The 46171-nt window shown below is 35.3% G+C and carries 34 protein-coding genes and 3 tRNA genes; 22 read left to right on the plus strand and 15 right to left on the minus strand.

Annotated elements, in window-relative coordinates:
• Positions 1-39: 39 nt before the first annotated feature.
• The 13 genes from A8B35_RS12710 (at position 40) to A8B35_RS12775 (ending at position 18714) form a co-directional block, all read left to right on the plus strand.
• Complete coding sequence (locus tag A8B35_RS12710; protein WP_068473093.1) at positions 40-321, plus strand: helix-turn-helix domain-containing protein; 282 nt, start codon at positions 40-42, stop codon at positions 319-321.
• 35 nt (positions 322-356) lie between these two features.
• Positions 357-1712, plus strand: a complete 1356-nt coding sequence (locus A8B35_RS12715; protein WP_068473096.1) for a DUF3987 domain-containing protein — start codon at positions 357-359, stop codon at positions 1710-1712.
• A gap of 281 nt (positions 1713-1993) precedes the next feature.
• A complete protein-coding gene (locus tag A8B35_RS12720; protein WP_139314889.1) occupies positions 1994-2965 on the plus strand; it encodes a DUF6371 domain-containing protein in 972 nt (323 codons plus the stop codon).
• A 142-nt stretch (positions 2966-3107) separates the two neighbouring features.
• Positions 3108-4115 carry a helix-turn-helix transcriptional regulator gene (locus tag A8B35_RS12725; protein WP_068473102.1) on the plus strand — a complete coding sequence of 336 codons (1008 nt, stop codon included), beginning with the start codon at positions 3108-3110 and terminating at the stop codon, positions 4113-4115.
• A 66-nt stretch (positions 4116-4181) separates the two neighbouring features.
• Positions 4182-5717 (plus strand): DNA recombination protein RmuC, encoded by a 1536-nt coding sequence (locus A8B35_RS12730; protein ID WP_068473106.1) that lies wholly within the window; start codon positions 4182-4184, stop codon positions 5715-5717.
• 38 nt (positions 5718-5755) lie between these two features.
• Positions 5756-6070 (plus strand): hypothetical protein, encoded by a 315-nt coding sequence (locus tag A8B35_RS12735; protein WP_068473108.1) that lies wholly within the window; start codon positions 5756-5758, stop codon positions 6068-6070.
• A 359-nt stretch (positions 6071-6429) separates the two neighbouring features.
• Positions 6430-7635, plus strand: a complete 1206-nt coding sequence (locus tag A8B35_RS12740; RefSeq protein ID WP_068473111.1) for a PDDEXK-like family protein — start codon at positions 6430-6432, stop codon at positions 7633-7635.
• 225 nt (positions 7636-7860) lie between these two features.
• A complete protein-coding gene (locus A8B35_RS12745; protein WP_068473114.1) occupies positions 7861-9360 on the plus strand; it encodes a type I restriction-modification system subunit M in 1500 nt (499 codons plus the stop codon).
• Positions 9357-10541: a restriction endonuclease subunit S gene (locus tag A8B35_RS12750; RefSeq protein ID WP_222844151.1), complete on the plus strand. Its 1185-nt coding sequence runs from the start codon at positions 9357-9359 to the stop codon at positions 10539-10541. Before A8B35_RS12745 ends, A8B35_RS12750 begins: the two co-directional genes overlap by 4 nt.
• Positions 10542-10749: 208 nt before the next feature.
• On the plus strand, positions 10750-12333 hold the full coding sequence (locus tag A8B35_RS23590) for a DUF1186 domain-containing protein (RefSeq protein WP_068473120.1): 1584 nt from the start codon (positions 10750-10752) through the stop codon (positions 12331-12333).
• Positions 12334-13019: 686 nt separating this feature from the next.
• Complete coding sequence (locus A8B35_RS12765) at positions 13020-13667, plus strand: hypothetical protein (protein ID WP_068473123.1); 648 nt, start codon at positions 13020-13022, stop codon at positions 13665-13667.
• Positions 13668-13998: 331 nt separating this feature from the next.
• A complete protein-coding gene (locus A8B35_RS12770) occupies positions 13999-14553 on the plus strand; it encodes an REP-associated tyrosine transposase (protein ID WP_068473126.1) in 555 nt (184 codons plus the stop codon).
• 723 nt (positions 14554-15276) lie between these two features.
• Entirely contained in the window at positions 15277-18714 is a 3438-nt protein-coding gene (locus A8B35_RS12775) for a DEAD/DEAH box helicase family protein (RefSeq protein ID WP_068473133.1), read from the plus strand.
• Between the two features lie 395 nt (positions 18715-19109).
• Here the strand turns inward: A8B35_RS12775 and A8B35_RS12780 are convergent, their stop codons facing one another.
• On the minus strand, positions 19110-19316 hold the full coding sequence (locus tag A8B35_RS12780) for a hypothetical protein (RefSeq protein ID WP_068473137.1): 207 nt from the start codon (positions 19314-19316) through the stop codon (positions 19110-19112).
• A gap of 335 nt (positions 19317-19651) precedes the next feature.
• Between A8B35_RS12780 and A8B35_RS12785 the strand changes: the two genes are divergently transcribed.
• Both A8B35_RS12785 and A8B35_RS12790 read left to right on the plus strand, forming a co-directional pair.
• Positions 19652-19930: a helix-turn-helix domain-containing protein gene (locus A8B35_RS12785; protein ID WP_068473139.1), complete on the plus strand. Its 279-nt coding sequence runs from the start codon at positions 19652-19654 to the stop codon at positions 19928-19930.
• A gap of 7 nt (positions 19931-19937) precedes the next feature.
• Positions 19938-21173, plus strand: coding sequence for a type II toxin-antitoxin system HipA family toxin (locus A8B35_RS12790; RefSeq protein WP_068473142.1), 1236 nt, complete (start codon positions 19938-19940; stop codon positions 21171-21173).
• A gap of 40 nt (positions 21174-21213) precedes the next feature.
• Here A8B35_RS12790 and A8B35_RS12795 read toward each other — a convergent pair whose 3' ends face one another.
• From A8B35_RS12795 to A8B35_RS12810, 4 genes are all read right to left on the minus strand, one after another.
• Positions 21214-22428, minus strand: coding sequence for a site-specific integrase (locus A8B35_RS12795; RefSeq protein ID WP_068473145.1), 1215 nt, complete (start codon positions 22426-22428; stop codon positions 21214-21216).
• A gap of 247 nt (positions 22429-22675) precedes the next feature.
• Positions 22676-22760 (minus strand) — tRNA-Ser (locus A8B35_RS12800).
• A gap of 52 nt (positions 22761-22812) precedes the next feature.
• Positions 22813-22897 (minus strand) — tRNA-Ser (locus A8B35_RS12805).
• Positions 22898-22915: 18 nt separating this feature from the next.
• Positions 22916-22988: transfer RNA gene (locus A8B35_RS12810), tRNA-Trp, on the minus strand.
• Positions 22989-23467: 479 nt separating this feature from the next.
• Between A8B35_RS12810 and A8B35_RS12815 the strand changes: the two genes are divergently transcribed.
• The 5 genes from A8B35_RS12815 to A8B35_RS12835 all read left to right on the plus strand — a co-directional run bounded on the left by A8B35_RS12815 (position 23468) and on the right by A8B35_RS12835 (position 30359).
• Entirely contained in the window at positions 23468-24340 is an 873-nt protein-coding gene (locus A8B35_RS12815; RefSeq protein ID WP_068473147.1) for a hypothetical protein, read from the plus strand.
• A 41-nt stretch (positions 24341-24381) separates the two neighbouring features.
• Positions 24382-25329 (plus strand): phosphoribosylaminoimidazolesuccinocarboxamide synthase, encoded by a 948-nt coding sequence (locus A8B35_RS12820; RefSeq protein ID WP_068473150.1) that lies wholly within the window; start codon positions 24382-24384, stop codon positions 25327-25329.
• A 283-nt stretch (positions 25330-25612) separates the two neighbouring features.
• Positions 25613-26830, plus strand: coding sequence for an HYR domain-containing protein (locus tag A8B35_RS12825; protein WP_068473152.1), 1218 nt, complete (start codon positions 25613-25615; stop codon positions 26828-26830).
• A gap of 159 nt (positions 26831-26989) precedes the next feature.
• Entirely contained in the window at positions 26990-27505 is a 516-nt protein-coding gene (locus tag A8B35_RS12830) for a tetratricopeptide repeat protein (RefSeq protein WP_068473154.1), read from the plus strand.
• Positions 27506-27956: 451 nt separating this feature from the next.
• Positions 27957-30359 carry a T9SS type A sorting domain-containing protein gene (locus A8B35_RS12835; protein ID WP_068473157.1) on the plus strand — a complete coding sequence of 801 codons (2403 nt, stop codon included), beginning with the start codon at positions 27957-27959 and terminating at the stop codon, positions 30357-30359.
• A gap of 143 nt (positions 30360-30502) precedes the next feature.
• On the opposite strand, the gene rplS is transcribed toward A8B35_RS12835, so the two are convergent.
• A complete protein-coding gene (gene rplS / locus A8B35_RS12840) occupies positions 30503-30853 on the minus strand; it encodes a 50S ribosomal protein L19 (RefSeq protein WP_068473160.1) in 351 nt (116 codons plus the stop codon).
• A 170-nt stretch (positions 30854-31023) separates the two neighbouring features.
• Complete coding sequence (locus A8B35_RS12845) at positions 31024-34299, minus strand: UvrD-helicase domain-containing protein (RefSeq protein ID WP_068473163.1); 3276 nt, start codon at positions 34297-34299, stop codon at positions 31024-31026.
• 197 nt (positions 34300-34496) lie between these two features.
• Between A8B35_RS12845 and A8B35_RS12850 the strand changes: the two genes are divergently transcribed.
• Both A8B35_RS12850 and A8B35_RS12855 read left to right on the plus strand, forming a co-directional pair.
• Positions 34497-34850, plus strand: coding sequence for a hypothetical protein (locus tag A8B35_RS12850; protein ID WP_068473166.1), 354 nt, complete (start codon positions 34497-34499; stop codon positions 34848-34850).
• A 166-nt stretch (positions 34851-35016) separates the two neighbouring features.
• A complete protein-coding gene (locus tag A8B35_RS12855) occupies positions 35017-36054 on the plus strand; it encodes an NAD(P)/FAD-dependent oxidoreductase (RefSeq protein WP_068473169.1) in 1038 nt (345 codons plus the stop codon).
• A 77-nt stretch (positions 36055-36131) separates the two neighbouring features.
• On the opposite strand, the gene A8B35_RS23360 is transcribed toward A8B35_RS12855, so the two are convergent.
• The 8 genes from A8B35_RS23360 to A8B35_RS12890 all read right to left on the minus strand — a co-directional run bounded on the left by A8B35_RS23360 (position 36132) and on the right by A8B35_RS12890 (position 45873).
• Positions 36132-36308 (minus strand): hypothetical protein, encoded by a 177-nt coding sequence (locus A8B35_RS23360; RefSeq protein WP_171973207.1) that lies wholly within the window; start codon positions 36306-36308, stop codon positions 36132-36134.
• Positions 36309-37081: 773 nt separating this feature from the next.
• Positions 37082-38620, minus strand: coding sequence for a glycoside hydrolase family protein (locus A8B35_RS12865; protein WP_068473176.1), 1539 nt, complete (start codon positions 38618-38620; stop codon positions 37082-37084).
• Positions 38621-38909: 289 nt separating this feature from the next.
• Positions 38910-40796, minus strand: a complete 1887-nt coding sequence (locus A8B35_RS12870) for a carboxypeptidase-like regulatory domain-containing protein (RefSeq protein WP_068473180.1) — start codon at positions 40794-40796, stop codon at positions 38910-38912.
• Between the two features lie 55 nt (positions 40797-40851).
• A complete protein-coding gene (locus A8B35_RS12875) occupies positions 40852-41577 on the minus strand; it encodes a CPBP family glutamic-type intramembrane protease (RefSeq protein WP_068473183.1) in 726 nt (241 codons plus the stop codon).
• 759 nt (positions 41578-42336) lie between these two features.
• Positions 42337-42462 carry a hypothetical protein gene (locus A8B35_RS23765; RefSeq protein ID WP_262506917.1) on the minus strand — a complete coding sequence of 42 codons (126 nt, stop codon included), beginning with the start codon at positions 42460-42462 and terminating at the stop codon, positions 42337-42339.
• A 294-nt stretch (positions 42463-42756) separates the two neighbouring features.
• Positions 42757-43428 carry an ATP-binding cassette domain-containing protein gene (locus tag A8B35_RS12880; RefSeq protein ID WP_068473186.1) on the minus strand — a complete coding sequence of 224 codons (672 nt, stop codon included), beginning with the start codon at positions 43426-43428 and terminating at the stop codon, positions 42757-42759.
• The gene (locus A8B35_RS12885) at positions 43422-44363 is read right to left on the minus strand and encodes a hypothetical protein (RefSeq protein WP_075603156.1); all 942 of its coding nucleotides are present in this window, start codon (positions 44361-44363) and stop codon (positions 43422-43424) included. Before A8B35_RS12885 ends, A8B35_RS12880 begins: the two co-directional genes overlap by 7 nt.
• Positions 44364-44394: 31 nt before the next feature.
• The gene (locus tag A8B35_RS12890; RefSeq protein ID WP_068473192.1) at positions 44395-45873 is read right to left on the minus strand and encodes a MutS-related protein; all 1479 of its coding nucleotides are present in this window, start codon (positions 45871-45873) and stop codon (positions 44395-44397) included.
• Positions 45874-46171 lie beyond the last annotated feature (298 nt).

Genomic DNA, 46171 nt, shown 5'->3' on the forward strand with positions numbered 1-46171 from the left:
TTATCATAAAACATAAAAACAAATTAAAAATAGTTGAAAATGAGCAAAACAGTAGTAATAGTAGATGAGCATCTTTTTAATAAGCTAATGGGTAAAATTGATCACTTGAATGATAAGATAGAAAGTATTAGTGTGTCGAAGAATGATGGCTTTAAGGATCGTTGGTATGTAACAGAGGAGGTGTGTAAACTGTTAAATGTAAGTAGGCGTACTTTGCAAAATATGCGCGATAATAAAGTGATAGCGTATAAAAAAACCGGGCGTAAGATTTATTATAAAGCCTCCGATATAGAGACCTATCTCGAAAGTATTGATGCGTAAATTTCTTCTTGTATTAGTATGTAAAAAGTAATTTTATGAATTTAAATAAAGAAGATAGCACAGAGCTAGGGAAAGCACACCTTACTTACGGTAAACTCTCTATAGATCAGGCCAACATCCGATTAAAACAAGAAGGGGAATCAGAGTTTCCTTTGGGAGTATTTTCTAAGTTTATTCAGGATACCATACTTGAATTGTATGATAATGGAAATTATAACATCGATTACACCTCGGTAAGTGTTTTAACAGCCCTGGCAGGTATAATTGGCAATTCTTTTCATCTGCGTAAGCATATTGAATGGTGCGAGAATCCATCCATGTGGGTGGTATTGGTCGGTAAATCAGGACAAAATAAAAGTGCTCCTTTAAAAACAGCTTTTAAAGCTGTGAAGAATCAGCAAAAACAGTTTGATAAGGAATACGAATCAGCGATAGCTAATTTTGATCCGGATGCTGGGCATAAAAAGCCCACAAAAAGAAAGCTATATTCCACAGATCCAACATTTGAGGCACTGATAAATATGCACAAACAAAATCCCAATGGATTGATTTTGATGCCCGATGAATTTAAGAGTTTCATTCTTAATTTAATTGGATACAGCGGAGGCTCAAAGCAAAGTCAGTTTTTATCTATTTGGGATGGCGCTCCAATATCCTTGGATAGAAAAGAGGCAGAAAGTTCTTCCATTAGTATGCCATGCGTTTCAATTATAGGAAGCATTCAGGATGATGTTATTGCTTCCTTTAAGGCAAAGGATATTAAGGATGGTTTTTTCGAACGCATATTATTTGCTATTCCTTTAAAGATGGAAAAGAAATACATCAAAAGAACCAATCCAAATGATTATATAATTGAGCAATTTCATGCCCAAATGAAATCTTTCTTAGATACTGTATCCGAAAATGAAACTACCAAGGAGTTAATGCTTTCAGAGGGTGCAGAGGAACTTTTTATTACCGAAATAAATAAACATGTGAAACCTTCCAATAAGGATTCTACTATCTCGGGTATCTTATCAAAGTTAGATCGCTATATGTTACGATTTGCTTTGGTTTTGGAAGTATCGAATTGTTTTTTCGCCAATAAAGCCATTGATAAAGTAAGTCGCGATTCCATGAAAAGTGCCATAATGCTTAAGGATTACTTTTATGCGAATGCCCTAAAGTTGAATCATATGGTTTTAAATGTTTATGAGGATAATTCGAAAGAAGGAAAGGTACTTCGTATCATTAAAAAGATTGGAAAAAAGGAATTCACCAATAAAGAATTTATCCAGATAGCTGATCAAATAGGAATAGCTAAAGAATCATATGCTTATCAGTTATTAAGCAATACAAAGTTGGCACACAAAATACAAAAAGGCTTATACGAAACTGATATTCTTAATTAGTCTCTCCAATACAAAAACATCTTATCTGCTAGTTTACTTAAGGAAAATATACATACAACTCTGTAGAGTTTGTGGAGTTGTGGAGTTTTATTGATACACAGTGCTTTAGCTGTGTAGTTTGAGTGTAGTATGTGTGTAGTATGTGTGTAGTAGTGGAGTAAGTAATTTTTTTTCTGTGTAGTGAGTGGAGTTGTATGGAGTGTTAAGTGTTTGATAAACAAGCATTCTACACAACTCCACAAACTCCACAAAAACGTCTTACCTTTTTAATCTATCAACTTATGCGTTATTCATTGGAGAAGTATAAAGGTCGATCAACTCGCCATGATTGTCCAAGATGTCGACTAAGGGTATTTACCCGTTATGTGGATCATAAACTGAACAAATATTTATCTGATCATGTGGGGCGATGTAACCGGGTAGAGAAATGTGCCTACCATTTTACACCCAAAATGTACTTTGAGCAAAACGGATATATGGTAGATGATTCAGATCTATTTGTGCCCAGAGTAAAACCAATTAGTAAACCACCATCATGTATCGACAGAAAGCTGTTATTTGCCTCGTTAAGTCAATATCATAAAAACAATTTTGCCGTTGGTCTGAGTCGATATTTTCCACAAGCTTTGGTTATAGAGGTGTTACAAAAATATTATGTGGGCACAGCCAAAGGGAATAAAACTATTTTTTGGCAAGTGAACCGATTAGGGCAAGTGCGCACAGGTAAAGTGATGCAGTATAATGCAGCAACTTTAAAGCGTGTGGGTTATATAAATTGGGTGCATCATATTGTGAAGCAAAAAGATTTTAATTTGAAGCAGGTTTTCTTTGGGGCTCATTTATTGGCTGATGAATCCACTCCCGTTGCCATAGCCGAGGGTGAAAAGAATGCCATCTTCGGAGCCTTATATTATCCGCAATACAATTGGATCGCAGTAGGGTCGATTGAAATGCTGAACCTACAAAAGCTAAATGCGCTCAAAGCTTACCAGGTCACTTTATTTCCTGATAAAGGAAAAGCATTTCAAAAGTGGAGCACTATTGCTCATAAGGCAAGTTTTGATGTAAGTGTTAATAGCATTTTAGAAGATACTAATTTAAACGAAGGTGATGATATAGCAGATCTAGTTATCGCCATCAAAAAGGATCGGTACAAAAGAAGCCCAGAAGCTATCGTAGACGCTTTTGTAGCTAAGAATAAAAATTTAAAAGGGTTGATGGATAAATTTGGTTTGGTGATTAATGCAGGTTAAATGCCTGCAGGTTAAATGCCTGTAGGATATATTTTGACACTTTGTTGATGTAAAATTTAAAGGTTGCAAATTGAGATGTATCACTTTGGCAGCCCAACATATTTGTTATATTTATTCGCTTAAAACCATCATAGCATAATAAATGGCAACCAACAGAAATGCAACAGTAAGGTATGTTGCTCTCGATCAGTGCTTCCGTAATCCTGGACGCAAATATTTTATGGAAGATCTTATAGCGGTTTGTAATAATTCGCTTTTAGATCTTGATCCAGAGTCTTCTGGGGTAAAAAGACGTCAAGTATTTGAAGATATCAAATTCATGAAGGACTCAAGAGGATTTGAGGCACCCATTGAAAGTTATAAGGAAGGGCGAAAAGCCTATTATCGATATTCAGATATAAACTTCTCTATTAATAGCCAGCCTTTAAACGAGCAAGAAGCCCAACAATTAAAGGAATCTCTTTTAACCTTATCGCGTTTCAAAGGTTTACCACAGTTCGATTGGGTGGAAGAATTAAAGGCACGTTTAGAACAAACCTTTAAACTAGGAGCAGAAGATAATATTATAAGTTTCGAAGAAAATCCTTTTCTCACCGGGCGTGAATACATTGGAGAGATATACAATGCTGTTGTTAACAAAAAGGTGTTAATCATTAGTTATAAACCATACAAAAATAAACAAGAGCTACGATTTGATTTACATCCTTACCATCTAAAGCAATACAACAACCGGTGGTTTCTATTCGGATTAAACAATGAATACAATAATCTAACTACCGTAGCCCTCGACCGAATTCTAGAAATTCAAGAGAGTAAACTAAACTATATTCAAAATACAACTATAGATTTTTCTGAGCATTTTGATGATGTAATCGGGGTCTCAATTAATCCAGATCAAAATACCCAAAAGGTACTTTTAAAGATACATCCCGAATTAGCACCATATGTAAGTTCAAAACCAATACACGGTTCCCAGATAATTAGAATGAACGACAGCCAATACCCAACTATGGAGCTTTTTTTACAAATAAATTATGAGTTTGAATCCTTAATAATGTCATTTGGAGAAAAGGTTGAAGTGCTCCAGCCCACTGTATTACGTGAGAAAATAATATCACGAATTACTCAGATGCAAGAAAGATATTTTTAGTGTGCACAATCAATGCACAGGTGTAGAATACTTTTACAGCATATAAATTTTAAAACGATTTTAATTATGGAAATAATCCAAGTAATCATCAGCAGTATTGTATTATGCCTGGCCTTGTTTTTAGCATTTAGAAAGGATAAAAAATCAAATGCCGAAGTAAATATCGAGTCTTTTAAAAAAGAGATGAAAGAAGAATTCATTCAATCTCGAAGAGAGATGCGTGAAGTAAATCAAGAAAACAGACAAGAGATAAATAGCTTGTTTCAGAATCTACAAACAGCTGTTGTTGATCGCATTAAGGAAAGTCTAGATCTTCAAAAAGAACAACTGTCAGCCTTTTCTGAATCCCTTGATAAGTTCAAAAAAGAATTGGCGCAATCAACCAACCAAGCACACGAGAGTATTAATACTAAGCAGGTTGAGTTTACCGATAAAACCAGTTTAAAGCTGAATGAGTTTGGTGAAAAACTAGTACAGGAAGGAAAAGAAAATAGAACCGAAATAGCCAGTGGTTTAAAAACCTCGAAGGAAGAATTAACGGCTACACTTAATACTTTTAAAGAAAGTCTACGTCAGAATTTTGAAGACCAAAATAAACAACAACATACTTCTCACAAACTTGCCATAGATGGCATTAAAGAAGTAAAATCAGCGGTAGAAAAACAATTGGTTGATATTCGTAAAGACAACGAAAAACAGCTTAATGAAATGCGAAATACTGTTGATGAGAAATTGCAGTCTACACTAGAAAAAAGATTAGGTGAATCCTTTAAGCAGGTGAGCGAGCGACTTGAGTTGGTGCACAAAGGTCTGGGTGAAATGCAAACTATTGCCACCGGTGTTGGTGATTTAAAAAAGGTACTTTCTAACGTTAAAACACGTGGTGTACTTGGTGAGTATCAGCTGGGTAATATTCTAGAGCAAATACTGACCCCTGATCAATATGCACAAAATGTAGCTACTAAAAAAGGCAGTCAGGCCAATGTAGAATACGCCATAAAACTCCCAGGTAAAGATACTGATGAGGAAGTGTGGATGCCTATTGATTCTAAATTTCCCATTGAGAATTACCAACTATTATTGGATGCTTACGAAGTAGGTGAACCCAATGAGATAGCTGCAGCACAAAAGGTGCTCATTAAAACAATCGAATCCTTTGCAAAAGACATTAGTGGCAAATATATCGATCCACCGCATACAACCGATTTTGGAATCATGTTTTTGCCTGTGGAGAGTTTATACGCTGAGGTGTTGCGTCACCCTGGATTATTTGAAACATTACAGAATAAATACCGCATTACTATTACAGGACCAACTACGCTGTCTGCATTGCTTAATAGCCTTCAAATGGGTTTCAGAACCTTGGCCGTGCAAAAACGAAGCAGCGAAGTATGGAAGGTATTAAGTGCGGTAAAAACTGAGTTCGGTAAATTCTCTAACCAATTAACAATTGTACAAAAGCAATTAAATACAGCATCGGGTTCTCTAGAGAAATTGCAAACCACACGTTCCAACCAAATTGAACGTAAACTAAAATCTATTGAAACCATGGATGGTGACGAAGCTAATGAAGTTTTGGCTATCTCAGATAATAAAGAATAGAATCATATGATAAAATTACTGCAATTTATCTTAAGCTTATGATTGTACCTACAATGAACGAAACTGAAATAAAGAAGGAAATAGTTGCTGATTTTAAGAATGCAATTAAAAAATCAGAATACTTCGATAACGATTTCAGAAGAAAAGTGCTTAAAGCAAAGTCTTACCCTACATTCTCCTGTTTCAACTACACTTCGCCATTAAAAAACAAATGGTTAATACTATTTGAGGCTCGCTCTAAAAAAGAATTCGGTAAAAAGAGTAGAGTTGTATTTGTAAGCTATGTACAAACAACCGAGAGGATAAATGCATTTCAATTTGCATACAACTGTGTCAGCCCTCATATCTTATAGTACACACCTCACTTCTTTAAAAGGTACAACCAAAGATGTAATATAAACAAAACCGGGTGCGAGCTCATAAAACAATACTTTACATACAATCACGCGTACAAATACGCCTACCGTACACATATAAAAGATACCAACAACTATAAAAATGAAGTGTATGGTTCAACCAAAGATGGTGTAGCACTGGGTTGGCACACAACAGGCGGTAATGTACATTTCAAAACTTTTATAACCTATGAGATGACAAAAGGCGATCAGATAGAAATATTTGCCCAAAACGAAAAAATAAGGCAAGAACTACACGGCTAATAAGTCTTTTGTCTAAAACCTAACGATCTATTATTCAAACTTAAATAAACAAAATGCTAGAAATACAATCCCTATTAAATCAAGTAAAAGCAAAAATTGAAGAGAGTGAAAGAATAGCTCAGCTAAAAGGCGAAAACTTTAATATATTCAGCATACTAAACATGGAAAGTGCCGAAAATAAAACGCACTCTGCATTTCTATGCGAACTATTAAATCCAGCAGGAACCCATGCCTTTGGCGATGTTTTTTTAAAGCTGTTTATACACGCTTTATTAAAAGAAAATACTGAGCACCCCATTTTAAAAAACTTTGTTACGCAAGGGGCAAAAGTGAAGGCAGAACTCAGTATTGGCGGAATAGATAAAGAGACAAAAACAGGTGGAAGACTAGATATTATTATTACAGATACAGCAGGGCGAAACATCATCATCGAAAATAAAATTTATGCCCCCGATCAGGATATACAAATAGAGCGTTACTGCAACTACCAAACACGACACAGTATAGTTTTTTATCTAACACTCAATGGTGATTCCCCTGGAGAAAAAAGCCGTGGCAATAAAAAAGTAGGTAACGACTTCTACCTTTTATCTTACAAAGATGATATAAAAAGTTGGTTAAGCAGCTGCCAAAAAGAAGCTACAGACAGCCCCATAGTGCGCGAATCCATTAAGCAATACAACATACTCATTAAAAAACTTACCAATCAATTAACGTCCGGTACCATGTCACAAGAAATTAAAGAGATCATCAAACTAAACCTTAAAGGTGCACAAGGTGTATACGATAATTACGCAAATGTACTTGTTGATATCAGAACTAATTTTAGAAATGCAATAAACGACCAACTTTCAACCATATTAACAAGTACTTCTATCACCTTTAACTCAATACACGAATCCAATGCTAATTTGGTAGTAAGCACTCCAGCCAAGCATGTTTCAATTTATATTGAATCATTTAATCCAAAGTCGGAAATTACAGGTTTATGTGTAGGTTTTTTAGTCAATTTAGATTGTATCGAAGAAAATAAAAAAGCACTACTGTTTAATATCTTTAAAAAGTTTAGTTTAACTCAAGACGACTGGTGGTTTGGCAGAGTATCACTTGATATCGACATAGCAAATATCAATCATTTATCGACATTAGCCGATGATAAATACCTTATGAATAAAGCAAAAGAAATAGCACAGACTGTACAAAAATACATCAACGAAAATGAAGATTTAATAGAAGAATTAACTAAACTACTATCTTAAATATGCTGTTTTTGCTAGATTAACGGGCTGCGAATAAGCTAAGCCCAGCCATAGTAAATCACCCCAAAATTAACTACCTTCGCCATCCGCTTAAAAGCGCCAATAATAAAAGATTATTCAATTAAATTCTATTGTCTAATAGTCTCATTACCTAATGATCTTTTATTAATTAAAACAATCAAGGGAATCATCTTGATACTTTGTACTTGATACTAAAAAAGAAATATGATTACAGGAGAATTAAAATCGCAAGTAGATAAAATATGGGAGGCCTTTTGGACGGGAGGCGTATCGAACCCACTTACCGTTATTGAGCAGTTTACCTTTTTATTATTTATACGCAGGCTCGACGAAAAGCAGCGCCTCGACGAAAAAAAAGCCAACATAGCCGGCATACCCTTGCGCAATGTCATTTTTACCGAGGCACAAAGCCAAATACGATGGAACAGCTTTAAGCACAAAGATGCCGAAAGTATGTTTGCCCTATTTACCACGCCACAAGAGGGCGAGTTAAGCGTATTCGACCACATGAAACAAGTGGGCGAGGCGGGAGGTGTGTTTGCCGAGTACATGAAAGGCGCCACCTTTATGATTCCTACGCCACGCTTGCTCGATATGGTGGTGCAGATGGTAGATAAAATTAAAATGGACGACCGCGATACCAAGGGCGACCTGTACGAATACCTACTCTCTAAAATAGCTACAGCAGGTACCAACGGACAATTCCGTACGCCGCGCCACATTATTAAAATGATGGTAGATATGGCACAACCCCACAAGGAAGAGACCATATGCGACCCCAGTTGTGGTAGCGCTGGCTTTTTAGTGGCGGCAGGTGAGTATTTTCAGCAGAACCATGCCGACTGGTTTCACGAGCGCGACTTCCGCGAGCACTTTAACAGCCATATGTTCTCGGGCATTGAGTTTGACCCTACCATGTTGCGCATTGGCGCCATGAACCTGCAACTGCATGGCATAGAAACACCCACGCTTATTGGCAAAGACTCGCTAAGCGAAAGCAATGCCGATATACGCGAGGCTTACTCGCTAATACTGGCCAATCCGCCATTTAAGGGTAGTTTAGATTACGATGCCGTTGAGGGCAGCCTACTACAAACCGTAAAAACCAAAAAAACCGAACTCCTGTTTTTGGCTTTAATGTTACGCATGCTTAAAACGGGCGGACGCTGTGCCGTTATTATACCCGATGGCGTACTTTTTGGCTCCTCAAAAGCACACAAGCAAATACGACAAGAAATTATTGAAAACCACAAGCTCGATGCCGTAATAAGTATGCCTAGTGGCGTATTTAAGCCCTATGCAGGGGTAAGTACCGCCGTTTTGTTTTTTACCAAAACCAATAGTGGTGGTACCGATAAGGTATGGTTTTACGATATGAAAGCCGATGGCTACACCCTCGACGATAAACGTACCGAGAGCAAAGAAAACGACATACCCAATATTATTGCCCAATACCACAAAGTAAGTGCAGGACTAAGCCAAGCGGAAACCGTAGAGTTGAGTAAAGCACGCACCCAACAAGCCTTTTTAGTGCCCTTTGATGAGATTAAAAGCAACGACTGGGATTTATCCATTAACCGCTACAAAGAAATAGTGTACGAAGAAGTACAATACGATGCCCCAAAAGACCTTATAAACGACATTAAAGACCTAGACCAACAAAGAGCCGAGGCACTTAAAGTTTTGGAGGGACTGTTGGGATGATGAAGGTGGTTGAATTAGGTAAAGAAGCAGAAATAATAACAAAAGGAACAACTCCGACTTCAATTGGTAAAGATTTTGTTGAAGTTGGGATTCCTTTTTTGAGGGCCCAAAATGTTATAAATGGGAATGTTATTATAAATAATGATATTTTATATATTAGTCCTGAAACACATAATAAAGAACTTAAACGCTCACGAATACTACCAGGTGATTTATTATTAACTATTGCAGGTACAATTGGTAGAACAGCCATTGTACCTATTGGTGCAAAAGAGTTAAATTGTAATCAAGCAGTTGCCATTATTCGGATTAATTCGATTGATATTGATAAAACTTATTTAAAGAGATTTATTGAAACGAACCATGCCCAGAAGCAATTTACTAAAGGAATGGTAACGGCAACAATTTCGAATTTAAGTCTCGCTCAGGTTAAAAAACTCCAAATCCCCCTACCGCCGCTAGCTACGCAAAAAAAGATAGCCGCCATATTAGACCAGGCCGATAAGCTCCGCCAGTTAAATAAGCAGCTCATTGCCAAATACGATGCCCTTACCCAAAGCTTATTTTTAGATATGTTTGGGGATCCGGTAACTAACCCAATGGGTTGGGAGAAGGTGAAGTTAGGGGAGCTTGGTTTATGGAAATCAGGAGGTACTCCATCAAGAAAGAATATACATTATTATTCAGGAGATATTCCATGGTTATCTTCTGGAGAATTAAATCACCTTTATGTTGGAGAATCTAAAGAGCATATTACTGAGGAGGCAATAAAAGAGACATCAACACACTTAATTGAAGAGGGTAGCCTTTTATTAGGGATGTATGATACTGCTGCCTTAAAATCATCAATTACAACTAATGTAGTTACATGTAATCAAGCGATTGCTTTTTCAAAATTAGATAAGGAAAGAGTAAATGTATTATATGTCTACTATATTATACAAATAGGTAAGGAGCATTATCGTCGTTTACAAAGAGGTGTGAGACAGAAGAATCTTAACCTTTCAATGGTGAAAGGTATTGATATTTTTAATCCCCCAATCGCCCTACAAAATCTTTTTGCGGAGCGCATCCAAGCCATTGAGGCACAAAAAGCGCAAGCGCAGCAAGCATTGTTAAAAAGCGAAGATTTATTCAACAGCCTATTACAGCGTGCCTTTAAAGGCGAGTTGGTGGGGTAGTTTTATATACCCTTAACTCTTTATTACTATAATACTTTAATACTTTAATACCTAACAGGTTTCAAAAACCTGTTAGGTCTCCATACCATACTATTCTTTATTTCAACACCTCACAGGTTTCCAAAACCTGTGAGGCATGTGCTATGCTATTTAAAATCTGTGCTATATTTGCTATCCATATCAAATAAAAAACAATAATCCATACAATATGAGCTCATCATCACAAAAGCTAATAAAAGTCACCAACGATTCTACCATTCTCGATACACTTTACGGCATTACCGAGCCAGTGCGTATTGAGCTCCAAAAGGCCTACAATATGGCACTAAATGGCAAAGCCGCCGATGTGGTTAAAATACAACAACTCATTAATAAGTATCCCCACGTACCGCACTTTAAAAACTACCTAACAGCGCTATACAAAGGTATTGGGCAAATGGAAAAGTCATACGATTTAACCTTACAAATAACCCTACAGCATCCCGCTTATTTATTTGGTAAGTTAAACTTGGCCAATAAATTACTCGACGAAGGTAAATTTAATTTGATACCAGAGGTGCTGGGTTCCGAAATGGAATTGGCCGCATTATATCCCGAGCGCGATACCTTTCATATAGATGAGCTTACCAAATACTACCACTTGGCGGCGCGTTACTATCTTAAAATTAACCAAGCAGAAGAAGCTGAAGCCTGTTACAATTATTTAAACGATTTGGCCCCTAATGACGAAGACACCAAGCAGGTTTTAAATATGCTAACCACGCACAAAATGCTTGCTGGTATGCATCAATTATCAGAAGAAGGCAAACATAACATTGAGGTGCATGTAAAAGCGGAAGCTGAAACTAGTAAAGTAACCAAAGCACCAACCTTTGTGCACAAAGAGATAGATATGTTGTATCAGTACGATATGCGTATTGAAAAGCATATTTTACAAGAGATACTTACATTACCACGCCAAACACTTATTGCTGATTTAGAGCTTGTATTAAACGATAGTATTGCACGCTTTAATTATTTTGATGCCTTATACAGTGCGGATAAAGTAGAGGCAAATACTTATTTTCCGCTTCATGCCCTATATTTATTAGGCGAGTTAAATGCTGTCGAAAGCACAGCTGTGGTATTTAAAATGCTATCGCAACACCAGGATTATTACGATTTATATTTTGGCGATTGGATACACGATAATGTATGGGAGCCCATTTACCGAATGAATAATACCCACCTTGAGGAGTATAAAGCATTTATGCTTGAGCCCAATAAATATACCTATGCCAAAAATGTGCTTATTATATTGTTTGAGCAAATTGTGGTGCATCAGCCACAGCGCAAGCAAGAGATAGTGGATTGTTATAAAGAACTATTAGAAGCGTACAATAAGTGTAGCATTGAGGATAATATTATTGATAGCGAACTAATAGCCTATATAGCTTGCTCAGTATGCGATATGGCAGGTACTGAAGCCAGCGAGCAGCTAAAGCCACTATTTGATAAAAATTGGGTGGCCCAAGGTATATGCGGTAGCTATAGCGATATTATGAAATCCAAACCCAACAGCATACGCGAGCTTGACTTACTAAATATAGAGGATCGTTACACTGAAATTGGCAAGTGGTTTGCAAAAAGTGAATCAGATGCTGAATTTATACCAGAGGCACTAAGCGATGCCAACTTTAATCCATTTGGGGCTTTGGTAAAGCCCGTAACTAACGAAACAAAAATTGGCCGAAACGACCCTTGTAGCTGTGGGAGTGGTAAAAAATACAAAAAGTGTTGTATCAATAAGTAATACCAAACTAACAGGTTTGCAACAAACTTAACAGGTTTCAAAAAACTGTTAGGTCTCCATACAATACTATTCTTTTTTCAATACCTCACAAATCTTCAACACCTCACAGGTTCTTAAAACCTGTGAGGTATAAATTCACATACCAAAAAACATCGCCCAACTTATTTAAAATAATTTTAAATTGCACCAACTACTAGTCTACATCATTTTATAATTATATTTTAATAGGCAAAATTTAAGGTTTTATTAATCAGCACATAACCCTTTTGAATGAGTAAACTTATTATTGCCTCAACTAACGTATCTACTTACCTACAACAAAGGAGCTATAGTACAATTCGCGCACTGCACCTTCTATATTTATCAGCTAGTACCCATTTACCTTTGGCTCCTATAAAAGAGCGCAGCAAGGCGCTAATAAATGTCAACAAGCCATAGCAATTTCGTTCAAGGTTATCCGTAAATCATTCAAAGGCATTGGTTAATGCCTTAAGGCCATATCAGAATCATTCAAGGTCATTCAAAAATCATTTCAGGTCAATCAGGAATGGCTCCAGGTCATTCAGAAATGATTTTTGGTGGTGCCAGAATCATTTCGGGTCACTTGGGAATCATTCCAGGTCACACAGAAATTGTTTCAGGTCATTATTTAAACAGATCGTCCTAATCAAATAAAAATATAATTTATGAGTAAAGAAATCGATGAATTAATCAGCAAAGCCAGTGTAGCCATTACAAACGGTATACAACAAGAACCCATTGCAGCCTTATTGTTGCAGTTTGGCTATACACCCGAGCGCCTGGCAGTAGGCGAGGGATTGTTAAACACCACCGAGGAATTAAACAGACTGCAAATAAAAGAAGATGGTGAGCAAAAGGAAGCCACTTCAGTTTTAAATCAGAGTATTAAAAAGGCCAATACAGTGTATGTGCCACATTTAAAAATTGCCCGTATAGCCTTTAAAAATGATACCAACCTAAGCACACAGCTTGAGTTACGAGGAGAGCGTAAGCAACGACAATCGGCTTGGTTGCAGCAAACCAAGGTATTTTATAATAACCTATTGGGTAACCCTGATGCCTTAGAAAAAATGGCCGCATATGGTCAGAGTAACGAGAAGCTAGAGGCAGGTCTTCAGCTGGTGAAAGCAGTAGACGCGCAGTTGGCAGTACGCAAAAAAGAAATGGGCGAGGCACAAAATGCCACCGAAACGCGCGATGCCGCTGCCGATGAGCTGCAAGAGTGGTATTCCGATTATATTGAGATTGCCCGCATAGCCTTGGCCGATCAGCCGCAGTACCTCGAAATGTTGGGCATCATCAGTCCATCGTAGTTAAACTATAATAACCTTCCCTGCAGTAATGGACGATAAAGCAGGGGAGGTTTTGTTAATACCTATTAGCTTAATCATTTTAATAATTAGCCACTGCTACCGCACGAGTCCCCACGTGTGGTAAAATTATAATTGAGCAATAAATCATTACTAAAAGCTGCAAATCATCCCCCTTTAAGGGCTTAGGAGAGTGAAGCAAGCTGAAGGAGCAAACAAAAAAGAAAAACCACACGAGAGGACTCGTGCGGCAGCCCAGGTGTATGAAAAGAAATAACCTCGCTGCCGCACGTGTCCCCACGTGTGGTAAATTATATAGTTAATCAAAAAATAAATGAGTCGTAATTATAAGTTCCATAATCCAGTAGGAGTATACTTTGTAAGCTTTGCAGTAGTAGAGTGGTTAGATGTATTTACACGTAATGAGTATAAACATATTCTGCTAGAAAACTTAGTTTATTGCCAAAAACAAAAAGGCATGGAAATTTATGCTTGGTGTATCATGAGTAATCATATGCATTTAATATTTAAAAGTACAAAGGGTTTAAAACCAGAGATTCTATTGGGCGATTTTAAGCGTTTTACAAGTAGGGTTTTAGTAAAGGCTATACAGGAAAATGTACGAGAGAGCAGAAAAGAGTTGTTGTTAGGGCAGTTTAAAAAGGCAGGAGAAAAATCGTCTAATGTAAAGCATTATCAGTTTTGGCGTCATGATAATAAGCCAATAGAATTATGGAGCAATAAAGTAATAGATGAGAAAATAAACTATATCCATAATAATCCGGTAGAAGAGGGCTTGGTATTTCAACCAGAAGATTATGTGTATAGTAGTGCAAGAGATTATAGTGGAGAACTGGGGATGTTAGAAGATGTGGTGGTAATAAAGTAAAACCACACGAGAGGACTCAGCTACCGCACGTGTCCCCACGTGTGGTGAAATTATAATTGAGCAATAAATCATTACTAAAAACTGTAAATCATCCCTCTTTAGGGAGTTAGGGGTGTGGAAGCAAACTGAAGGAGCAAATAAAAAAAGAAAAATCACACGAGGGGACTCGTGCGGCAGCCTGGGTTATCCATTGAAAAAAAAGTAAGGGTTTGCAACCTGTTAAGTCAACAATATGTCAGATAAATATAAGCTACACTGTTACCGCACGTGTCCTCACGTGTGGTAAAATTATAATTAAGCAATAAAAGCTGCAAATCATCCCCCTTTAGGGCTTAGGGGTGTGGAAGCAAGTTGAAGGAGCAAACAAAAAAAAGAAAAACCACACGAGAGGACTCGTGCGTCAGCACCAAAGTAACAAAGTATAAGTTCGGCATAGCGTCTCGCTATGTCGTATTTGGCAAGGCTTCTAGCCTCAGCTGCCGCACGTGTCCCCACGTGTGGTGAAATTATAATTAAGCAATAAATCATTACTAAAAGCTGCAAATCATCCCCCTTTAAGGGCTTAGGGGAGTGAAGCAAGCTGAAGGAGCAAACAAAAAAGAAAAACCACACGAGAGGACTCGTGCGGTAGCCCGGTGTGTAGGTATTTAGGTTTGTAGGTTTAAAAACCTGTGAGGTATTATTATCTTTTACTATATTCGCTCATTCTCAAAATCAAGCGTAATGAGCAACTTTCAATTTCTACATACTTCGTATAATGCCCTTTTCAATACCATGCAAAAGGCCGAGCAACGTGTAAATACCGAGCCTGTTTCCACAGCTAGTTATTGCCGTTTGGTGCTCGAAGAAGTTATCCATAAAATATATGAGTATGAGCAATTAGAATATCCCTACAATAAGGAGTTGGTAAATTTAATGACCAACGAAGAGGTGAAAGTTATTATTCCATTTGTGCATCAAAATGGAATTCATTTGGTACGTAAAATTGGGAATAGTGCAGCACATTATGGGCGCAGAGTGAGCAGTAAAGAAGCGCTCGAAAGTATTAAATACATCTATGGCTTTTTAAAATGGTTTGCGGGCACCTATAGTCTTGAGAAAATAGACTTGCCCGGTTCTTTTAACGAGGGCTTAGTGCCTAAAATTGGTGCCGATCAGCGTAAGCTAAAAGAGTTACAAGCCGAAAATAAAAAGGCACAAGAACAACTGCAAGCACAAGTAGAAAAGTTGTTGGCCGAGAAAGAAGCCATACTACAACGTGCCAAAGAGAGTGATGCAGCCTATATAAAGTTTAAGGAAGAGGCTGAGCTAGCCAAGCAGAAACTACAAAAGCAAAAGGCCGAACGTCAGATAAAAGTACCATCGGAATACAACGAGGCCGAAACACGTCAGCATATTATCGATGCCAACTTGCTTGAGGCAGGATGGAGCGATTTAAAAGCAGGTCGCGATACCGAATTTCCTGTGGTGGGCATGCCTATTACCAACGATAATCCCAAGGGCAATGGTTACGCCGACTATGTATTGTGGGATGATAATGGTAAACCCCTGGCGGTAATAGAAGCCAAGCGTACCTCAAAAGATATTGAAGCAGGGAAACATCAGGCATCGCTTTATGCCAATTGTTTGGAGCAGATGTATGGGCAACGACCTATTATATTTTACACCAATGGTTACGAAATAAAAATCTGGAACGATACATTTTATGCCACTCCACGTCAAATATTTGGTTTCTATACCAAAGAGGAGTTGCAATGGCTCATACAACAGCGCAATACACGTAAGGATATACGCTCTGCCAAGGTAAACCTCGATATAGCAGGCCGTCCTTATCAGACTGAGGCCATACAACGCCTGTCCGAATCCTTTGTGGTGGATGGCCAAACAGGCATTATGGGCAATAAGCGCGAGGCATTATTGGTAATGGCAACCGGTAGCGGTAAAACCCGAACAGCCGCAGCTATTGTAGAGGTGTTTTTTAAGCACAATTGGGTAAAACGCGTGCTGTTTTTAGCCGACAGAACGGCGCTTGTATCCCAAGCCAAAAAGAGTTTTGGCGAGCACCTAAAGGAATACTCGTCCATCGACCTAAGTAAAGAAAAAGAGTCGGACACCACGCGCTTGGTATTTAGTACTTATCCAAGTATGATGCACTGCATCGATAGAGCTCGCGAAAACAACGAGCGTTTTTATGGTGTAGGCCATTTCGATATGATTATTGTTGATGAAGCACACCGTTCGGTATACAACCGTTACAAAGCTATTTTCGATTATTTCGATGCCTTGGTGGTGGGCTTAACGGCTACACCTAAGGATAGTATCGACCACAATACCTTTGAGTTGTTTGGTTGCAGTAACGATGATCCTACCTTTGCCTTTGAGCTCGATCAGGCGGTACCTACCTACTTAAAAGCGTATAAAAACATTGATGTTTCAACCGACTTTTTACGCGAGGGTATTAAATACAATGCTCTGTCGGACGAAGAGAAGAAACAATACGAAGAAACCTTTCAGGATAAGGCTACAGGTCTGTTTCCTGAAGAGATACAAGCCAATGCCATGAATAAATGGCTCTTTAATAAAGACACTGTGAACAAGGTATTGGATGCCTTAATGCAGAATGGTATTAAGATTGAAGGCGGCGATAAAATAGGGCGCACCATTATTTTTGCAGTAAACCAAAAGCACGCCAAGTTTATTGAGGATTGCTTTACCGAGCGTTATCCGCATTTTCCGGCCGGGTTTATCACCAGTATTCACAATGGTATTAGTCATGCACAAAGTTTAATAGAGGACTTTTGCGATCATCATAAAGAGAATAATCCACAAATAGCCATTTCGGTTGATATGATGGATACAGGGGTTGATGCGCCTCGTGTATTGAACCTAGTATTTTTTAAGGTAGTGCGTTCCTATGCTAAGTTTTGGCAAATGATAGGTAGAGGCACACGTTTGTGTCCGGGTATTTTTGGTCCTGAGCAAGACAAAGACCATTTTCTTATCTTCGATGTGTGTCAGAATTTTGAATTCTTCGAGTTGAATAAAAAAGGCGTAGATAATTCGGTAGTTAAACCCGTTACCCAACAAATTTTTGAGGCTCGTTTGCAATTAACACGTCTGTTAGCCGAAACGGGCGAAGCCGATAATATAGACTTATCCAATACGCTACTAGATGGTTTACACAAATCGGTTCAAACATTAGATAAGGATCGTTTTCAGGTGCAAATGAATCTGCGATATGTAGAAGAGTTTGAAAAGCGTAAACGATGGAATAACCTAAGTGCCGATGATGTGCACCATATAGAGCAACATCTATCGGGCTTACCCATACCTGAATCTATTAACGAAACCGCCCGGCGTTTCGATTTAATGATGCTTAAATTGCAATTGGCCAATTTACTTATGTTGGGCTCAGAAAAGAAGTATCACGAAAACCTAATTGAAATAGCCACTCAGTTGGGTAAAATGTATACGGTTCCGCAAGTATTACGCTCCAAATCACTGATTGAGCAAATGAAAGATCCTGATTTTTACCAAAAGCTATCGCAAAAAAGACTTGAGGAAGTTAGGGAAGAAATAAGAGAGCTTGTATCTTTTATTGAGCGTAATAAACAGCAAACTTTTTATACCAACCTAGCCGATTCGGATGTTGTACTAAGTGCTGCAGAACCTTACGTACCTACACACTCGCCAAGTATATACAAGCAGCGTGTAGAAAGCTTTATACGTGAGAATAAACACCATCTGACCATATCTAAATTGTCGAGCAATAAACCCATCACTACCGATGAATTATCGCAATTAGAAAAAATACTGTTCGATGGCGATGAACGAGGCTCCAAGGACGACTTTATAAAAACCTTTGGAGAGCAGCCATTGGGTACTTTTATCCGTGGTATTATTGGACTTGATATACAGGCAGCCGAGGAAGCATTCTCCGAGTTTTTGCAAGCAGGCAACCTAAGAGCCGATCAAATTACCTTTGTACAAACCATTATCAGCTACCTAAATAAAAATGGCACTATAGATAAGGGAATGCTGTTTAAGGCACCCTTTACCGATATGAGCGACGATGGCCTATTTGGCTTATTTGACGACGGGGATGCCGTTAAAATTATATCTATCATAGATGTTATTAATGAGAATGCAAGCGTTGGGTGAGTTACCGTTGTTAATGTAATTAACTGTTAAGTATGGTATGTACTAACCAGTTTTTGCAAATAGATTATGCGCCTTTTATTTGTTTTTTTAGATACAATTTTTCATATCCCAGAAGAAATTCAAGGAACAAAAGAAATCGTTTAAACCCGGATTATGCATTAGGACATCGTTATGAACATTGAAAGTGTAATAAAACAAAGCTTTATCGAGACGAGGCATAGCACTGTTCTGGTGAGTTGAGATGAAGCAACCAAGTGATTTGTTTTGAAGCAATATCAATGTGTAATAGGTTTTCTAATGCATATTGCGTGTTAAAATAGAAAGCCGAGTTTTTATGGCTCGGCTCTTCATAGTTCAACTTAGTTAGTAAAATATACCCTTTGGGTCATTACTATTTAGCTGGTATGGCAGGGTCTACTGCAATAATAACATCCGTTACTTTTTGCATAATAACTTTTTGCGGCAGTGACAGCTCCGCTACAAGAATAGAATTCACCTAAGTAAGTTCTATTTTCAAAAGCTGGCATATAGCTACAACCTTCTTTATGTACTTCGTGATCACCATTGTTTTGTGCATTTTTGTTTACATAGTACTTCGGCATCTTTTTAAAATTTAAAAATGTTAATATTATTTTGACAATACAATATTAATACAGATATGTGCAGTGGATGTGCATAGACAGTAATTAGAGAAACCTGAAGTAATACTATTTAAACAAATTTTCTTTTGAGGTGCTCAGCACCCCAACTGATTATATTAGACTTTTTTGAACTATGGTTCTCAGCACCATAGTTCAAATAACTGATACAATTGAAATAATACAATGACCACCGTCTGAAATATTTTGGCTAAATAAATTAGTGTCTCAAGTAAGTGTGGTTAATATATTAGCTATTTATGTATGTAATGATTATATTTGGTTAAGATATTAGCTGTATGTACTCAATAAATCCAACACCAAACGATATTTCTAAGGAATTGGCCAAACGCCACAAAGCCTTACGAAAACAATTAAAGATATCTCAAGCAGAGCTTGCAGAACGCTCAGGTGTATCTTTAGGTAGTTTAAAAAGATTTGAAACTACTGGACAGATATCACTTGAATCACTGCTTAAATTAGCAAACCTTCTTAATAGATTGCAAGATTTTAATTCTGTTTTCCAAGCAAAGGAGGATATGAGCAAAATCGAAGGACTTTTCACTACTAATTCATGAATTTGCTATGGGTAATGTTAAAAATATTTTAGTCTCATTAGATATTGAAGGCCTCTCTCATGACCTTGGAGAATTAGTACTAAACAATAGGACTATCTACTTTCGTTATAATACTAGTTTTTTAAAATTAGGCATAAATATTTCACCTATTAAGTTGCCTTTGAGCAGCGAAATAGCAACTGCAGGTCCAGAACCATTCGAAGGATTATTTGGTGTTTTTAGTGATTCGTTGCCCGATGGTTGGGGTAGGTTATTACTCGATAGAACGCTTGCATCTAAGAAAGTGGATTTACAAAGTTTGACTCCCTTAGATCGTTTGTCTTATGTTGGAGATAAAGGAATGGGTGCCTTGTGCTATAGACCAAAGTTTGATGAAGATCTTAATGTTTTATCAAAAATAGAGTTAGATACAATAGCACAGGAGATGGGTTATATTTTAAAGGGTATTGATTCAGATATTATAGAAGAATTATTTACACTCGGAGGTTCCTCAGGAGGTGCTCGCCCAAAAATATTTGTTGGTTATAATAAGGATACCAACGAAATAGTGCATGGGCACCATCAATTGGCTGAAGGTTTTGAAGATTGGATTATAAAATTTCCATCTTCTTCAGATAACAAAGAGATTGCCAACGTTGAGTATGCCTACCAAAAGATGGCTTTAAAAGCAGGGCTTAATATGAGCGAATGTAAATTATTTACAGGTCGCTCAGGGCAAACTTATTTCGGTACAAAGCGCTTTGATCGCATTAAAGGCAAAAGAATCCATATGCACACAGCTAGTGGTTTAATGCATGATAACTTTAGGATGAGTACTATGGATTATGGACATCTAATGGATTGTGCATTTCAGATGGAAAAACATGTTGAAGCCTATGAAAAGGTTCTGCGTTTAGCTGCATTTAATGTGTTTGCACACAATAGAGACGATCATAGTAAGAATTTTTCATTTTTAATGGATGCCAAAGGTCGTTGGAATTTTGCACCAGTCTATGATTTAACATTTTCAAATTCTGCGTACGGTTTCCATAGTACTATGATTGCAGGAGAAAGTAAGAATCCTGGAAAGAAACATTTATTAGAGCTTGCTAAACATTTTGGGATAAAAAAACCACATCAACTGTTGGAGGAAGTCCAAGAAGCCATTTGTCAATGGAATACAATAGCTAAAGAATGTGGTGTTTCTAAAACCCTAATTAATAATATTGAAAAGGTAATGAACGATGTAAATAAAAATGCCTGAATTTCCCCCAAAAAGGGGAAATTCAGTTCATCCACATCCATTAGTACAAATCTTTAATCTTCTCCATATTTTTTTGAATTAAAGCTTCTGTCGTTCTTGCATAACGCTGCGTCATTTTAGTGCTTGAATGACCAAGAGTTTTTGAAACAACTTCGAGAGGCATATTATTCTCTAAAGCAACAGTAGTGGCAAAAGTATGCCGTGCCGTATGTGTTGAAATGGGTTTATCAATACTACATAAAATACCAATCTCTTTTAAATAAGCATTCATCTTTTGATTACTTAATACAGGAAGTACGGCATCTTTATCAATTAAATCAGGGTCATTTTGATATTTTCTCATAAGTTTTTTAGCAGCATCAATTACAAATATGGTACTCATCTGCTTTGTTTTTGTTCTCTTTTTATGAATCCACGTAACTCCCTTTGAGTCGCTTGTAATATGTTCGCGTTTCAATGTTTTTACATCAGAAAAGGCCAATCCTGTGAAACAACAAAACACGAATACATCGCGTACCTGCCTTATTCTTTCCATACTAATATCTTTATTGATGACAGTATTAAGTTCCTCTTTTGTCAGATATACTGCATCAACAGGTTTAAGCTTAAATTTAATGGTTGCAAAAGGATCTTTATTTATCCAACCATTGGCTAAAGCAATTCGCACAATCTTCTTAAAATTCTTCAGATATTTAATGGTAGTGTTATGTGCACATTTACGCTCTGTTTTTAAGTATAGCTCATAATTACGCACAAACTGATGATTTAGGTCTTCCAGTGCTAGGTCTTCGCGTTTATACTGCCATTTAATGAATTCTTTAGTATGCATATAAGAGGTTTCGTAACGCTGAACCGTATCAGGGGCAAAGTCAATACCAATTAACTTCTTGGCATTATTGTTATGTTCCCGAAATACTTTTAAGATGGTTCTTCGTGTTTCTTTTTTGCCAACTATTTTTTCTTTTATAATCCTTGGTGAGATAGATTGTTTATCCATAGTCATAAAATCAAAGTAGGATTTGATTTTTGATATATGAAGTTCTATAAGTTGATTGATTTCTGTGGATTTTATCGAATTTCCTTTGGCTAATTGTTTTGTTTCATTCCATTGTTTAGGAAGAATGCTTTTCTTCAAGGCATATTCTGCTCTTTCTTTATTAATAATGATTCGAACAAAGATCGGAGCCTCTCCACTTTTAAGTAATTTAGTCTTCTTGATAAAGAAGTTGATTTTGATTGTTTCAAGTCTACTCATAACGATAATTTTTTTTGTTAAAATTATTTTTATAAGCTCATTGTGCGGCGATCTAAAACCAAGCAATACAGCGCAATACGGCGTTTTTTTGAACTATCTCTGGTGGACTAAAATTCGACTTTCTAAGTCCACCAAAAGTCCACCCAAAAACTGCCTTTTTCTGCTTTTTATTGCACACTTTTGCGCATAAAAAAACCCTGTAAGTGTTGACTTACAGGGTTTTACTTTAAATTGCTTTCGCACTCAGCGGAGAGAGAGGGATTCGAACCCCCGGTACCTTGCAGTACAATAGTTTTCAAGACTACCGCATTCGACCACTCTGCCATCTCTCCAGTGTTGTAATGTAACCTGAAAACGTTTATTCAAGTTTTGATTTTAATATTGCGGAGAGTGAGGGATTCGAACCCCCGGTACGTTGCCGCACAATAGTTTTCAAGACTACCGCATTCGACCACTCTGCCAACTCTCCAATATTATTTTCACTCTGCACGGAATAAGAGACTCGAACTCCTGACACCTGGTTTTGGAGACCAGTGCTCTACCAACTGAGCTAATTCCGTGTTTCCATCATCACAACATTTCGTGATTGCGGATGCAAAAGTAGAACTAATATTTACATAAGCAACACCCATACGGTAAAAAAAAGCACCTTTTTTTTGAGTGTTTTTATAATTTACTGATTAGGTTATTGTTAACTGATAAACTTTTTTTCAATTATTTTTGAAATGCATTTTGCCATCTATTCGTTAGAGTTTTTAAGTGAAATATTGCCGTTACAGAGTTGTTGTTTGAATATCAGGGGTATCTATCTTTTTTACTGAATAATATGTTTTATTTCTATAGGAAGCCGGTAAAATTGTCTCGAATTAAAATTATAGAAATACATGTATTTTTAAACAGCTACCATATATAATGTGGATACTTTAGCTTTAAATTAGCTTTTTTTTATCTTTGTGCACAGTTATACAACTGATGCTGATCTACAGATATTGTATTTTCATTAATCAGTTACTTTTATATTTAAGAATACGAACGAAAAATGAATAGAATAATATTATCTCTTACAGCATTAATTTTAATTACTAGCTGTAATCCTTTAAAACAAATTAATACAACTTATCAAACAGCAGAAAGTAATTATAGTAGTCAAAGTTATGAGACTGCTTATAATAACTACAATTCTTTAATTCAGCTTTATAAAGGTAAAGGAATGGATATTCCTAATGATATATATCTTAAAGCTGCTGAGTGTGCTTCAAAGTTAGGTAACACATCTGATGCAAGTGGTTTGTTTCAGGATGCAATGAAGGATTCTTTATCTGTGGTAGCAGTTAAGGGGTATATTAATTCATTAAAGAAAGAACAAAATTATACAGATGTTGTTAAAGTGCTTAGTGATAAACAAGATTTTTTAACAGAAAATGGAGAGGAAGCATATCTAAAACTTGAAAAGTTTGAAGTTGCAATAGCTCAAAATGATACTAAAGAAATATTAGCTACATATTCAGATATTGACACATTGAGTGAGTCACAAGTGCTTGCTGTTATTAATGCAATGCAAGAATCGGATAATGATAAGGGAGCTATGAATTTAGCTAATAAGACCTTAAAAACGAATCCTAAGTTTTATGATATAAAAGAGTGGAAAGCCGTTTATCATTATAAGTTTGCTGAGAAGTGGTACAAAAGTGAAATGGATAAGTATAACAAGGATAAGAATTACACAGCCTATGTTTATCTGAAAAGAGAGTTAAAAAAGATATCAGCTAATTATAGAGTATCAAAAGATCTGTTTGAGGAATTACATAAGGTTTATCCAAGCGAAACTAAATATATTAAATACCTAAAAAACACTTACCTGCGTCTTGAGCTTGATAAGCAAGCAGAAGCAATGGATAAGTTGTTGAAATAGAATAACAATTGTAATATAGAAATAATAATAATTGAGCTAAGATGAGTAAAGCTATTGTTGAGAACAAATTTCAGTTTCCTAATCAAAAAGGACATTACGTTGGTAAAGTAAGAGACGTTTATAATATAAACGACGAGTATTTAGTAATGGTTGTTTCTGATAGAATTTCAGCATTTGATGTTGTTTTGCCTAAAGGAGTACCATTTAAGGGACAAGTATTAAATCAGATTGCTGAAAAGTTTTTAGATGCTACTTCTGACATTGTACCAAATTGGAAAATCGCAACTCCAGATCCAATGGTTACAGTTGGACATTTCTGTGAGCCTTTTAAAGTTGAGATGGTAATCAGAGGATATTTAACAGGTCATGCTTGGCGCGAGTATAAGTCAGGTAAGAGATCATTATGTGGCGTAGCTTTACCAGATGGAATGGTTGAAAACCAAAAGTTTGATACCCCAATTCTTACTCCTACAACAAAAGCTGATGTTGGACATGATGAAGATATTTCACGTGAAGAGATTTTAGCACAAGGTTTAGTAAGTGAAGAGGACTATGTTGCTTTAGAAAAGTATACCTTGGAGTTATTTCAACGTGGTACTGAAATGGCCGCTGAGAAAGGTCTTATCTTAGTTGATACAAAATATGAATTCGGTAAAAAAGAAGGTAAAATTTATCTTATTGATGAAATTCATACACCTGATTCTTCACGCTACTTTTATACAGAAGGATACCAAGAGCGTATCGATAAAGGCGAACAACAAAAGCAATTATCAAAAGAGTTTGTGCGTCAATGGTTAATTGAAAATGGTTTTCAAGGAAAAGATGGGCAAGCAATTCCAGAAATGACTCCAGAATATATCGAAAGTGTTTCTGATCGTTATATTGAATTATTTGAACAAATTACAGGCGATAAATTTGAAAAAGCAAATGCTGATGATGTAATGTCGCGTATTGAAAAGAATGTTAATGATTATTTAGCTTCTATGTAAGCCAATTATCAAACAAATTATAGTAGCCAGTTTATTTTATAATAAGCTGGCTTTTTTGTTTTAAATATTGTCTTTCCGAGTACCTTCTATTTTCTCCCCTATATAGAAAATGAAATACCTCCCTCATTGTTTAAGTGCACGGCTTATCCACCAAGCTTATAAAAAACACCGCCCAAGTATCAGAGTCCTTATTTGCAAATTGTACACATAAAATAAATTAAGCATTCTGCTTTTGGTACTAGTACCTTTAAAAAGACTTGAGTGTTTGTGTAAAAATATATTTATGAAGAATAGAGCAATAATTTTAAGTATCCTTGGATTCTTTTTCTTTGGAGTATTGATAGCGTGTAGTGATGAATCGGATAATATTTCCGATAATAACCAAGAATCTAGTGAGGTAATAAAACCAACAATCTCATGCACAGATCCAATAGAAGTTTCAGCAGCTGAAGGAGCAGAGACTATAACTGTTACATACGATGCACCAACAGCTTTGTTAAATAATGAACCTATTGCTACCACTCAAATAACTGGCCTTTCATCAGGTAGTGAATTTCCAATAGGAGTTACGAAAAACACTTTTAGCGCAACTGATGGAGAAGGAAACACAGTAACGTGTTCTTTTACAGTAACAGTTAATGCTACGGTTATTAGTGAACCATCAGATGAGCAACCATATGCTTTTCAAAATGGAGTGAAAGCACCCGAAGGTAAAAAATGGGTAAAGGTAGAGGAGTTATCTGATGAATTTAATGGCGCAGAGTTTGATGATAATAAATGGCATAGAAATCCGGCAAGTGATGGGTTTTCTTGGTATGGTCGTCCTCCTGCATTATTTGAGGCCGAAAATGTAAGTGTTAGTAATGGATGCATGAATGTTACCACCTTAAAATATGCCGAACCAAAGGAATTTAGAGATATTACATGGACCCATGGAGGTGCTATTGTACGTTCAAAGGCACAAGCCGGTTATGGTAAATATTACGAATGCAGAATGAAGGCCAATAAAACTATCATGTCTTCTACATTTTGGATTGCCATGAAACAAAACTGTAATAACGAGGAAAAGCGTAAGTTAGAATTAGATATTCAAGAATGCGTAGGGCGTGTTCATGAGGGTACTCACACATGGGCTCAACATTGGGATAAAATATTCCATTCAAATGCCATTCGTCATTATCGCGATTGTGATACTGAGGAAGACCAAGAAACAAGAGCATCAGGTGTGAAAAATCTTGACGAATCAAATCACGATAGATTCTTTGTATATGGTTGCTGGTGGAAATCACCTACTGAAATCTTGTTTTATTTAGATGGTGAATATGTTTATTCAATTACCCCAACTACAGATTTTGATATTGATGGATACATTACCATGGCAATTGAAACCTACGATTGGAATCCGGTTGATGAAGCAGGAAGTATTTTTGAAACAGGTTCGTTTGATGATTTGACCACTAAATACGATTGGGTTCGTACATGGGAATTAACTGATGAATAGAGAAAAGTGTTATTGATAAAGAGTTTTGGAGTATAGGGTAGGTGTTGCTTATACTTATGCCAAAAAAAATGTGATAAAAAATCAAAAACTACTATCAATAACATTGGCATTATTGCAAAAAATCCTTTGCTTTGCAGCAAAAGAAATAAACAAATTACAATGATTAAAAAGAATATACGTTTAATTTTCGGAGGAATTTTCCTGATTGCTGCAATAGCCATGTTTATTAAAGGGATAATAGGATGGGGAGTCATGGCGGTACTTACTGCCGGTATTTTTATTCTGTTACATTTTAAAAATGAGATGAATTTAATGGCTTTCTTATTTGTAAGAAAAAATAATTTCGATAAAGCTGAGCTTTTTTTGAGTAAAGTAAAGCATCCTGAAAATTTAGTAAAGAGTCAAGAGGCTTATCATTACTTCCTAACAGGATTGGTTTATTCTCAGAAACATCAAATATCCAAAGCTGAAAAGAGTCTTAAAAAGGCAGTTTCTGTAGGATTAAGAATGAAGAACGACCAAGCGATGGCTAAGCTTAATTTAGCAAGTATATATTTATCAAAACGTAATAAAAAATTGGCTGCATATTATTTAAAAGATGCTAAGCAATTGGATAAGCAAAAAGTGCTAACAACACAAATTAAAGAAATAGAACATATGATGAAGCGTATATAATTACGTTTACATTACGATTTTTATAAGTAGAGGCTGTCTTTTTCGACAGCCTCTTTTTTTTGTCTCATACTTAAGCTATCTAGTCTCGTTTAGTTCCTTATACCAAATGCATTATTGAATGATTGATAAGAAATTGAAATATTTAAAGGTTCTACAATGAATAAAATAGAGATATAGCCGTAGCAACATTGATATTTTATGAAGCAGTAGACGTTTTATAGAAGCAATTTATATCAATCATTTGATGATGTTTTTGGTATTACTGGTTTTAAGTGGGTAAATGAGCAAAATGCACACCATATAATTAAAATTATTCCCTGCTGCTTTTATAAATGCGATTCTATCTTTGGTAAGGTTCAAAAGTTTTCAAAAAATATACTTTATGAATTTGTAATTACTAGTTTTTGTATTCACTCGTATTATTAATCATGTCTTGATAGAAGTTAAAAATATGAAAGTCATCTACTTATTATGTATTTTGTTTTTAACCAACACCCTATGTGCTCAAACTGTTTTTGAAGAGAACTTTGAGGATAAAGTAACAGGATTGGACTTAAGTACTGAAGCTTATGTGCTTTCGCATAAAGATTCCTACACAGGTACTGTAGCAGCCACCGTTTCCGAGGATGCGGGGAACAAGTTTGCTCGTATGGTGGCCGATGTTAATGCAGGTGCTGATATGCAAATAGCCAAAACCATTGATGTGGAAGCAGGGAAAAGTTATTTGTTTAAAGTAGAAAGCAGAGGGCTTTTTAAAAGGCAGTTACGGGTTTTATCTATGACCGATGAGGTGTTGGCATCTTCAGCTGATTATAAACCCAGTACTGATGCAGAAGGTGCAGCGTGGAAAAGTATGGAACTAAGTTTTACTGTACCTTTAAATACCAGCCAGGTTAAAATTGCATTTTTACATTATTGGTCGGGCACAATTGATTTGGATAACTATCAAGTAGAGCAAACTATCCGACAAACGGCCTATTATTTGAATAGCTCTGAAGGGGACGATGATAATGCAGGAACAGAAGCAGAACCTTGGCTTACTCTTGATAAAATATCAGCAACTACATTAATGCCCGGTGATACTGTACTTTTTAAATGTGGAGATGAGTTTAAAGGACATTATTCGGTTAATGGTTCAGGAAGTGCAGATGATCCTATATTGATTACTGCTTATGATGAAGGTGATAGGCCTATAATTAATGGACAAGTAGGAGCAGAAGCTGGTGGTGATTTTCAAGAAGCCATTAGAGTTGAGAACTGCGACAACATTATTTTTGATGGTATTGAAGTGAAAAACGAACGTTTAGTAACAAGAGCTGGAGTGCGAGACACAGATGCCTTTGGTATTTCTATCCATAATAGCGGAAGTAAAACTATGAATAATATTGTTTTTCGTAATCTTACCGTTAAGGATGTATTTGCAGTTCAGCCTATGCTGAGTCATGAAGATTTTGATGCCATTCAGGTTTCGGGTATCCGATTTACAACGGCTAAAAATACTGTGGTAGGAGAAGAGAGAACTATAGATGGCGTTTTAATAGAAGATAGTTATTTTACCAATCTACAGCGCTTAGGAATACAATTTAGAGGCGGAGGAGGTAATGAGGGTATTGGTAACGACTCCATTAATAGAATCATGAATATTGAGGTTCGTAACAACGAGTTTTATTACAATGGAGGAACAGCTGTATTACCCAATGGCACTTATAATTGTTTAATCGAAAATAATATATTCGATCATCCGGGTGCATCAACAGACCCACGTATGCCAGCACGTGGGAGTTCGGTATGGACTTACAAGGCTATGAATACCGTAGTGCAATACAATATGTGTTTGAGTACACGTGGCTATCTAGATTCTTACGGAATTCATATAGATAAGCACAACACCAACACTTTTGTACAGTATAATTATATGGATGATTGTATTGGCGGATTTGTTGAAATATTAGCGAATAATATTGATGCGGTTTATCGTTTTAATGTGAGCGTAAATAGTGGTTTTAGATATACTGATGGTGTGTCGGATTGGAAAGCTGGCAGTAGCACCATTTACATTTATTCTGACAGGTGGGTAGATGATGGATTAATGTTAAGTGATGGCGTTTATGTGTATAACAATACCGTAGTTATTGATAAGCCATTTACCACCACTTTTAATGTGGATGCGAAGAACATGTTTATTTACAACAACATTTTTTCATCTACCAATGGGGCTACCATGGGGCATTTACAATATGCAGTTAGAGATAATGATACTCCTTTTACAATGACACATAACCTTTACGAAGGAGATGTAAATGAAGAGTGGGTAAATAATGATGATAACCCTATTCAGGGAAATCCAAAATTTACGGGTGTGGGAGAGGATAAAATGCCTTATGAGTTGAAGGAAGGTAGTCCTGCTATAAACACGGGAACTAATATTACTGGTCCCGAAGTGAATAATGCAGGCTACGGCGTATTTAAAAATATTACGCCATTTCCGACAGTAGATTTTTATGGAAACCCTATTGATTTGGCATCAGGAAAAGTAAATATAGGTGCGTTTAATGGTAAGCCAAATGATGTTTCTGTTGATGATCAATTTGCGGCTAATACGGATTGGTTGGTTTACCTTAATCAGGATAGTACTGCATTTAATATTACTAGTAAAAGTGATTATTCGGGTGATGTAGAAGTGTCTTTGTTTAGCTTAAATGGGACATTAATAAAGAACGACAAGCAAAGTATTGACCCTTCAAATAACAGTTTTATTATGAGTGTTGATAGCAATGTGAGTAATGGTATTTATATATTAAGATTTACTGGCGATGGAATATCGCACAGCAGAAGGATTTTGCTGTACAGATAAAATTGCTACTAATAGTTTAAGCTATTTAATTATAGGTCAGTTTTAAGAGCTGACCAAGCTCTTAGCGGAGAATCTATAGCTAAAAATTTGGGCAAAAAAATACCGCAAACTTTTCAGATTGCGGTACCTTTATGAAGAATAACTTATAATCTTCTTTCTTTGATTCTGGCTTTTTTACCAGTTAAATCACGTAGATAGTAAATACGTTTTCTACGTACTTTACCATGACGGTTTACTTCTACATTGTCAATTAAAGGTGAGTTGATTGGAAAAATTCTCTCAACACCAATGTTACCAGAAATTTTACGAACAGTTACCATTTTAGTAGCTCCTGTACCTTTAGTTTGGATAACAACTCCTTTAAAAATTTGGATACGCTCTTTATTTCCCTCTTTAATTTTGTAAGAAATAGAAACTGTGTCCCCTGATCCAAAAGCAGGCCATTCTGCAGTATCAGTTTTAAATGCGCTTTCAGCAACTTTAATTAAATCCATTTTAATAAATCTTAAGCATTTAACAAATACATGCAATATTACGTAAACAACTTGTTTAATAAGAGATTACATGCAGATTATATTAATCGGGCGCAAAATTAATGTTTTTATATTGTAAATGAAATATTTATAGCTGTTTATTTTTTAATAATTTCATTGTCGTTATTCAGTTAAAATAAAGAACCTTGTGTCGCTTCATTCTTTACCTCCGTAATTTTATCCAGACTAATGTACCAAATGTAGCCTATTACATTTTTATAGCCCATTTTGTTGAGCTGTTGTATGTAAAACAGTACTTGTTTTGTGTGGGATGCATCTTCTAGTTCACCAAACTTATAATCAATTACGTATGTTTTGTCTTTTACAATAACTACTCTATCCGGACGAGCGGTACTATTTTTAGCTAAGATATCTACTTCGTTTTTTATTTCGTTAGCGCCATTAAACCATTCAGATACTTCCGCTTTATTTAAGAGGTTTTCAATTTCTACAGTTAAATTCTGCTTTTCAGTATGGTTTATTTTTCCTTCAAATACTAACTTATCCAAGGCAAAACTAATGTCTTCTTTGGTTTGGATATATTCAAAAGCGGAGTGCATTATTTTTCCGTAATCTACTTTACTAGTTGTTCCATCGGTGTTAAAATATTGATCGCCATTTCTTTTGATGCTTATTTCACCATCCTCTAATAAACGGTTGTTAAAGGGCTCTAGTTTCTGGGTAGTAATTTCACTTTCTGTATGGTTCGATGAAGCTTGCATTTTTAGTTCGCCATAATTAAAAGCGATGCTTTCTGTATCAAAATATTCATTAAGAGCCACTTTTTCATCATCCTCAGTATGCAAAGCGCTTGAGTTATTAATGGTGAAGTAGAGTAAATCAGCAATTGAATTAAGTCCCTTCTTAAATGCTGTGTCTGTAGGCTTATTGCTGAAGGTAATTAGAGATTTACAGGCTCTGGTAAATGCCACATAAAGCATATTAATACTATCAACATATTGATAAAGAAGCTCAGTAAAGTACTCTTGTTTAAAAATTGAATCTTGCAATTTTGAGGTGTAGTTAAGCGGAAGCAGTTTGATGTTATTGAATGGTTCCGTTTTTGGAGCACACCAAATTGTACCTGACTTTATTTCGGCATCTAAGGGCCAATTACAAAAGGGAAGAAGCACAACCTCAAATTCAAGCCCTTTAGACTTGTGAATCGTCATTACTTTTATGGCATCTTGCTCCTCGGGAATGGCAACAGATTCGGAAATACCTTTGTCATCCCACCATTCAATAAAGGCACTAATATTCGGATATGCATCTGCAATAAATTGATTGGTACAATTGATAAAAGCCTGTAAAAAGGTTCCTTGCTCAGTTTTAACCGCAGTTGGTAATTGGTTTACTAAATATTCAACTAATTCTAATAGGGGTTTTTGTTTTTGTGTTAAAAGTGTGTCAATCCAGCTATCTTGATCGTCACTATCATTCAAAAATTGCCCAATCTCCTGTTGCAATTCATTACTATCATTAAATAGTAAGTTTTTCAGAAGTATAATTTCTGAACGTATAATTTTATTATCGGTGTTTTGTAAATATTTTACTTGCGCTACAATAAAACGAATGGCACTGGATGATGATAAGAACAAAGATTCGTTGGAGATTACAGGGATGGGTTCTCCGTTTGGTGCGTATTCTCCAGAGAGTAAACTTTTGGTAACAATCTCACCTTCTCCTTTTTTACGTACCAGAATACAAATGTCTTTGTAATCAAAACCATTTTCTTTGGCATTAAAAATGGCCTCCGTTAATCGCGGAAGCATCTGCTCAGTGTAATTCTCCTCTTCCTTTTTGGCAATAAAATTTACTTGTACATTTCCGCCACTATCGAGGTTGCTAGCACCAATGTGCTGATGAACGCTTGAGTAGGCATTTATAATTTTTTGCTTTAAATCATCGGCATAAGGTTCCTCGGTATTTAGCTTGCTTTCGAATACCGTATTAAAGGCATTTTGAAGAAATATAACGCCGTGTGAAAAAATAGTGTTGTTAAACTTAATTACATTTTCGGCACTTCTGTAATTGTAATCTAGGGTATTTAAGTTGTAATCAAAGTCGTGCATTATTTCGCTGTTCAGAAGATTCCAATCGGAATTACGCCAACGATATATCGACTGCTTTACATCGCCTACAATAAGGCTTTTGTTAGCCGTAGAAAGCGAGTGTTCAATGAGTGGTTTAAAGTTATTCCATTGTAATTTAGAGGTATCCTGAAACTCATCAATCATGTAATTATTGATGTGTGTGCCAATCTTCTCATAAATAAAAGGCGTGTCGTTTTGATCAATTATTTTATTTAAAAAGTTAGAAGCATCAGCAATTAAAAATAAACTCTCGTCTCGGCATATTTGCTTTATCTCTTCAGATATTTGATTAATAATGCCCAGTGCAAAATAGTTCTGTTTTATTAAAAGAGCGGTGATGTATTTCTCATGATCTTGCTCAATAATATGTAGCGCCTGCTTAAGGTTTTTATTGAGAAGCGGATATATTTCTTCTATTTGGCTAGCCGTTTGTGCTGAGTTGTCCTTGCGTCCCCATTTAGTAGGCTCGTCAATTAAGGTGAGCACTCTTTTGTTTTTATCAGGCGTGATATCAGTTAAATTCCTCAGCTTATCAAAGTACTTACTTGTGCCGGCTCCTTTATAATAGAAATCTTCAAACTCTAGCCCGATTTTCTTTATCGCATCACAGCTCTCATTTCCAATGGTTTTAATTTTATCCTCAAAATCCTTAATAATGGCGTTGATGCTTTTTAGGTAATTGGCCAAAGTATCCGAGTCATCGTATAAATTATGAATAGATTGATTGTTGAATTGTACAATCTCGTTAAACAGTTCGGCACCCAATTTATTAAGGTCGGTTTTTAAACTCCAGTGCTTACCAAGGTTTAGTTTTTGCTCGGCAAACAGAATCAGCCATTCTTTGAGTTTTTTATTCTCGGGCAAATCCACCTTCATTAATAGGTGATCAATGGCTTTTTGTAATATTTTGTTGGTATTCAGTTCAATTTTAAAGCTGCTATCTAAGCCTGCTTCACGAGCAAAGGATCTTATTATTCGTTGAAAAAAACTATCAATGGTACTTACCGAAAAGTTAGAAAAATCGTGTAGCAGGTGACTTAAGTAAATACGTGCTCTTTTTCTAACATCTGTTTCAGAAAGCTTAAATGTACTACACAAATCATCCACATAATCGTTTGATTTTTTACTGGCAATTTGAAATAACTTTTCAAGGATACGATGCTTCATTTCGGCCGTAGCCTTGTTTGTAAAGGTAACTGCTAATGTTTGTCTGTAATTGCTTGGCTCGGCATATAATAGAAAAAGGTACTCTTTGGTTAGTGTGTAAGTTTTTCCCGATCCAGCGGAAGCTTTGTATATTTTTAATTCAGACATGCAGTTAATTTTTTGCTAAAATGAGGATTAATTGGCAATCTTAAAAATATTGAAAGGTTTATCCCGATATCAATATCATGTGATCAGCAATTATTGGATAAAATACTGCTATTGGAAGATAAAAATGAGCAATTGCATTATTGATAAAGCTTGTTTATTTGTATACAGATTATTAATACATACTAATAGGAGGAGATATGAGAAGAATTTTAGCAAGTTTAGTATTAGCAACATTATTTATGGTGTCTTTTGCACAATCGCCTGCAGAAAAAAAGTCGGAGTACTTTATTAAAGCTGCAGTTGAGGAATTTGATTTAGATAAAAAGCAAAAGAAGACCTTAACCAAAGAACGGTCGGAATACGTATCAGAATTGCAAGCCATTTATAAGGCGAAGAAAAATGGCGATTTGAACCAAGAAGAGTTTAAGCCGAAGTTAAATAAGATAAATGCTGATTTTAAGCAGACGATGTGTGAGATTACGGGTAAAACCAATGCTGAATTAAAACCGTTTTTTACGCGCATGCAAAAAGAGATGAAAGACATAAAGTAAGGATTATTAAACAACTTCAATAATAGTTTTAGAGATCGGGATGGCCGTAACCGCATATTTGTAGTTACGGCTTTTCTGTTTTTAATGCCATTACTACTGCAGTATTTGCTCAACTGAAGAACCAATTTGCACTAGGCTTGTTTTAACAACTCAAATAGAATGAAGCATGAGCATATTAATTGTAGGGCATGGTTTAGCGGGTGCCACACTAGCGTATCAGTTGTATAAAAAAGGGGTTGACTTTACCATTGTTAGTGGCAATAAGCCAACGGCAAGCAGGGTAGCGGCAGGAATGATTAATCCGATTGTATTTCGCCGGCTGAACAAAAGTTGGGCAGTGGAGGAGTGTTTGCCTCTTATGCATACCTTTTATAAGGAGTTGGAGCGCGATTTGCAAAGTGAATTCTATTACAATGTAGCCATATCGAAGTTGCTTAGTCAGGAGGAATTTGATTTTTGGACGAATAAGATTAGTGAGGATAATTCGCTTACATCTTATTTGGCTGATCCGAGTGATGCAATAAGTGAGAGGGGCTTAAAACCTTTTTATGGTTCGGGTATAGTAAATAAAGGCGGTTACGTTGATTTAAATGTAATGTTGGATACCTTGCAACAAAAATGGAAAGCTTTAGATTGTTTTATAGAGGCTACTATTAATTACGATGATTTTGTAGCAAGTGCCAATAGTTGCATCTGGAAAGGGAAAGAATATACCAAGGTGGTGTTTTGCGAGGGCGTGGGAGTTACGGATAATCCGTTTTTCGATTTAGAGATGATGAAGCCTGTAAAAGGGGAGTTGTTGACTATTTATTCTGAAGGATTGCCTCAAGATAAAATACTAAACAAAAACATGTTTGTGCTCCCGGTAGGTAATCATTATTTTAAAGTTGGCGCCACTTATAATTGGCAAGATTTAAGTGAACGAAACACAAATGAAGCCTTGGAAGAACTCAAGCTGAAGCTGGAGAAGATTATTGATGTTCCTTACAAAGTGGTAAATCAGCATGCAGGAGTGCGCCCAACAGTAAAAGACCGCAGACCTATTTTAGGATATAATAAACACTTTAGGTCAGTAGCAATTTTCAATGGATTAGGAGCTAAAGGGGTTATGCTCGCTCCTTATTTTTCTGCCCTTATGGTGGATAGTATCTTGAATTTAGCTAATGTGCCAAATGAAGTTGATGTGAAGCGATTTGAGAAATAACTTACGATTATATCTAAAACTTTTCATCAATATTATTACTTGCTAAATACTCCTACTACAATTTTGGACTAGAATAATTATTGAGCGCCATAGTGAGAGCGTTTTAATCGATGCTTATAGATTCGTCTATTAATAATAGCAATTATTACCCCAGATATTGGAGTTACTATTAAACCATAAATTATAAAATTATCGTTTGGGGTGATAAATATTCCATATACCATGAGGGATAATCCTATTGCTGCAAGTATCATGGTAATTATTTTTATTGTTTTAATCATTTCTTTTAGGGTTAGTTATTATTAAAGTATAGCAACCTATTAGATTGCTTCAACTACAGTTTTTAAACTATTAATTGAAGTTATCTTCAGAGTATAATTAATTACTATCAATTAAAAGGGAATAATTTTTAAGGTTTTGGGTATTGGTTTGACTCTCATATTTTTTTAGCTTCTTGATGTTTTAAGCATTGTGTTCATGTGCGTAATAGTAGTTTGCGCTAGTCGTAACACTGCAAAAAAAACAGGTATCGTTAAAGATTTTTAGTTAATATTTTAATTATCAGTATATAAAAATATAACTTTTATGTGTAATAGCAAGTTGGTGGAGTGAAAATTAGTAGTTAAAAGTAAATTATTAGGGTTATTTACAGTTGCTTCCAGTTAATTGTAGATCACAGTACTTGAACTAGAAAACGTATTTAGAATGCAGCTTGAGTAGTTTTCAGAAGAGAAAAAATAGAAAGATTATTGATGGATATTGTCTTGGGATTACTTTTTGATTAACGAAGTAATAATATAAGTTCTATATAAATAGATTATTTTTTATTGATTACAATTGCTAGCTATGCCAGAATTTATTCTTTACAAAGAAAAACTAAATGTAATATACATTACGCAATGTTATTTCATGATAGTATACTATACAGAAAAGGCACAAAGAACCTATACTAAATAGGGTTCTTTGTGCCTTTGCGGTAAGGATTAAGTTGGTTAATAAAATTCAATTTTAGACATTTAACACCCCATTAAAATGAAGCATTGTAAGTGTTAATTGTATTAGGATTGTTATTAGATAACGCTGCCGTATTGTACTTAATATTTTGTATGTGTGACGATGGAAAATTATTAAATTTCTGATTATTTAGTCTGATAATATAATTGCCATCTTTTGAAGTTCCGTTGGTGGCATCAATACTTAATGCTACGGATGGGCCATGGTATTCGAATCCATTAAACATACCTAAGGAGGTAGTTGGATTTTTAATTTTTGTCCACTGGTTAGAGGGGATGTATTTTAATTGAGATTGTTTAATTTTAGCTCCGTTATTGTTTTTGTAAGTGGCTGTAATATCAGTAATGTTTGAGTTAGAAAACTGACCTGCTATTAAGTTACCTAACTGTTTCTTAACATATGTATTTCTGTTTGCATTAATGGCTGCCGCCGATAATCTAATGGCCCACTGTGTTCCATTGTTGCGTTTGTATGCACTGCCCGTAGTTGCCTTCACTCCAGAAGGTAAGTTAAACTGACTTTCAATAAAGTTTTTAAATAAATTTCCATTGCTTTGGTTATTTGTGCTATAGGTATTATCCTCGTCAAATAACTCTATAAAACCATGCTCAATTCTCACAGCAAAAGCACATCCCGTAGCCTCTATTTTTTGCATTGTAACTTTTCCATTAGTGGTAAAATGCGGCGAAAACATAAGTGGTGCAATTCCTGAAGTACATTTAATATTGTAGGCAAATATATTACTGATACCGCCTTTCTTTTCACCGTTTTTAATTTCATTTTTCATGGTCCTATCATCTGTTTCACATCTTAATGTAACTCCACCTCGACAGCTCAGGCCTTTAAATAAAATATTATCGCCACCATAACATTGTATCAGTCCATAACCGGTGTGCGAATTGGTTTGGTTAATATTTTGGATTACTCCGTTTGACGCCCATGGTTTTATTTCGTCGGTACCGCCAATGTATGCCAAAACAATAGATGCCACTGAAGATCTTCTATCTATAATCGTAAAGTTGTTGAGTTTAAAGTTGTCTACTCTACCTAATTTAACTATTGTAATGTTCTTATTTGTAAAGTTAGCATTTGATATATCAACGGTAAATCGACCACCATTGCCAACGATGCTTACGTTCTCAATACGTCCATTATTTGTACTATTACCTCCTAGGTTAAAAATACGGCTTGTAGAGTTCGTTTCAGGCTTAATAATTACATCCTTATCTATTTGCAGGTGTATGTTTGATTTTAGTTGTATGTTGTTCCATTTATAGGTGCCTTTGGTGATGGTAATAATTGCGCCACCACTCCGGCTTTTTGTGTTAATGAGGTTATTAAGTTCAGCACTTGTACTGCCGCTAAATGTTACCTTGTTTATATTGGCTGACGGACCTTTATAAAAATGACCATTGTTGTAAATAGTAGGTACTGATGTGGCTTTTAATTCGTAAATACTTTCTTCTTGATCGGGGTGTTCTAATTCGTTAGAACAAGATAAGGCTAAAATAGCCACTAAAGTTAAGTAAAGACTCTTGTAGATGATTTTCATTTTCAATTGTTTTAAATTTTTAATAAGTGTTTAATAGTATGAAAATAAGATGATAGGTGTTTGAGAATTTATCTCTGCGTTTATTTTGTATAATACTGCGTACAAAGAGGTTGGTGTTGTTGCTTAACAAGCAGGAATTGATGTTTATTATTTAGCAGCAAAGTTAAAAAGGGATGTCTTTACTTTGATATTTTTCTTCAGTGTTGGTGGATAGCATCCTGAATTCAGTTGATATACCAAATGAAGTTGATGTGAAGCGATTTGAAAAATGAGGTGCTGTGCCTTTCAATTATAATACGATGGCTATGCGCATATAAACTTGCCAATTATTATTAATAACACCACTTTTGATACTTGCGTTGTTGTTTATTGTGTACTCGATATTGGCATTGTTTAATGGTTCATTAGCTGTTGTTTTAAAAAATACATTTGCTTCTTTAAGGTATAGTGTTTCTTCTGTTTTGTTGGGTGAAAAATATCCTCCACCAACAGTGAAGTAAAGTATGTTTGTTACTTGAAATAGTACACTAATATTGGCTTGGTATCCATTTTGTTTTAAACCCGTGTAAGCTTTTACATCATTTGAATTAAAGGATTTGCCTCCGAACTTAAAATCCTCCACTATTTTACTTTTACCTATATATTGACCATAGTTGAGCCAGCTATATCCTAGCTGAGTATCAATAAAAATATTTTTGCCTATTGTTTTAACAGGTAGCCTATAATTGTAGCACAGGCTATAGTTGTTTACAAGTTTATTTTTATCACTGCCAAAGTTGGAAACATCATCGTAGGTAATTCCATGGTATTTTGTTAGTTTCAGAAGAATAGATGTAGCGAATAGTATGCTGCCAGCAGAGTTGTTAATTTGATTTTCAAATTGCAAATTATTGTAGCTTAACTGATGTAAGCCTTTTTGTTTTTGGTAAGCTGAGTAACTAATTCCTGCTGAAAATTCAAAACGTTGCAATACGCTTACTACTATACTAGTAAATGTTGGTTTTGGAGCAGGAGCATTAAAAACAGAACTTGTTTGTAGAGTATCTAGTTTTATCACATCAGCCAGTGTCGCGTAATTTTTCCAGTCGCTATTTGCATAGTTTGTTGCTTCAACGCTCGGAATGTATGAAATGGGTACTTGTTGATCGTATTTGATTTTTTGAGCAATGTTTACTTGTACTGAACTCACCACTGCATCGGCAAATGTGGTGTAAATTGAATCATTATTTCTCTTTACAGATTCTTCATGGTGTATTGATTGAAAATAAGCAACGGAATCTTTTATGGTATAATTAATGGTAGATTCGATGCCCAGACACTTGTAACCAGGTCTTTGAGTATAACGTTTCTTTTCTCGATAATTGGTAGAATGTGTCTCTATTTTTATGTAAGCCAATGTTTGTGCATCAATATAAAAGCGACCGTAGTTCTTTTTGATTCTATTGGGTTTAGGCGTAAATCCTATAATGTATACATCTCTACCATTGTATTTATCAATGCCAATTAGCTCGTAGTTGTAACTATTGTGCGGCTTTAAAAAGTCAGTGCGTGCTTTTACATCATCTGACGAATGCGTTAAATGGATGCCCCCATAATAAACCAGTTTAAACTCTTTAGCTCTTTTAGTATTGTTGTACTTGCGCGATTGGTGCACCTCAATGGTGCCATCCTGATTATTTTTGTATGATGATTTATAGGCAGTGCCCAATATCTCGGTTAATCGCAAATAATTGGCATTGCTATCCTTTAATCCTTCGCGATAGAAAATTTCATAGGAGCTAGGTTCTGATGGGTAATTATCGGGTATCTTTTTATAAGCCTTGCGTAAAAAACTACGCAATGTACTATCGGGCATTACCACAACCTCGCCAATGTTGGTAAAGGATGCTTGCAAGGCAATGTTTGGCTGCTTTAAGAGCTGTTCTTGCTCAATTTCTATGGTTTCGTAACCAATGCAGCTAAAACATAGGGTATAAGTTTTTTTGCTAGGGATATTAATTTTATAATCGCCATTACTATCCGATACCGTTCCGTTATAGGTTCCTTTTAGGCTTACATTAACAAAGGGAATGGCCTCTTTGGTTTCCTTATTTGAGATACGCCCTTCAATGGTTTGGGCAGATAAACAAAAGGGTAGGAGTAGAAAGAGAAGTGTGGCTAGTTTATTGAATTGCATTTTTAAGATAAATGGTTGTGTTAAGTAATTAATGTGAGTGAATTGGTTTGTAAAGTTAAAGACTACTTATTGCTTCTAATAAATATTCACCTAGGTTCCATACGTAATCAATTCCAAGATTGGACAGTATATGTATTACTATTGATGCCCATAAACCAATTTTCATTCTAGCGAAACTGAATATTAAAGCGCCTAAAAACTGAACTGAAGAGAATGTGGTGGCCATAATGAAAACGAAAACTGAATTTATTTCGAACTCTATGGCGTGAACTAATGAGAATAGAATCGCACTTGTGAAGAAAATATATTTAAAATTTTTAGTCCAAAAAGATTTTAGCAGATCATTAAATTTATGATTTTTATAAGCAAAATAGAATAACGTTGAAACAATCAAAGTAATAACTATAGCGGAGACTTTTGCAAGGACATGTTCCATTCCTAAAAAGTGTCGTAAAAATGTTAGTGAAAAAATTAGTATTAAGCACAGCAATAGCGGAGGCGTATAGGTGCTATACTTTAAAGGTGCTCTGAATATTATTTCCTCTGCAACTCCTAATATAATAATTTGAAATAGGAGAAAATTTGATTCATTGGAGTTTTGTGAATGACCGAATATATCTTGGCTTAATCCTGTTTTTTCAAAGCTAATTCCGATTAGATATGTGATTGCAATGTCTACTAATAGCAAAAATAGAATCCACTTAATAACAAGCAATGGTTTTGTGTATTTTGCTATATAATGATGAGGTGATACTATATAATTGGTCAATTCTTTGATCATGAGTTTATATTTCTTATGGATATTTGAGTATTCCTTTAGCTATTATAAAAGGTTAGAGGAGAAAGAGAAGTGTAGTTAGCTTGTTGTAAATCATCCCTTTTGTTTTGACCTTAATTTTAAAGAACGTTAAATTATAGTATAGCTTGCACCTTGTTAAAAGTCATTAGAGGTATATTGTTATGTCAAATTAGCTTCATGTTTTCATACAATTCAATCCTAAATATTTACATTCATAGTTCTGTCTGTTTAATGCCAAGTAAAGGCATTAGATAGAGAGCGAAAAGATAGCTTTAAAATGACAGTAAGGGAACTTTATAAGTTCGAAAATATGTGTTTTTAGGCAATTCCAGACATTAAACCTATTTTTTAAATATGGGTGCTGTTGACGGCCTTTTAGACCTGTCTATGCCTTCAAGTAAATTCCCTTTCTTACTATAGAAAAATGTAAGAGATTGCAAGGCTTGAGTGAGAAAAACTAGTACAGTATTATTATATCTTTTAAGTTTACTTGCTTGAAGTAGAGTATTCTAAAAGTAATTAGGCAATATGTGATATAATATTAGACATTAATTAGAAATCCAACCCTCGTTAGTTTTTCAATTATATAATCTAAGGCTCTTTACCACATACAATATGTAATATTTGCCTACAGCTAACTTCTTTGCGTTTATTTCTTCAAGTTTAGTTCATTTTTCTATAATACTTATCATAAAAAACGACTAACTCGATAGAGGAAGTCGCTTTTGTTAAGTTGTCATTTTATGCAAAGTAATCCCATACAGCATCTACTATCTTATGAACCCAAGCTGGGGCAGACCCTCCATCAATAAGTGTTAATTCATTAGATTTGATTTCTGTTACGTTTAAATCATTTAAATTTTGCATTTTCTTAAGATTAAATATTAATAATAGTGCTTTACTATTTTGGCCAAATTTTAAAGCTTTGCGATAATAATATATTATCTGTCCATAAGAATGGACAATGTTGGAAATAATCTTATGGTTAACTAATAGATAATAAAAGGGGTATCTAGTTTTGTTTCATTGTTTGTAATGTGTCCTTGAATGCTCTGGGCAGATAAACAAAAGGGTAGTATTAAGAGTAGGAGAGTTGTTAGTTTGTCGTAATTCATTGCTCTTGGTTGATATTTAGTTGGGTAAAATTATTGATTTAAGTTCTTATAAATAGTTTTTAATATGATCTGTAATTTCAGTAAACGACGCGTTGATATCATCCTCAATTAAATGGAAATTATTTTTCTGATATGAATTTGAAATGACACTATTATTGAGGTAGAATATTTTGTCGCATGTATTGGTAAGTTGCGATGTAATGTGAGATGATATAATTATGGTGTCGTATTGTTTCTTTAATAGAAACATTAGTTCTGAACAAATGTGTTGCGCTTCAATATCTAATCCATTAAAGGGTTCGTCTAAGAGTAATATATCAGCACTGGATAGATAGAAGCTAAGTAAAGCGAGCTTTTGTTTCATACCAGTAGAATAATTGGCCGCATATTTTTTTAGTGGCAACTTTAAAAAGGAATTTAAGTGCTCTAATTTGGTGTAATCTACCTTTTGTTTTTTTGCGCCACATATAAACTCAATATACTCAATGCCCCTAATGCGCGGGTAGAAATATAAGTTAGAGGGCAAATAAGAAATGGATGAAGATCTATTTATTATTCCTTCATATTTTTCGGTGCCAAAAATGCAGTTAAACAAAGTGGATTTGCCAGCTCCATTTTTTCCTATTATGCCGTTAATACCCTTGCTAAAGCTGTGCGAAAAGTTATCGAATACAGCGCAGTTGTTGTACTTTTTCGATAGTTTATTAATCTCTACCATTGGTATCTACTTTTAAGTGCGTTGTATGTGTAAAAGCTTAGTGCAGTTAATACAATGAGCTGAAATATTAAAGTATAAGGCAGTTTGAAACTCATGAAAATGCAGCTTACACTAACTAAATGTGTAATAATTGTAAGTAGTTTATTGGAGGCAAAAAGTGTTGATGTAATGCTATTTATATTGATGGAGAGTAATCCTGATAAGGAAATAATTATATAAAAACTGAGTGTATTACTAAGGATAAAAGGCACAATGCATGCAATACCAATTATAGTAAATGTTATACTTAAATCTTTCAGCCTTTTTAATAATATGTTTTTGGGTGAACCAAACATTTTGATGTGCCAACTATTATCCGCTTCGCTAGGTAGTAGGCATACAAATAAAAGCAATACTTGGTATATGTAAACCTGAATATGATGCTCGCTATCGAAAAATACTGAGAAATGTAATAGTGCCATTAAACTTGCCATTACTACAGAATTCTTTCTAATATTTGATTTAATAATAAGGTTAAGTTGGCTTATTCTTTTTAAGGGAAAATTTAAGACGGAAGTTTTATCAATATGTGGTGCTGTTAAAAATAGCACACTTAACAATGCTATATAGACTGCTAAATGCATTAGTTTTCCCTCAATTAATAAACGTACAATTATGGGGGTGCTTAATAAAATACAATCTATGCCAATGATGATACTCGCGTATTTAGATTGTAAAGCTAAAAAGGGCTTGTCTTTTCGAGAGCTTAAAACAAGGGCTACTAATAAGAAGTTTAACAGAGCAGCAATAATTACATTTTCTGTGGCGAATAATACACTTACACCCACGCAAGCAATCAATAAGGTAATAAGCGTATACCTTATTCCTAAATCAATTATAAAACGAATTAGTAAATTGAAGTATAGTTTGTAGGTGTGTTTTATAAAAGTGAGCATTTTATTAGAGTAGTTATGTTGTTGTGGCTGTTTATTGCATACTCAATTCTGTATAAAGTTTATTGGCATCGCTAACAATTTCTTTATCAAGTTTATGTATCTCAGCAAGTTTAATGGCATTTTTAGGCATTAAATTTCCCTTTTGTATTTTGTAATCGAAAAAGTAATTGTTGCTATCGTACTTCATCTCAAAATAGTAATTCTCAAAATCATTCAGCAAATTAACCAATTTAATATCGTGGGTTGAGGCAAATGTGTTTGCAGCAGTTTTGCTTAAGTGTTTTAATACACTGCATCCCATGGCAACCTGTTCGTTACGGTTGGTGCCTTTAAAAATTTCATCTATAATAACTAAGCCAGGTTTCTTTTTACAACTAGCAATAATGTGTTTAATTCTATTTAGTTCGCTTGAGTAATAGCTTTCTCCCTCAGCTAAACTATCCGAAATGCTAATGTATGAATAAACAGGTACTTTAGGTACAATAGCGTGCGTGGCAAAGCAAAGGTTTAGCTTCTGTGCTAGGTAGATATTAATAGCCAATTGTTTCAAGAAAATGGTTTTGCCACTCATGTTAGCCCCCGTAATCAATACTCTACCATTCTCGGAATAAATAGAGTTGGTAACGCAGTTTTCTATTAAAGGAAGATAGGCATCTTTTAAATCAATTTTACTTTTATCAGTAAATTGTGGTTTACATGTATTGTAACATTCCTCAATAGAGGAAAGGGATAGAAGCATATCGATGTAGCCTATGTAATTGTATTGATCTAACAATAATTTGTTGTTGTCTTGTATTTTGCTGATGCAATACCAATACGAATAGAACTCGATATTTGTAATTAGTTTAAGCGTTTCAATTATGGTTCCTGTAATGGGTTCTTTGCCTGCAGAATTATTAAAATCTTGAAAGAATAGTGCTGTTGAAATACTTAAATTCGGTGCGCTATCAGATTTAATACCTTTTAGATCTGATTTTATTTGATGGATATGTTTGGCTATTTTAATAAACTTTCGAAGTGCCGAGAGGCCAAACATATGATATAATAGTTCCCTTTTACTCCAAATATATATGATAGTATTGCAGCAAAGTGCAGCGGGGATGCTTAAAATTAATAGGTTATTCTGGAGTATGCCTACAAATCCAATAGCGTATAATAATATTGGTACTATGGCCAATATTTTAATCCATTTGGGGAGTTCGAGTTTGGCGTGTAATAAATCAATTACATGTGAATCTCTATAGGTATTGGCTTTCTGTAATAAGTTATCGAGCTTTGGCGTTCTCAGATTTTCAATCTTACGCTGATCTTCCTCAATCATACCTGTATCAATAAAGTAATTGGTAGTAAGCAGGTAATTGTATAAGAACTGAGCGCCGTAAGCCGATTGTGTTTTATTTATTTTGGCGAATACTTCTTCAATATTTAAATCGTTATTTATATCAGTTTCAAAGTTGCTGAGAGGTTTTGAATAATTGAAGAGTTTAGAGTTTGTATGATCGTTTAGCATATTATGTGAGTAAAAGATGGTTATTGTGTACGATTTTCAATTTTCGGAGATTATTATTGGAGTTAATGTCTTAGTCTCGATTTCTAATGAAATTAATGGTAATATGTATAAGTTATTTCTGGTTTCGAATGATTAATATTGCCTCAAGTGAATGGTGTTTAGAGGTTATTGTAAGGTGTATCTAATGATTAAATGGTTTGTATTTACCTTTTATTAATTGGCTTCTTAATTTGAGCATAACGGTATTGTAATTATAATTGCTAGTCATTATGTTGTGGATGGATAATTTCTCCTCGTT

This window comes from Saccharicrinis aurantiacus (assembly GCF_001660705.2).
GTDB classification, from domain to species: Bacteria; Bacteroidota; Bacteroidia; order Bacteroidales; family Marinilabiliaceae; genus Saccharicrinis; species Saccharicrinis aurantiacus.

Bases quoted from the DNA above. Each gene is read 5' to 3' on its own strand.
- A8B35_RS12710 (WP_068473093.1), top strand. From the start codon at position 40: ATGAGCAAAACAGTAGTAATAGTAGATGAGCATCTTTTTAATAAGCTA.
- A8B35_RS12715 (WP_068473096.1), top strand. From the start codon at position 357: ATGAATTTAAATAAAGAAGATAGCACAGAGCTAGGGAAAGCACACCTT.
- A8B35_RS12720 (WP_139314889.1), top strand. From the start codon at position 1,994: ATGCGTTATTCATTGGAGAAGTATAAAGGTCGATCAACTCGCCATGAT.
- A8B35_RS12725 (WP_068473102.1), top strand. From the start codon at position 3,108: ATGGCAACCAACAGAAATGCAACAGTAAGGTATGTTGCTCTCGATCAG.
- A8B35_RS12730 (WP_068473106.1), top strand. From the start codon at position 4,182: ATGGAAATAATCCAAGTAATCATCAGCAGTATTGTATTATGCCTGGCC.
- A8B35_RS12735 (WP_068473108.1), top strand. From the start codon at position 5,756: ATGATTGTACCTACAATGAACGAAACTGAAATAAAGAAGGAAATAGTT.
- A8B35_RS12740 (WP_068473111.1), top strand. From the start codon at position 6,430: ATGCTAGAAATACAATCCCTATTAAATCAAGTAAAAGCAAAAATTGAA.
- A8B35_RS12745 (WP_068473114.1), top strand. From the start codon at position 7,861: ATGATTACAGGAGAATTAAAATCGCAAGTAGATAAAATATGGGAGGCC.
- A8B35_RS12750 (WP_222844151.1), top strand. From the start codon at position 9,357: ATGATGAAGGTGGTTGAATTAGGTAAAGAAGCAGAAATAATAACAAAA.
- A8B35_RS23590 (WP_068473120.1), top strand. From the start codon at position 10,750: ATGAGCTCATCATCACAAAAGCTAATAAAAGTCACCAACGATTCTACC.
- A8B35_RS12765 (WP_068473123.1), top strand. From the start codon at position 13,020: ATGAGTAAAGAAATCGATGAATTAATCAGCAAAGCCAGTGTAGCCATT.
- A8B35_RS12770 (WP_068473126.1), top strand. From the start codon at position 13,999: ATGAGTCGTAATTATAAGTTCCATAATCCAGTAGGAGTATACTTTGTA.
- A8B35_RS12775 (WP_068473133.1), top strand. From the start codon at position 15,277: ATGAGCAACTTTCAATTTCTACATACTTCGTATAATGCCCTTTTCAAT.
- A8B35_RS12780 (WP_068473137.1), bottom strand. From the start codon at position 19,316: ATGCCGAAGTACTATGTAAACAAAAATGCACAAAACAATGGTGATCAC.
- A8B35_RS12785 (WP_068473139.1), top strand. From the start codon at position 19,652: ATGTACTCAATAAATCCAACACCAAACGATATTTCTAAGGAATTGGCC.
- A8B35_RS12790 (WP_068473142.1), top strand. From the start codon at position 19,938: ATGGGTAATGTTAAAAATATTTTAGTCTCATTAGATATTGAAGGCCTC.
- A8B35_RS12795 (WP_068473145.1), bottom strand. From the start codon at position 22,428: ATGAGTAGACTTGAAACAATCAAAATCAACTTCTTTATCAAGAAGACT.
- A8B35_RS12815 (WP_068473147.1), top strand. From the start codon at position 23,468: ATGAATAGAATAATATTATCTCTTACAGCATTAATTTTAATTACTAGC.
- A8B35_RS12820 (WP_068473150.1), top strand. From the start codon at position 24,382: ATGAGTAAAGCTATTGTTGAGAACAAATTTCAGTTTCCTAATCAAAAA.
- A8B35_RS12825 (WP_068473152.1), top strand. From the start codon at position 25,613: ATGAAGAATAGAGCAATAATTTTAAGTATCCTTGGATTCTTTTTCTTT.
- A8B35_RS12830 (WP_068473154.1), top strand. From the start codon at position 26,990: ATGATTAAAAAGAATATACGTTTAATTTTCGGAGGAATTTTCCTGATT.
- A8B35_RS12835 (WP_068473157.1), top strand. From the start codon at position 27,957: ATGAAAGTCATCTACTTATTATGTATTTTGTTTTTAACCAACACCCTA.
- rplS (WP_068473160.1), bottom strand. From the start codon at position 30,853: ATGGATTTAATTAAAGTTGCTGAAAGCGCATTTAAAACTGATACTGCA.
- A8B35_RS12845 (WP_068473163.1), bottom strand. From the start codon at position 34,299: ATGTCTGAATTAAAAATATACAAAGCTTCCGCTGGATCGGGAAAAACT.
- A8B35_RS12850 (WP_068473166.1), top strand. From the start codon at position 34,497: ATGAGAAGAATTTTAGCAAGTTTAGTATTAGCAACATTATTTATGGTG.
- A8B35_RS12855 (WP_068473169.1), top strand. From the start codon at position 35,017: ATGAGCATATTAATTGTAGGGCATGGTTTAGCGGGTGCCACACTAGCG.
- A8B35_RS23360 (WP_171973207.1), bottom strand. From the start codon at position 36,308: ATGATACTTGCAGCAATAGGATTATCCCTCATGGTATATGGAATATTT.
- A8B35_RS12865 (WP_068473176.1), bottom strand. From the start codon at position 38,620: ATGAAAATCATCTACAAGAGTCTTTACTTAACTTTAGTGGCTATTTTA.
- A8B35_RS12870 (WP_068473180.1), bottom strand. From the start codon at position 40,796: ATGCAATTCAATAAACTAGCCACACTTCTCTTTCTACTCCTACCCTTT.
- A8B35_RS12875 (WP_068473183.1), bottom strand. From the start codon at position 41,577: ATGATCAAAGAATTGACCAATTATATAGTATCACCTCATCATTATATA.
- A8B35_RS23765 (WP_262506917.1), bottom strand. From the start codon at position 42,462: ATGCAAAATTTAAATGATTTAAACGTAACAGAAATCAAATCTAATGAA.
- A8B35_RS12880 (WP_068473186.1), bottom strand. From the start codon at position 43,428: ATGGTAGAGATTAATAAACTATCGAAAAAGTACAACAACTGCGCTGTA.
- A8B35_RS12885 (WP_075603156.1), bottom strand. From the start codon at position 44,363: ATGCTCACTTTTATAAAACACACCTACAAACTATACTTCAATTTACTA.
- A8B35_RS12890 (WP_068473192.1), bottom strand. From the start codon at position 45,873: ATGCTAAACGATCATACAAACTCTAAACTCTTCAATTATTCAAAACCT.